The 56,852-nt window shown below is 70.9% G+C and carries 53 protein-coding genes and 1 tRNA gene (1 of these 54 running past the window's edge); 34 read left to right on the forward strand and 20 right to left on the reverse strand.

The genetic code is table 11. The annotated features are described in order from the left end of the window. The first annotated feature begins 92 nt into the window (after window positions 1-92). The 10 genes from AWH51_RS10125 to rplL all read left to right on the forward strand — a co-directional run bounded on the left by AWH51_RS10125 (window position 93) and on the right by rplL (window position 9,747). Window positions 93-854: a Rossmann-like and DUF2520 domain-containing protein gene (locus tag AWH51_RS10125; RefSeq protein WP_063071956.1), complete on the forward strand. Its 762-nt coding sequence runs from the start codon at window positions 93-95 to the stop codon at window positions 852-854. Between the two features lie 42 nt (window positions 855-896). Further along, on the forward strand, window positions 897-1,775 hold the full coding sequence (panC, locus tag AWH51_RS10130; RefSeq protein WP_063071957.1) for a pantoate--beta-alanine ligase: 879 nt from the start codon (window positions 897-899) through the stop codon (window positions 1,773-1,775). Between the two features lie 137 nt (window positions 1,776-1,912). Further along, entirely contained in the window at window positions 1,913-3,460 is a 1,548-nt protein-coding gene (gene lysS / locus AWH51_RS10135; protein ID WP_063071958.1) for a lysine--tRNA ligase, read from the forward strand. Between the two features lie 6 nt (window positions 3,461-3,466). Beyond that, window positions 3,467-3,592 (forward strand): hypothetical protein, encoded by a 126-nt coding sequence (locus AWH51_RS16580; protein ID WP_012037540.1) that lies wholly within the window; start codon window positions 3,467-3,469, stop codon window positions 3,590-3,592. 21 nt (window positions 3,593-3,613) lie between these two features. Then, a complete protein-coding gene (locus AWH51_RS10140; RefSeq protein WP_063071959.1) occupies window positions 3,614-3,796 on the forward strand; it encodes a hypothetical protein in 183 nt (60 codons plus the stop codon). Between the two features lie 154 nt (window positions 3,797-3,950). Then, complete coding sequence (locus AWH51_RS10145; RefSeq protein ID WP_063071960.1) at window positions 3,951-6,461, forward strand: ATP-dependent Clp protease ATP-binding subunit; 2,511 nt, start codon at window positions 3,951-3,953, stop codon at window positions 6,459-6,461. Window positions 6,462-6,609: 148 nt separating this feature from the next. Further along, window positions 6,610-7,497 (forward strand): NAD-dependent epimerase/dehydratase family protein, encoded by an 888-nt coding sequence (locus AWH51_RS10150; RefSeq protein WP_063071961.1) that lies wholly within the window; start codon window positions 6,610-6,612, stop codon window positions 7,495-7,497. Further along, window positions 7,494-8,471 carry an aldo/keto reductase gene (locus AWH51_RS10155; RefSeq protein WP_063071962.1) on the forward strand — a complete coding sequence of 326 codons (978 nt, stop codon included), beginning with the start codon at window positions 7,494-7,496 and terminating at the stop codon, window positions 8,469-8,471. The genes AWH51_RS10150 and AWH51_RS10155 overlap by 4 nt, the downstream gene beginning before the upstream one ends. 302 nt (window positions 8,472-8,773) lie before the next feature. Next, window positions 8,774-9,289 (forward strand): 50S ribosomal protein L10, encoded by a 516-nt coding sequence (rplJ, locus tag AWH51_RS10160; RefSeq protein WP_012037545.1) that lies wholly within the window; start codon window positions 8,774-8,776, stop codon window positions 9,287-9,289. Between the two features lie 74 nt (window positions 9,290-9,363). After that, entirely contained in the window at window positions 9,364-9,747 is a 384-nt protein-coding gene (gene rplL / locus AWH51_RS10165; protein WP_063071963.1) for a 50S ribosomal protein L7/L12, read from the forward strand. A gap of 107 nt (window positions 9,748-9,854) precedes the next feature. On the opposite strand, the gene AWH51_RS10170 is transcribed toward rplL, so the two are convergent. Continuing rightward, window positions 9,855-10,304 carry a hypothetical protein gene (locus AWH51_RS10170; RefSeq protein WP_063071964.1) on the reverse strand — a complete coding sequence of 150 codons (450 nt, stop codon included), beginning with the start codon at window positions 10,302-10,304 and terminating at the stop codon, window positions 9,855-9,857. 258 nt (window positions 10,305-10,562) lie between these two features. On the opposite strand from AWH51_RS10170, the gene AWH51_RS10175 reads away from it, so the two are divergent. Both AWH51_RS10175 and AWH51_RS10180 read left to right on the forward strand, forming a co-directional pair. Continuing rightward, on the forward strand, window positions 10,563-11,012 hold the full coding sequence (locus tag AWH51_RS10175) for a MarR family winged helix-turn-helix transcriptional regulator (protein WP_063071965.1): 450 nt from the start codon (window positions 10,563-10,565) through the stop codon (window positions 11,010-11,012). A 93-nt stretch (window positions 11,013-11,105) separates the two neighbouring features. Then, the gene (locus AWH51_RS10180) at window positions 11,106-12,338 is read left to right on the forward strand and encodes an MFS transporter (protein ID WP_063071966.1); all 1,233 of its coding nucleotides are present in this window, start codon (window positions 11,106-11,108) and stop codon (window positions 12,336-12,338) included. A gap of 40 nt (window positions 12,339-12,378) precedes the next feature. Here the strand turns inward: AWH51_RS10180 and AWH51_RS10185 are convergent, their stop codons facing one another. Then, window positions 12,379-13,398 (reverse strand): LacI family DNA-binding transcriptional regulator, encoded by a 1,020-nt coding sequence (locus AWH51_RS10185; RefSeq protein ID WP_063071967.1) that lies wholly within the window; start codon window positions 13,396-13,398, stop codon window positions 12,379-12,381. Between the two features lie 309 nt (window positions 13,399-13,707). On the opposite strand from AWH51_RS10185, the gene AWH51_RS10190 reads away from it, so the two are divergent. From AWH51_RS10190 to AWH51_RS10205, 4 genes are all read left to right on the forward strand, one after another. Further along, entirely contained in the window at window positions 13,708-15,069 is a 1,362-nt protein-coding gene (locus AWH51_RS10190) for an ABC transporter substrate-binding protein (protein WP_063071968.1), read from the forward strand. Between the two features lie 113 nt (window positions 15,070-15,182). Further along, a complete protein-coding gene (locus AWH51_RS10195; RefSeq protein ID WP_063071969.1) occupies window positions 15,183-16,154 on the forward strand; it encodes a carbohydrate ABC transporter permease in 972 nt (323 codons plus the stop codon). Then, window positions 16,151-17,140: a carbohydrate ABC transporter permease gene (locus AWH51_RS10200; RefSeq protein WP_063071970.1), complete on the forward strand. Its 990-nt coding sequence runs from the start codon at window positions 16,151-16,153 to the stop codon at window positions 17,138-17,140. Before AWH51_RS10195 ends, AWH51_RS10200 begins: the two co-directional genes overlap by 4 nt. Before the next feature lie 123 nt (window positions 17,141-17,263). After that, window positions 17,264-19,144 (forward strand): ABC transporter ATP-binding protein, encoded by a 1,881-nt coding sequence (locus AWH51_RS10205; RefSeq protein ID WP_063071971.1) that lies wholly within the window; start codon window positions 17,264-17,266, stop codon window positions 19,142-19,144. A 13-nt stretch (window positions 19,145-19,157) separates the two neighbouring features. Here the strand turns inward: AWH51_RS10205 and AWH51_RS10210 are convergent, their stop codons facing one another. Both AWH51_RS10210 and AWH51_RS10215 read right to left on the reverse strand, forming a co-directional pair. After that, window positions 19,158-19,925: a DUF305 domain-containing protein gene (locus AWH51_RS10210; RefSeq protein ID WP_063071972.1), complete on the reverse strand. Its 768-nt coding sequence runs from the start codon at window positions 19,923-19,925 to the stop codon at window positions 19,158-19,160. A 2-nt stretch (window positions 19,926-19,927) separates the two neighbouring features. Then, entirely contained in the window at window positions 19,928-20,671 is a 744-nt protein-coding gene (locus tag AWH51_RS10215; protein ID WP_063071973.1) for a DUF3105 domain-containing protein, read from the reverse strand. A 169-nt stretch (window positions 20,672-20,840) separates the two neighbouring features. On the opposite strand from AWH51_RS10215, the gene AWH51_RS10220 reads away from it, so the two are divergent. Together AWH51_RS10220 and AWH51_RS10225 are read left to right on the forward strand one after the other, a co-directional pair. Then, complete coding sequence (locus AWH51_RS10220; RefSeq protein ID WP_063071974.1) at window positions 20,841-22,205, forward strand: cystathionine beta-synthase; 1,365 nt, start codon at window positions 20,841-20,843, stop codon at window positions 22,203-22,205. Between the two features lie 46 nt (window positions 22,206-22,251). Beyond that, window positions 22,252-23,424 (forward strand): cystathionine gamma-synthase, encoded by a 1,173-nt coding sequence (locus tag AWH51_RS10225; protein ID WP_063071975.1) that lies wholly within the window; start codon window positions 22,252-22,254, stop codon window positions 23,422-23,424. Window positions 23,425-23,469: 45 nt separating this feature from the next. Here the strand turns inward: AWH51_RS10225 and AWH51_RS10230 are convergent, their stop codons facing one another. Continuing rightward, complete coding sequence (locus tag AWH51_RS10230) at window positions 23,470-24,222, reverse strand: RNase H family protein (protein ID WP_063071976.1); 753 nt, start codon at window positions 24,220-24,222, stop codon at window positions 23,470-23,472. A gap of 178 nt (window positions 24,223-24,400) precedes the next feature. On the opposite strand from AWH51_RS10230, the gene AWH51_RS10235 reads away from it, so the two are divergent. From AWH51_RS10235 to AWH51_RS16485, 8 genes are all read left to right on the forward strand, one after another. Next, the gene (locus tag AWH51_RS10235) at window positions 24,401-25,420 is read left to right on the forward strand and encodes a LacI family DNA-binding transcriptional regulator (RefSeq protein WP_063071977.1); all 1,020 of its coding nucleotides are present in this window, start codon (window positions 24,401-24,403) and stop codon (window positions 25,418-25,420) included. Window positions 25,421-25,588: 168 nt separating this feature from the next. Continuing rightward, window positions 25,589-27,295, forward strand: a complete 1,707-nt coding sequence (gene araB, locus AWH51_RS10240) for a ribulokinase (RefSeq protein WP_063071978.1) — start codon at window positions 25,589-25,591, stop codon at window positions 27,293-27,295. Beyond that, a complete protein-coding gene (locus AWH51_RS10245) occupies window positions 27,292-28,002 on the forward strand; it encodes an L-ribulose-5-phosphate 4-epimerase (RefSeq protein ID WP_063071979.1) in 711 nt (236 codons plus the stop codon). Before araB ends, AWH51_RS10245 begins: the two co-directional genes overlap by 4 nt. Next, complete coding sequence (araA, locus tag AWH51_RS10250) at window positions 27,999-29,516, forward strand: L-arabinose isomerase (RefSeq protein ID WP_063071980.1); 1,518 nt, start codon at window positions 27,999-28,001, stop codon at window positions 29,514-29,516. The genes AWH51_RS10245 and araA overlap by 4 nt, the downstream gene beginning before the upstream one ends. Window positions 29,517-29,592: 76 nt before the next feature. Continuing rightward, window positions 29,593-30,705, forward strand: coding sequence for a sugar-binding protein (locus tag AWH51_RS10255; protein WP_081235039.1), 1,113 nt, complete (start codon window positions 29,593-29,595; stop codon window positions 30,703-30,705). Between the two features lie 174 nt (window positions 30,706-30,879). Next, entirely contained in the window at window positions 30,880-32,409 is a 1,530-nt protein-coding gene (gene mmsA, locus AWH51_RS10260; protein WP_063071981.1) for a multiple monosaccharide ABC transporter ATP-binding protein, read from the forward strand. A 5-nt stretch (window positions 32,410-32,414) separates the two neighbouring features. Continuing rightward, window positions 32,415-33,602 carry a multiple monosaccharide ABC transporter permease gene (gene mmsB, locus AWH51_RS10265; protein ID WP_063071982.1) on the forward strand — a complete coding sequence of 396 codons (1,188 nt, stop codon included), beginning with the start codon at window positions 32,415-32,417 and terminating at the stop codon, window positions 33,600-33,602. Between the two features lie 193 nt (window positions 33,603-33,795). Then, the gene (locus AWH51_RS16485) at window positions 33,796-34,395 is read left to right on the forward strand and encodes a helix-turn-helix transcriptional regulator (RefSeq protein ID WP_254654534.1); all 600 of its coding nucleotides are present in this window, start codon (window positions 33,796-33,798) and stop codon (window positions 34,393-34,395) included. 678 nt (window positions 34,396-35,073) lie between these two features. Here the strand turns inward: AWH51_RS16485 and AWH51_RS10275 are convergent. From AWH51_RS10275 to AWH51_RS16625, 7 genes are read right to left on the reverse strand one after another with little or no spacing between them, the layout of a single operon-like run. Next, complete coding sequence (locus AWH51_RS10275; RefSeq protein WP_063071983.1) at window positions 35,074-36,363, reverse strand: MFS transporter; 1,290 nt, start codon at window positions 36,361-36,363, stop codon at window positions 35,074-35,076. Then, entirely contained in the window at window positions 36,360-37,382 is a 1,023-nt protein-coding gene (locus tag AWH51_RS10280; protein ID WP_063071984.1) for a glycosyltransferase family 2 protein, read from the reverse strand. The genes AWH51_RS10275 and AWH51_RS10280 overlap by 4 nt, the downstream gene beginning before the upstream one ends. Further along, on the reverse strand, window positions 37,379-38,140 hold the full coding sequence (locus tag AWH51_RS10285) for an ABC transporter ATP-binding protein (RefSeq protein WP_063071985.1): 762 nt from the start codon (window positions 38,138-38,140) through the stop codon (window positions 37,379-37,381). The genes AWH51_RS10280 and AWH51_RS10285 overlap by 4 nt, the downstream gene beginning before the upstream one ends. Further along, window positions 38,137-38,979, reverse strand: a complete 843-nt coding sequence (locus AWH51_RS10290) for an ABC transporter permease (protein ID WP_217491916.1) — start codon at window positions 38,977-38,979, stop codon at window positions 38,137-38,139. The genes AWH51_RS10285 and AWH51_RS10290 overlap by 4 nt, the downstream gene beginning before the upstream one ends. After that, the gene (locus AWH51_RS10295; RefSeq protein WP_175345507.1) at window positions 38,976-40,379 is read right to left on the reverse strand and encodes an ABC transporter substrate-binding protein; all 1,404 of its coding nucleotides are present in this window, start codon (window positions 40,377-40,379) and stop codon (window positions 38,976-38,978) included. Before AWH51_RS10295 ends, AWH51_RS10290 begins: the two co-directional genes overlap by 4 nt. A 44-nt stretch (window positions 40,380-40,423) precedes the next feature. After that, on the reverse strand, window positions 40,424-42,337 hold the full coding sequence (locus AWH51_RS10300; RefSeq protein WP_063071988.1) for an alpha-galactosidase: 1,914 nt from the start codon (window positions 42,335-42,337) through the stop codon (window positions 40,424-40,426). After that, window positions 42,334-42,714 (reverse strand): galactokinase family protein, encoded by a 381-nt coding sequence (locus tag AWH51_RS16625; protein ID WP_368072671.1) that lies wholly within the window; start codon window positions 42,712-42,714, stop codon window positions 42,334-42,336. Before AWH51_RS16625 ends, AWH51_RS10300 begins: the two co-directional genes overlap by 4 nt. Before the next feature lie 507 nt (window positions 42,715-43,221). On the opposite strand from AWH51_RS16625, the gene AWH51_RS16495 reads away from it, so the two are divergent. Beyond that, the gene (locus AWH51_RS16495; protein WP_063071991.1) at window positions 43,222-43,572 is read left to right on the forward strand and encodes a helix-turn-helix transcriptional regulator; all 351 of its coding nucleotides are present in this window, start codon (window positions 43,222-43,224) and stop codon (window positions 43,570-43,572) included. A gap of 99 nt (window positions 43,573-43,671) precedes the next feature. On the opposite strand, the gene xylA is transcribed toward AWH51_RS16495, so the two are convergent. Continuing rightward, window positions 43,672-44,865, reverse strand: coding sequence for a xylose isomerase (gene xylA, locus AWH51_RS10320; RefSeq protein WP_053773879.1), 1,194 nt, complete (start codon window positions 44,863-44,865; stop codon window positions 43,672-43,674). Window positions 44,866-45,102: 237 nt separating this feature from the next. Between xylA and AWH51_RS10325 the strand changes: the two genes are divergently transcribed. Beyond that, a complete protein-coding gene (locus AWH51_RS10325) occupies window positions 45,103-46,602 on the forward strand; it encodes a GH1 family beta-glucosidase (RefSeq protein ID WP_063071992.1) in 1,500 nt (499 codons plus the stop codon). Beyond that, entirely contained in the window at window positions 46,599-47,165 is a 567-nt protein-coding gene (locus AWH51_RS10330) for a GNAT family N-acetyltransferase (protein ID WP_063071993.1), read from the forward strand. The genes AWH51_RS10325 and AWH51_RS10330 overlap by 4 nt, the downstream gene beginning before the upstream one ends. A gap of 41 nt (window positions 47,166-47,206) precedes the next feature. Here the strand turns inward: AWH51_RS10330 and AWH51_RS10335 are convergent, their stop codons facing one another. From AWH51_RS10335 to AWH51_RS10345, 3 genes are all read right to left on the reverse strand, one after another. Further along, window positions 47,207-47,644, reverse strand: coding sequence for a MarR family winged helix-turn-helix transcriptional regulator (locus AWH51_RS10335; protein ID WP_063071994.1), 438 nt, complete (start codon window positions 47,642-47,644; stop codon window positions 47,207-47,209). 125 nt (window positions 47,645-47,769) lie between these two features. Then, entirely contained in the window at window positions 47,770-48,105 is a 336-nt protein-coding gene (locus tag AWH51_RS10340) for a hypothetical protein (protein WP_063071995.1), read from the reverse strand. Between the two features lie 127 nt (window positions 48,106-48,232). Further along, a complete protein-coding gene (locus tag AWH51_RS10345) occupies window positions 48,233-49,189 on the reverse strand; it encodes a LysR family transcriptional regulator (protein WP_063071996.1) in 957 nt (318 codons plus the stop codon). Window positions 49,190-49,270: 81 nt separating this feature from the next. On the opposite strand from AWH51_RS10345, the gene AWH51_RS10350 reads away from it, so the two are divergent. The 3 genes from AWH51_RS10350 to AWH51_RS10360 all read left to right on the forward strand — a co-directional run bounded on the left by AWH51_RS10350 (window position 49,271) and on the right by AWH51_RS10360 (window position 52,902). Then, on the forward strand, window positions 49,271-50,347 hold the full coding sequence (locus AWH51_RS10350) for an aminotransferase class V-fold PLP-dependent enzyme (RefSeq protein WP_254654535.1): 1,077 nt from the start codon (window positions 49,271-49,273) through the stop codon (window positions 50,345-50,347). Between the two features lie 179 nt (window positions 50,348-50,526). Then, complete coding sequence (locus tag AWH51_RS10355; RefSeq protein WP_063071997.1) at window positions 50,527-51,762, forward strand: multidrug effflux MFS transporter; 1,236 nt, start codon at window positions 50,527-50,529, stop codon at window positions 51,760-51,762. A gap of 39 nt (window positions 51,763-51,801) precedes the next feature. Then, window positions 51,802-52,902, forward strand: coding sequence for a heparan-alpha-glucosaminide N-acetyltransferase domain-containing protein (locus tag AWH51_RS10360; RefSeq protein ID WP_063071998.1), 1,101 nt, complete (start codon window positions 51,802-51,804; stop codon window positions 52,900-52,902). Here AWH51_RS10360 and AWH51_RS10365 read toward each other — a convergent pair. Both AWH51_RS10365 and AWH51_RS10370 read right to left on the reverse strand, forming a co-directional pair. After that, complete coding sequence (locus tag AWH51_RS10365; RefSeq protein ID WP_063071999.1) at window positions 52,899-53,825, reverse strand: aminoglycoside phosphotransferase family protein; 927 nt, start codon at window positions 53,823-53,825, stop codon at window positions 52,899-52,901. The genes AWH51_RS10360 and AWH51_RS10365 overlap by 4 nt on opposite strands. Next, window positions 53,822-54,472 (reverse strand): hypothetical protein, encoded by a 651-nt coding sequence (locus AWH51_RS10370; RefSeq protein ID WP_063072000.1) that lies wholly within the window; start codon window positions 54,470-54,472, stop codon window positions 53,822-53,824. Before AWH51_RS10370 ends, AWH51_RS10365 begins: the two co-directional genes overlap by 4 nt. 751 nt (window positions 54,473-55,223) lie before the next feature. Between AWH51_RS10370 and AWH51_RS16055 the strand changes: the two genes are divergently transcribed. Next, a complete protein-coding gene (locus tag AWH51_RS16055) occupies window positions 55,224-56,087 on the forward strand; it encodes a hypothetical protein (protein WP_131798127.1) in 864 nt (287 codons plus the stop codon). A gap of 20 nt (window positions 56,088-56,107) precedes the next feature. After that, window positions 56,108-56,317 carry a hypothetical protein gene (locus tag AWH51_RS10380; RefSeq protein WP_063072002.1) on the forward strand — a complete coding sequence of 70 codons (210 nt, stop codon included), beginning with the start codon at window positions 56,108-56,110 and terminating at the stop codon, window positions 56,315-56,317. Between the two features lie 82 nt (window positions 56,318-56,399). On the opposite strand, the gene AWH51_RS10385 is transcribed toward AWH51_RS10380, so the two are convergent. Together AWH51_RS10385 and AWH51_RS10390 are read right to left on the reverse strand one after the other, a co-directional pair. Continuing rightward, a tRNA-Ser gene (locus tag AWH51_RS10385) sits at window positions 56,400-56,487 on the reverse strand. Between the two features lie 46 nt (window positions 56,488-56,533). Continuing rightward, window positions 56,534-56,852 carry the 3' end of a helix-turn-helix transcriptional regulator gene (locus tag AWH51_RS10390; RefSeq protein ID WP_063072003.1) on the reverse strand. The gene runs 2,456 nt beyond the window's last position, so 319 of the gene's 2,775 nt are visible here — the last part of the coding sequence; its start codon lies off the right edge, out of view; the stop codon is at window positions 56,534-56,536.

Genomic DNA, 56,852 nt, shown 5'->3' on the forward strand with positions numbered 1-56,852 from the left:
CCGCCCGCCTCGGAGCCGCCGGCCCCGGAGCCGCCCGCCCCGGAGGACGCCCCCGTCACCCCGCGCCACCGATCCACCCCCGAGGACCCCGCATGACCGCCCCCTCCCAGCGCTCCGGCCGCCTCGGCGTCGGCATCATCGGCGCCGGCCGCGTCGGCCCCGTGCTCGGCCTCGCGCTCGCGGGCGCCGGCCACGCGATCACGGGCATCTCCGCGGTCTCCGAGGCGAGCCGCGAACGCGCCGAGGCGATGCTCCCGGACGTGCCCGTGCTGGAGATCCCCGAGATCGTCGAGCGCAGCGAGCTCGTGATCCTCGCGGTCCCCGACGCCGAGCTCCCCGGCCTCGTCTCCGGCCTCGCCGCGACGGGCGCGTGGCAGGCGGGCCAGCTCGTCATGCACACCTCCGCCGGGCACGGGATCCAGGTGCTCGCCCCGGCCTTCGCCGCGGGGATCATCCCGCTCGCCATCCACCCGGCCATGTCGTTCACCGGCACGAGCATGGACCTCAGCCGGATGCTCGACAGCTGGTTCGCCGTCACCGCGCCCGCGCCCGTGCTCCCCATCGCGCAGGTGCTCGTGGTGGAGATGGGCGGCGAGCCGGTCGTCGTGGAGGAGCGGGACCGCGCGGCCTACGCCGAGGCCATCGCCACGGCCACCACGTTCTCGACCGCCATCGTCGACCAGGCGACGGGCCTCCTCGCGGGCATCGGCGTCGAGGAGCCCGGGCGCGTGCTCGGCCCGCTGATCCGCTCGGCCGTCGACGACGCCCTCCGCCGCTCCTCCCCATCCGGCGGCGCGCGCCTCACCACGGGCGACGTGCCTCCGCCGACGGACGAGGGCCTCGGCGCGGACTAACCTGTCGTGTCCGCGTCCCGAGCACCCGAGGAGCACCACGGCATGACGATCCCCGCGCCCACCGTCGTCACCGGCATCGCCGAGCTGCGCGCCCTGGTCCGCGCGCACCGCGCCGAGCGCGCCGCCGCCGGCGAGGAGGCCGTCGTCGTGCTCGTCCCCACCATGGGGGCGCTGCACGAGGGCCACCTGGCGCACGCCCGCCACGCGCGCGCGGCCGGATCCCTCGTGGTCGTCTCCGTCTTCGTCAACCCCCTGCAGTTCGGCGCGGGGGAGGACCTCGACGCCTACCCGCGCACCCTCGACGCCGACGTCGAGGCGCTCGCCGCCACCGGCGTCGACCTGGTGTTCGCCCCGTCGGCCGCCGAGATGTACCCGGACGGCCCCGCGCGCATCCGCGTCTCGGGCGGATCCGTCGCGCTCTCGCTCGAGGGCCGCTCCCGGCCGGGCCACTTCGACGGCATGCTCACCGTCGTCGCGAAGCTCCTGCACATCGTCGCGCCGGACGTCGCCACCTTCGGCCGCAAGGACGCGCAGCAGCTCCACCTCGTGCGGCGCATGGTGCGCGACCTCGACATGCCGGTGCGCATCGAGGAGCTGGAGACCGTGCGCGAGCCCGACGGCCTCGCCCTCTCCAGCCGCAACCGCTACCTCGACGAGCGCGAACGCCGCGCCGCCCGCGTCATCCCCGCCGCCCTCGAGGCGGCGCAGAGCGCGGGGTCCCGCGGCATCGACGCCGTCATCGCCGCCGCCCAGTCCGTGGTCATGGGGGAGCACGCCGTCACGCTCGACTACTTCCAGGTGGTGGATCCGACGACCTTCGAGACGGTCGACGACGGCTTCTCCGGTGCCGCGCTCGCCGTCATCGCCGCCCGCGTCGGCACCACGCGCCTCATCGACAACGAGACCGTCGTCATCGCCTGAGCGGCGACGCCGGCCTCCCGGCGCGACCGCCTCCCGTCCGTCGGCGCGACCGTGCCCGGCCCGCGTCCGCACCTGCGAGAATCGACGGGAGGCCGTTCGGCCGCACGCCCCTTCGACCCGCGAGGATCCGCCCGCACATGACCGACAGCCCCGGAACACCCGCGACCACCGCCACGCCCGCCGCCGTGGAGGAGTCCGCCGAGGACATCGCCGAGGACATCGCCGAGCAGAAGGCCGTGCGCCTCGCGAAGCGCGCGCGCCTCGAGGCCGAGGGCGGCCCCGGCGGCGGCGCGTACCCCGTGCAGGTCCCCGTCACCACCACCATCCCGGCGGTCCGCGCGGAGTTCGGCCACCTCGAGCCCGGCGTCGAGACCGACCACGTGGTCGGCATCGCCGGCCGCGTCGTCCACTTCCGCAACACCGGCAAGCTCTGCTTCGCCACGCTGCAGGCCGGCGACGGCACGCGCATCCAGGCCATGATCTCGCTGGCCGAGGTCGGCGAGGAGGCGCTCGCCGCGTGGAAGGAGCTCGTCGACCTCGGCGACCACGTCTTCGTCGGAGGCCGCGTCGTCGCGAGCCGCAAGGGCGAGCTGTCGATCATGGCGACGGAGTGGCGCATCGCCGCCAAGGCCCTGCTGCCCCTGCCGAACCTGCACTCCGAGCTCTCCGACGAGACCCGCGTGCGCAGCCGCTACCTCGACCTCATCGTCCGCGACCAGGCCAGGAAGAACGTCCTCGACCGCGCGAAGGTCAACGCCTCCATGCGGGAGACCTTCCGCCAGCGCGGCTACGTCGAGGTCGAGACGCCCATGCTGCAGGTGATGCACGGCGGCGCCTCCGCCCGCCCGTTCGTCACGCACTCCAACGCCTTCGACACCGAGATGTACCTCCGCATCGCGCCCGAGCTGTACCTCAAGCGCGCGGTCGTCGGCGGCATCGACCGCGTGTTCGAGATCAACCGCAACTTCCGCAACGAGGGCGCCGACTCCACGCACAGCCCCGAGTTCGCGATGCTCGAGGCCTACGAGGCGTACGGCGACTACACCTCCATCGCCGAGCTCACGCAGACCCTCGTGCAGGACGCGGCCATGGCCGTCGCCGGCAGCCACGTCGTCACGTGGGCCGACGGCACCGAGTACGACCTCGGCGGCGAGTGGGACCGCATCTCCATGTACGGCTCGCTGAGCGAGGCCGCCGGCGTCGAGGTCACGCCGGCCACCACGGTCGACGAGCTGCAGGCCATCGCCGACCGCGAGGGCGTCGTCGTGCCGCTCAGCACGCACGGCAAGCTCGTCGAGGAGCTCTGGGAGCACTTCGTGAAGGGCGGCCTCGAGCGCCCCACCTTCGTGCTCGACTTCCCCGTGGAGACGTCGCCGCTCACGCGCGCGCACCGCTCCATCGAGGGCGTCGTGGAGAAGTGGGACCTCTACATCCGCGGCTTCGAGCTGGCCACCGGCTACTCCGAGCTCGTGGATCCCGTCGTGCAGCGCGAGCGCTTCGTCGACCAGGCCCGCCAGTCGGCGCGCGGCGACGACGAGGCCATGCCGCTCGACGAGGAGTTCCTCCGCGCGCTCGAGCACGGCATGCCGCCGTCGGGCGGCATGGGCATGGGGGTCGACCGGCTCCTCATGGCCATCACCGGCCTCGGCATCCGCGAGACCATCCTGTTCCCCCTAGTGAAGTAGGCGACCATGCCCTTAGGACCCGACGGCTCGAACCCGAAGAAGCCCACCACCGCGCGCTATGCGCTCTGGATCATCGTCGGCGGCATCGCCGTCGTCATGATCGGCCAGGGCGTCTACGGCATCCTCACCTAGAGCGCGGCGTATCCTTCTCGCATGGATGATTTCTGGGCGAGCGCGATCTGGTCGATCCTCCCCACCCTCGGCGTGGGCCTGATCTTCTGGTTCATCATGCGGGCCGTCATCCAGGCGGACAAGCAGGAGCGCAAGGCCTACGCCGCCATCGAGGCGAAGGAGCGCGCCCGCATGGGCGTTCCCGCGCCCGAGGCCGACCGCTAGCGGATCCCGCTCCGGGCCTCGCTGCCCGAACCCGATCCGCCGCCTCGCGCATCGCGTCACGCCCACGGCGAACAGGGGCATGCACCCGCCGGACCCGTCGTTACTCTCTACATATCGGCGCCGGCCCCCTGCCCCGGTGCCCAGGGAGATACAGATGTTCGAGAGATTCACCGACCGCGCTCGTCGCGTCGTCGTCCTGGCCCAAGAAGAGGCCAAGATGCTCAACCACAACTACATCGGGACCGAGCACATCCTGCTCGGCCTCATCCACGAGGGCGAAGGCGTGGCCGCCAAGGCCCTGGAGTCGCTCGGCATCTCCCTCGATGCCGTCCGCGAACAGGTCCAGGACATCATCGGCCAGGGCCAGCAGCAGCCCACGGGTCACATCCCGTTCACGCCGCGCGCCAAGAAGGTCCTGGAGCTGTCGCTCCGCGAGGCCCTCCAGCTCGGCCACAACTACATCGGCACCGAGCACATCCTGCTCGGGCTCATCCGCGAGGGCGAGGGCGTCGCCGCCCAGGTCCTCGTCAAGCTCGGCGCCGACCTCAACCGCGTGCGCCAGCAGGTCATCCAGCTCCTGTCCGGATACCAGGGCAAGGAGGCGGTCGCCGTCGGCGGCGAGGCCCAGCAGAGCCAGCAGGCGGGCTCCACGGTCCTCGACCAGTTCGGCCGCAACCTCACCCAGGCAGCGCGCGACGGCAAGCTCGACCCCGTCATCGGGCGCGAGAAGGAGATCGAGCGCGTGATGCAGATCCTGTCGCGCCGCTCCAAGAACAACCCCGTCCTCATCGGCGAGCCCGGTGTCGGCAAGACCGCCGTCGTCGAGGGCCTGGCGCAGGCCATCGTCAAGGGCGATGTCCCGGAGACGCTGAAGGACAAGCAGCTCTACACGCTCGACCTCGGCTCGCTCATCGCCGGGTCCCGCTACCGCGGCGACTTCGAGGAGCGCCTCAAGAAGGTCACCAAGGAGATCCGCACGCGCGGCGACATCATCACCTTCATCGACGAGATCCACACCCTCGTCGGCGCGGGTGCCGCCGAGGGCGCGATCGACGCGGCCAGCATCCTCAAGCCGCTCCTCGCGCGCGGCGAGCTGCAGACCATCGGCGCCACCACGCTCGACGAGTACCGCAAGCACTTCGAGAAGGACGCGGCCCTCGAGCGCCGCTTCCAGCCGATCCAGGTGCAGGAGCCCTCGCTGCCGCACACGATCAACATCCTCAAGGGCCTGCGCGACAAGTACGAGGCGTTCCACAAGGTGTCCATCACCGACGGCGCCATCGTCTCGGCGGCGAACCTCGCCGACCGCTACATCGCCGACCGCTTCCTGCCGGACAAGGCCATCGACCTGATCGACGAGGCCGGCGCGCGCCTGCGCCTCTCGATCCTCTCGGCCCCGCCGGAGCTCCGCGAGTTCGACGAGAAGATCTCCGTGGTCCGCGTGGCCAAGGAGACCGCCATCGAGGACCAGGACTTCGAGAAGGCCGCGAGCCTGCGCGACGAGGAGAAGAACCTCCTCGGCGAGCGCCTCCGCCTCGAGAAGCAGTGGCGCTCGGGCGACGTCCGCACCACGGCCGAGGTCGACGAGGGCCTGATCGCCGAGGTGCTGGCGCAGGCCACCGGCATCCCGGTGTTCAAGCTCACGGAGGAGGAGTCCTCGCGGCTCGTCTTCATGGAGAAGGCCCTGCACCAGCGGGTCATCGGCCAGGAGGAGGCCATCTCGGCCCTCTCCAAGACCATCCGCCGCACCCGCGCCGGCCTCAAGGACCCGCGTCGTCCGTCGGGATCGTTCATCTTCGCCGGCCCCACGGGCGTCGGCAAGACGGAGCTCGCGAAGGCCCTGGCCGAGTTCCTGTTCGACGACGAGGACGCCCTCATCTCGCTCGACATGAGCGAGTACGGCGAGAAGCACACCGTGAGCCGCCTCTTCGGCGCCCCTCCCGGATTCGTCGGCTTCGAGGAGGGCGGCCAGCTCACCGAGAAGGTGCGCCGCAAGCCGTTCTCCGTGGTGCTCTTCGACGAGATCGAGAAGGCCCACCCGGACATCTTCAACTCGCTGCTCCAGATCCTGGAGGAGGGACGCCTGACGGATGGCCAGGGGCGCGTGGTCGACTTCAAGAACACGGTCATCATCATGACCACCAACCTCGGCACCAAGGACATCACGGGCGCCCCGGTCGGGTTCCAGGTCGAGAACAACGCCGCGAACTCCTACGAGCGCATGAAGGGCAAGGTCAGCGAGGAGCTGAAGAAGAACTTCAAGCCCGAGTTCCTCAACCGCGTGGACGACACCATCGTGTTCCCGCAGCTGTCGAAGCCCGAGCTGCTCCAGATCGTCGACCTGTTCGTGAAGCGCCTGTCGGACCGCATGATGGACCGCGACCTCACGATCACGCTCGAGGCCGCCGCGAAGGAGCGCCTCATCGAGGTCGGCTTCGACCCGTCGCTCGGCGCCCGGCCCCTGCGCCGCGCCGTGCAGCACGAGATCGAGGACCGCCTGTCGGAGCGCATCCTGCAGGGCGAGCTCAACGCGGGCGACCACGTGCACGTGGACTACGTGGACGGCGTGTTCACGTTCCTCACCACGCAGCGCGAGGGGCTCCCGGTCGCGGCCGGCATCGGCACCGGACCCGGCACCCCGGACCTCGCCATCACGAGCGACTAGCACCGCACGACCACGACGGCCCGTCGTCCCCGCAAGGGGACGGCGGGCCGTCGCCGTGTCCGCGGGTCACCGGAGCCGCTGTCGCCACCGCGCGCCCGGGTCCAGGATGGACGGGGGCGGAACCGCCCCACGAAGGAGATGCTCGCCGATGAGAATTGCCGTCACCGGAGGCTCGGGGAAGCTCGGCCGCCACGTCGTGGCCGACCTGCGCGCCCACGGACACGAAGTCACCAACATCGACCAGGTGGGGGAGCGCGGGTCCGGCTACGTCCGCGTCGACACCACCGACTACGGGCAGGTGGTGGACGCGCTCTTCGGCGTCCAGGACCTGCACGACGGGTTCGACGCGATCGTGCACCTCGCCGCGATCCCGGCCCCCGCGATCCTGAGCGACGCGGCCACGTTCCACAACAACATGCTCACGAGCTTCAACGTCTTCCAGGCCGCGCGCCGGGCGGGCATCCGGAAGATCGTCTACGCGTCCAGCGAGACCGTGCTCGGCCTGCCGTTCGATGTGCCGCCGCCCTACATCCCCGTCGACGAGGAGTACCCGGCGCAGCCGAACAGCAACTACTCGCTCGTGAAGCACCTCGAGGAGCAGATGGCCATCGAGCTGTGCCGCTGGGATCCGGAGCTGCAGGTCACCGCGCTCCGCTTCTCGAACGTCATGGACGTCGACGACTACGACGCGTTCCCGGGCTACGACGACGACGCGCTCGCCCGCAAGTGGAACCTGTGGGGCTACATCGACGGCCGCGACGGCGCGCAGGCGGTGCGCCGAGCGCTCGACCACGACGGCACCGGCTTCGACCGCTTCGTCATCGCGAACGCCGACACCGTGATGAGCCGCTCCTCCGCGGAGCTCGCCGCCGAGGTCTTCCCGGGCGTCGAGGTGCGCAAGGAGCTGGGTGAGCACGAGACGCTGCTCTCCATCGACAAGGCCCGCCGGATCCTCGGCTACGAGCCCGAGCACACCTGGCGCGACCACGCCCCCGCCACCACGGGCGACGACCCGGTCGCGGGGCACCCCTCGTGAGGTACGTCCGCCTGGGCGGCACGGGCACCGAGGTGTCGGCCATCGCGCTCGGCTGCATGAGCTACGGCGAGCCGACGCGCGGCGGCCACGCGTGGACGCTCTCGGAGGAGGACTCGCGGCCGCTCATCCGCCGCGCCGTCGAGCTCGGGATCACCTTCTTCGACACCGCGAACGTGTACTCCGACGGGTCCAGCGAGGAGATCACGGGCCGCGCCCTGACGGAGCTCACGCGGCGCGAGGAGGTGGTCATCGCCACCAAGGTGCACGGCGCCATGGGGGAGGGGCCGAACTCCCGCGGGCTGTCGCGGAAGCACATCATGTGGCAGATCGACGAGAGCCTCCGCCGGCTCGGCACCGACTACGTGGACCTGTACCAGATCCACCGCTTCGACCCCGCCACGCCGCTCGAGGAGACGCTCGAGGCGCTCGACGACCTCGTGCGCGCCGGCAAGGTGCGCTACCTCGGCGCCTCGTCGATGGACGCCTGGCGCTTCTCGAAGGCGTTGCACCTGCAGCGGCAGCACGGCTGGGCGCGGTTCGTCACGATGCAGGACCACTACAACCTCGTGAACCGCGAGGAGGAGCGCGAGATGCTGCCCCTCTGCGCCGACGAGGGCGTCGGATCCCTGCCGTGGAGCCCGCTCGCCCGCGGCCGCCTCACCCGCGACTGGGACGCGACGACCGACCGGAGCGCGACCGACGAGTTCGGGAAGACGCTCTACGCCGCGCAGGAGGACTCGGACCGCCGGGTCGCCGCCGCCGTGGCGGAGGTCGCCGAGGCGCGCGGGGTGCCGCGCGCGCAGGTCGCGCTCGCGTGGGTGTCCCGGAACCCCGTGGTGACCGCGCCCATCGTGGGCGGCACCCGGGTGTCGCACATCGAGGACGCCGTGGCCTCGCTCGATCTCGAGCTGACGGACGACGAGGTGGCCCTCCTCGAGGAGCACTACGTGCCGCACGCGGTGGTCGGCTACTAGCCGCATCCAGGACCGCCCGCGCCCGCCGACTTGCGCGGGCGGTCCTCCGTCACCTACTCTGAGCGGAGCCACAGACCGCTGGTCGTCGGCGTGCCTCCGCGAGGAGATGCGCTGAACGAAGGTTCACTCAGGTGAAGGCCCGCGCAGGTGATCGAAGCACGATGCAGCGCATGTCCCTCGGGGCTGCGCGTCACTCCCGCTCCGGCCTCCTGTGCCGGAGCCTTTTTCATGTGTGCAGCCGGGGGCTGCCAGCACCCCGCCCCGCTTCCGCGGTGTCGGGGAACCACGTGATAAGGAGTGCCATGGCGAACAAGGAAGCCTCGGTCGCCGAGCTCGCGGAGAAGTTCCGCAGCTCGAACGCCGTACTGCTCACCGAGTACCGCGGTCTCACCGTTGCCCAGCTCAAGCAGCTGCGGAAGAGCATCAGTGCAGACGCGACCTACGCCGTGGTGAAGAACACGCTGACCAAGATCGCGGCGAACCAGGCGGGGATCTCGTCCTTCGACGACGAGCTCGTCGGCCCGTCCGCGATCGCGTTCGTGCACGGCGACACCGTCGCCGTCGCGAAGGCGCTGCGCACCTTCACCAAGGCCAACCCTCTTCTCGTCGTGAAGGGCGGTTACTTCGACGGCAACCCCCTGACGGCGGACGAGGTGAACAAGCTCGCCGACCTCGAGTCGCGGGAGGTGCTGCTGGGCAAGCTCGCCGGCGCCTTCAAGGCCTCGCTCTTCGGCGCGGCGTACCTGTTCAACGCACCGCTCTCGCAGGCCGTACGCACCGTCGAGGCGCTGCGCGAGAAGCAGGAATCGGCTCAGTAGCACCCCTCGGGTCCCATCCCCGGGGCGCGATGCACTGATCCACCAGACACCACACCAACCCAAGGAGAATCACCATGGCAAAGCTCTCTAACGACGAGCTCATCGAGGCCTTCAAGGAGCTCACGCTCATCGAGCTCAGCGACTTCGTCAAGAAGTTCGAGGAGGTCTTCGAGGTCACCGCCGCGGCGCCCGTCGCCGCTGCCGCCGCCCCCGGCGCCGCTGCCCCCGCGGAGGAGGTCGAGGAGAAGACGTCCTTCGACGTCATCCTCGAGGCCGCCGGCGACAAGAAGATCCAGGTCATCAAGGAGGTGCGCGCCCTCACCAGCCTCGGCCTCGGTGAGGCGAAGGCCCTCGTCGACGGAGCCCCCAAGCCCGTCCTGGAGGGTGCCAACAAGGAGGCCGCCGACAAGGCGAAGGCCCAGCTCGAGGCCGCGGGCGCGACGGTCTCCGTCAAGTAGCTCGTACCACCGCTTGAGCGCTCAGGGCGCCGATCCCCTCAGGGGGTCGGCGCCCTGCGTCGTTCCCGGGCCACGTGACGGCCGGCGTCCGTGAGCGGCGGGCGGTGTCAGACCAGGTGCCCGCCTCCGGGGCGGCGCAGCGTGTCCGGGATGCCGTCGTGGAAGAACGTGAGGTCGTCCTCGGGGCCGTTCTGCACGCGTCCGAAGACCTTGTCGTAGGCGTGGTAGATCACGCCGTGCTCCGGCGGGCCGATGACCAGGATGGAGCCGGGCTCCTCGTCGATGACGAAGTACCCGCCGCCGAACTCCTTGCGCGCGACCTCGGAGACGTAGTACCCGGTGAGGCGGCCGAACGGCGTCGGGAGCTTCGTGCGGGAGTCGTGGAAGCGGCCGAGGATCTCGTCCACGCGCGCGAGCGAGGCACGGGAGAAGTCGAGCGGCACCTCGTAGTCGTCGCGGTAGATCTGCGCCGCGATGCGCGCGTTCTGCGCGATGGCCGCCTCGTTGCTCCCGGGCGCGGCGGCGGCCGGTCCGTCAGCCTCCCCGGGGAGGGGCACGCCCGCGCCGTCCGGTGCCGTGCCGCTGCGGGTGGGGGACGTGGGCCAGGGCGAGGGGCGCTGGCTCCTCCTCGACCGGCCCGGCCGGTCCTCTCGTGATCCGGTCAACAGTCCGAACAGTCCCATGGCAGCCTTCCGCGTGCGTCTCGACGGGGTGATGGCGCCCCATCCTGCACGATCCGTCGGTCTCGCGAGCGGTCCACCCCCGTCCGTCGCGCCCGGGTCGACATTCGCATAGCGCAGCTATATAGTTGACGCATGCCCACGAACGAGCCCGACCTGCGCGCCCTCCTCGGCGACCTCGTCACGGCCGGCCACCGGCTCACGCGACTCGCGGCGTACGAGGTCGGCGGGACGAGCTCGCCCGCCGTCTGGCGCACGCTCTCCGTGCTCGTCAGCTGGCCGGGCGGGATGCGCCTCGGCGTGCTCGCCGAGCGCAGCCGGGTGGCGCAGCCGACCACGACCAGGATCGTGCGGTCGCTCGTCGACAAGGGGTGGATCGCGCAGGTGACGGACCCCTCCGACGCCCGCGCGACGCTCCTCGAGATCACACCGGCGGGGGAGGCCGCGCTGGACGACTGGCGCGACCGCCTCGCCACGGCCCTCGTGCCCCGCTTCGCCGACCTCCCGGCCGACGACGTGGCCGTGATCGCGCGGGCCGTCGAGCTCGTGCTGGCTCGCGTGGACCGCGCGCCGGCCGACGGCTGACCGCCCGCCCGCACCGCAGGCCGGGCATCGGCGGCGCGCCCGCGCGCCGTCACCCATCCATCCGCATCGAATCCAGGAGGCGACACCGCACCCGTGTCCACCCAGCAGCACGCGTCGTTCCGCGACATCTTCCGCCAGCCCCGTTCCGTCTTCGCCGTCGCGTTCGCGTGCGTCATCGCGTTCATGGGCATCGGCCTCGTCGACCCGATCCTCCCCGCCATCGCCGAGAGCCTCGACGCCACCGCGACCGAGACCGAGCTGCTCTTCACGAGCTACCTGCTCGTGACCGGGCTCGCGATGCTCATCACCAGCTGGATCTCCAGCCGCATCGGCGCCAAGCGCACCCTCCTCATCGGCCTCGCGATCATCGTGGTGTTCGCCGCCGCGGCGGGCCTCTCGCAGGACGTGGAGTCGGTCATCGGCTTCCGGGCCGGCTGGGGCCTCGGCAACGCGCTCTTCATCTCCACCGCTCTCGCCACCATCGTCGGATCCGCGTCCGGGGGCACGGCGTCCGCCATCGTGCTCTACGAGGCGGCGCTCGGCCTCGGCATCGCGGTCGGCCCGCTGCTCGGCGGGCTCCTCGGCAGCTGGAGCTGGCGCGGCCCGTTCTTCGGCACCGCGACCCTGATGGCCGTCGGCTTCCTCGCGATCGCCGCCCTCCTCGGGAAGGACACCGCGCCCCGGTCGCCCATGCGCTTGTCGGCCCCGCTCCGCGCGCTCGGCACGCCCGCGCTCGCGGTGCTCGCCGCCGCCGCGCTCTTCTACAACATCGGCTTCTTCGTGCTGCTGGCCTACTCGCCGTTCCCGCTCGGCTTCGACGCCATCGGCCTCGGCCTCACGTTCTTCGGCTGGGGCGTGGGCCTCGCCGTCACGTCGGTGCTCGTCGCGCCGCTGCTCACGCGCCGGATGGCCCGCACCTCCGTCCTCCGGCTCGTGCTGCCGCTCCTCGCCGTGGACCTCGCGGCGGCCGGCCTCGTCGTGCGCTCGGCGGCGGGCCTCGTGGTCTGCATCGTCGTCGGCGGGCTCCTGCTGGGGATCCTCAACACCGTCCTCACGGAGTGCGTGATGGAGGCGACCGACCACCCGCGGAGCGTCGCCTCGTCCGCGTACTCGTCGGTCCGATTCCTCGGCGGTGCCATCGCGCCGCCCGCCGCCACCGAGCTCGCCCGCCTCTTCTCCGACGCGGCGCCGTACTACGCGGCGGCGGGATCCGTGCTCGTCGCCCTCGTGATCGTCGTGGCCGGCCACCGCTGGCTCCGCCGCGTCGACGCGCAGCCGGTCGACGCGCTCGAGGAGGCCCAGGCCGTCACGGTCGGCGACGCCTGACGCCGCTCCGCGGATCGTCCGCGCCCCCGACCCCGCCGGCCTACGACGCCGCCGGGCTCGGGGGCGCCGTCGTGCTGCCGCGCGCGGCGAAGTCGACCGGCATCGTGCAGGTCCGCTCGGGCGCCCCGGCCGGCGCGAGGCCCTCGAGGACCATGCCCACCGCGGTCCGCCCCTGCTGCCGCGGGTGCTGCTCGACGGTCGTGAGCCCGAACAGCGGGGCGAGCGCGTGCCCGTCGATGCCCACGACCGAGAGCCCGGCCGGCACGGCGATCCCGAGCTGCCGCGCTGCGAGGATCGTGCCGATGGCGATCTCGTCCGAGGCCGCGAACACCGCGGTCGGCCGGGTGCGCGGGTCGGCGAGCAGCCGCATGGCGGAGACGTAGCCGCCCTCGATGGTGAAGTCGGCGGTCGCGAAGCGGGCCTCCAGGCCGCGCGGATCCGCGTCCATCGCCGCCCGGTACCCCGCCAGCCGCTTGGCGTGCACGAAGAACGCCATCTGCGCGTGCAGGTCGCCGCCGAGGTGCACGACCCGCGCATGCCCGAGGCTCAGCAGGTGCTCGGTCGCGAGCCGGGCCGCTGCCTCGTCGTCGATGCTCAGCGTGCTCATGCCCTCGACCGGTCCGCCGATCCCCACGAGCGGCTTGTCGAGGCACCGGAGCCGCACGACCTCGGCGGCGGTGAGGGCGACGCTCACCGCGATGACGGCATCGACGCGCTTGCGCACGAGGAAGTACTCGAACACCTTGCGGCGCTGCTCCGGGTCGTCGGTGAGGCGGTAGAGCGTGAGGTCGTAGTCGGCCTCGATCAGCGCCTCCTCGATGCCCTCGAGGAGCTCGGCGAAGAACCACCGGTTGATGAAGGGCAGCACGACGCCGACGTTCTTCGACTGGCCCGTGACGAGGCTCGAGGCGTTCGAGGAGACGACGTACCCGATGTCGGAGGCGGCCTGCGCGACGCGGGCGCGCGTCGCGGGGGAGACGTAGCCGCGGCCGCTGAGCGCGCGGGACGCCGTGGCCTTGGAGACCCCGGCCAGCCGGGCGACGTCGATGATGGCGCTCATCGCCCTCCCTCCATCGGGTCCCGCAGGGACCCGCCGCCTCGCGCGTGAGCGGGAAGCGGTTCCAGGACGGAGGGGGTCGCCTTCCGATGATGGACCATCGGGGCGTCCTCCGCCCAGCGCGCCGGACGAGAAGTAGACCGTTTCGTTATCGGATGCACCTTGCCGCCACCTGCGAGCTCCCCTACGTTGACCTGTGGAACCGGTTCCCCATACGGGGGAAAGGAGTTCCGGCGACGGCGCCCCACCTGCCGGCGCCTGCACCACGGGACGGCGGGTCAGCCCGCATCCCTCGATGAAGAGGAGACGCACATGGGCCACGCCCTATTCCGACGTCGCTTCGCGGCACCCCTCGCAGCGGTCGGCATCGCCGGCGTCGCGCTCACGGGCTGCACGGGCGACATCGCCGCCGAGGACAAGGCGGACACCGACTGCACGCCGTACTCGTCGTACGGCACGTTCGACGGAGCCAACGTGAGCATCGGCGGCACGATCCAGGACGACGAGGCCGACCGCCTCGTCGAGTCCTGGAAGGACTTCGAGACCTGCACGGGCATCACCGTGAACTACCAGGGCACCAAGGAGTTCGAGGCGCAGATCGCGGTCCTCGCGGAGGGCGATTCGGCGCCGGACATCGGGATCATCCCGCAGGTCGGCCTGTTCAACGTGCTCGCGTCGAAGGGCTACCTCCAGGCGGCCCCCGAGGCGGTCGAGGAGAACGTCGACGAGAACTGGTCCGCCGACTGGAAGGGCTACGGCACCGTCGACGGCACCTTCTACGGCGCGCCGCTCATGGCGAGCGTCAAGGGCTACGTCTGGTACTCGCCGAGCGAGTTCAAGGAGAAGGGCTACGAGATCCCGAAGTCCACCGCGCAGCTCATGGACCTCACCAAGAAGATCGCCGACGAGGGCGACCACAAGCCCTGGTGCGTCGGCATCGGATCCGGCGACGCCACGGGCTGGCCGGGCACCGACTGGGTCGAGAGCTTCGTGATCCGCCAGGCCGGCGCGGAGACCTACGACAAGTGGGTCACGCACCAGATCCCGTTCAACGACCCCGCGATCGTGAAGGCCTTCGACGGCGTCGGCGACATCATCAAGAACCCCGACTACGTCAACGGCGGACTGGGCGACGTCTCGTCCATCATCTCCACGGAGTTCGGCGACGCCGGCCTCCCGATCCTGAAGGGCGAGTGCTCGCTGCACCACCAGGCCTCGTTCTACGAGGGCTTCTGGAAGAAGGCCGACGGCACCGACGCGAAGGTCTCGCCCGACGGCGACGTCTACGCCTTCCTCCTGCCGCCCACGAACGAGGGCGACGCGACGACCGTCACCGGCGGCGGCGAGCTCGTCGGCGCCTTCCGGACGAGCGACGAGATCACCGCGGTGCTCTCCTACCTCTCGAGCGACACCTGGGCGAACAACCGCGTGAAGCTGGGTGGCGTCATCAGCGCGAACAAGGGGCTCGACCCGGCGAACGCGTCGAGCGACATCCTGAAGCAGAGCATCGAGATCCTCCAGGACCCGAACGCGACGTTCCGCTTCGACGGCTCGGACCTCATGCCCGGCGCGGTCGGCACCGACTCCTTCTGGAAGGGCATCGTCGGCTGGCTGAGCGGCGACTCGACCCAGAAGACGGTCGACGCCATCGAGTCGAGCTGGCCCGCGTCCTGATCGACCGCCGGTCCTGACCGACCGGCACCCGGCCTCCGCGCCGGACACCCGGGGCCGCCGCGCACGCGGCGGCCCCGCCCCGCATCCACCCCGACCCGAAGGGCGAGACGTCCATGACGACCGCTGACCTGATCGGCAAGATCCTCCAGGTGGTGGCGGCGCTGGCCGTCTTCGCGCTGGTGATCGGGCTGATCCTCTTCCTCATCGACAAGGCGCCGAAGCGCGGTCGCGACTGGATCCAGCTCGGCGCGTTCGTGCTGCCCGCGCTGATCCTCCTGGCCGTCGGCCTCATCTACCCCGCCTTCCGCACCACGCTCCTCGCGTTCCGCGACAACGACGGCGACTGGGCCGGCCTGGACAACTTCGTCTGGATGTTCACCCAGCCGTCCGCGCTCCGGACGCTCCTCAACACCGTCATCTGGGTGGTCTTCGTCCCGCTGCTGTCGACGGCCATCGGCCTCGCGTACGCGGTCTTCATCGACAAGTCCCGCGGCGAGAAGTACTTCAAGGCCCTGGTGTTCATGCCGATGGCCATCTCGTTCGTCGGCGCCGGCATCATCTGGCGCTTCGTCTACGACTACAAGTCGGGCGACAGCGAGCAGATCGGCCTCCTCAACCAGATCCTCGTCTGGCTCGGGCAGCAGCCCGTGCAGTGGCTGCAGACCTCGCCCATCAACACGGCCCTGCTCATCGTCGTCATGATCTGGATCCAGACGGGCTTCGCCATGGTCGTGCTCTCCGCGAGCATCAAGGGCGTGCCGACCGAGCAGATCGAGGCAGCGCAGCTCGACGGCACCAACGCGTGGGAGAGGTTCCTCAACGTGACGCTGCCGGGCATCCGCGGGTCGCTCGTCGTGGTCGTCACCACCATCTCCATCGCGACGCTCAAGGTCTTCGACATCGTCCGCACCATGACGGCGGGCAACTTCGAGACGAGCGTCATCGCCAACGAGATGTACACGCAGGCGTTCCGCGCCGGCGAGCAGGGCCGCGGCTCCGCGCTCGCGATCGTGCTGTTCCTCATGGTGCTGCCGATCGTCATCTACAACGTCCGCGTCATGAGCAAGCAGAGGGAGATCCGATGAGCGTCGCACCCGCCGACCTGCCCGTCGCCGACCGGGGGACCCGCCGCGGCGCCATCGAGCAGGCGGCCTCCGTCGGCGCGAAGAGCCGGCGCGTCAAGAACCGCCTCACCTCCCGGCGGGCCACGGTCGCCGCGCTGATCATCGCGGTGCTCTGGACGCTGCCCACCTTCGGCCTGTTCATCTCGTCGTTCCGGCCGGCCGGGCTCATCCAGACCACCGGCTGGTGGACCATCTTCCAGAACCCCGGATTCACGCTCGACAACTACCAGGACGTGCTGCTCTCGACGTCGCAGTCGTCGCCGCAGCTGGGCTCCTACTTCGTGAACTCGCTCGCCATCGCGATCCCGGCGACGCTGTTCCCGCTCGTGATCGCGTCCATGGCGGCGTACGCGTTCGCGTGGATCAAGTTCAAGGGCTCCAACGTGCTCTTCGTCGTGATCTTCGCGCTGCAGATCGTGCCGCTGCAGATGGCGCTCATCCCGCTGCTCCAGATGTTCACGCGCACGCTCCGCCCGCTCCAGGAGGCGGTCCACGGCGTGATCCCGTTGATCCCGGAGCAGGGCTACCTGCCGGTGTGGGTGGCGCACACGATCTTCGCGCTGCCGCTCGCGATCTTCCTGCTGCACAACTTCATCTCGGAGATCCCGGGCGAGGTCATCGAGGCGGCCCGGGTCGACGGCGCGAGCCACGGCCAGGTCTTCTTCCGCATCGTGCTGCCGCTGGCGCTCCCGGCCATCGCGTCGTTCGCGATCTTCCAGTTCCTCTGGGTCTGGAACGACCTGCTGGTGGCGCTGATCTTCTCCGGCGGCACCCCCGACGTGGCACCGCTCACCCAGCGTCTCGCCGAGCTCACGGGCACGCGCGGGCAGGACTGGCAGCGGCTCACGGCCGCGGCGTTCGTGTCGCTCATCGTGCCGCTCATCGTGTTCTTCAGCCTGCAGCGCTACTTCGTGCGGGGGCTGCTCGCGGGGTCCACGAAGGGCTGATCCGCGTCCGCCGATCCCGGCCCGGTCGTCCGCTCGCGCGGGCGGCCGGGCCGTCGTCGTCCACGGTGCGCACGGTGGTCGGGGGAGATCCCCCACGGGCGTAAAATCGCCGGAATGACGAGGATGGGCGACATCGCCGCGGGCGGCGGGATGCGCGGAGGCGGCGGACGCCGCGGGCGGGTCAGCGCGGCCGACGCCGAGGCCCAGCGGAAGGCCAACGCCGAGGCGCCGCGCGTGGAGGACCTGCTGGGCCGGATCGCGGAGCTGTTCCGCCCGCACCGGCGGGCGCTGATCCTCACGATCGCCCTCGTGCTCGTCGGCGCCGGCCTCACGGTCGTGCCGCCGCTCCTCACGCAGCAGGCCTTCGACCGCGGGCTCTTCCCGCCCACCGGCGGCCCCGACATCCCCGTGCTGGTCGAGCTGGTCGGCATCATGATCGCCATCTGGGTCGCGGGAGCGGGCCTCGGTGTCTGGCAGACGTACCTCACGGCCACGGTCGGCAACCGGGTCATGGGATCCATGCGCGTCGACCTGTTCCGCCACCTGCAGAGCATGGAGCTCGGCTTCTTCACGCGCACCAAGACGGGCGTGATCCAGTCGCGCCTGCAGAACGACGTGGGCGGCGTCGCGGCCGTCCTCACCAACACCGTGTCGAGCGTGCTCGGCAACACCGTGACCGTGATCGCGGCGCTCGTCGCGATGCTCGTGCTCAACTGGCAGCTGACCCTCGTGGCCGTCGTGCTCATGCCCGTGCTGGTGATCGCGCAGCGCCGCGTCGGCCAGGTGCGGGCGCGGATCGCGTCGAAGACGCAGGAGTCGCTCTCCGACATGACGGCCATCACGCAGGAGACGCTCTCGGTGTCCGGCATCATGCTCTCCAAGAGCTTCAACCGGCAGGCCGCGGAGACCGCGCGCTACGAGGCCGAGAACCGCACGCAGATCCGGCTGCAGGTGAGCCAGCAGATGAGCGGGCAGTGGTTCTTCGCGCTCGTGCAGATCTTCCTGTCGATCATCCCCGCCATCGTCTACGTGGTCGCGGGCTTCCTCATCACGGGCGGCGTCAGCGTCACCGCCGGCACGATCGTGGCGTTCACGACCGTGCAGGCCCGGCTCATGTGGCCGCTCATCGGGCTGATGCGCGTGGCGCTCGACCTGCAGACCTCCGGCGCGCTGTTCGCCCGCATCTTCGAGTACCTCGACCTCGAGCCCGCGATCCGCGACCGGCACGATGCGCGTCCCGTGGCCGACGGGCCGGCGATCGGCCGCGTCGCGTTCGACGACGTGCGGTTCTCCTACCCCGACACGCGACCGGGCGAGCGGCCGACGCTCGACGGAATGTCGTTCGCGATCGAGCCGGGGCAGTTCGCCGCGTTCGTGGGCCCGTCGGGCGCCGGCAAGACCACGGTGTCGTACCTCATCCCGCGCTTCCACGACGTGACCGGCGGGCGCGTGCTCTTCGCGGACGCCGACGTGCGCGAGCTCGAGCAGGAGTCGCTGCTGGAGAACATCGGCATCGTGAGCCAGGAGACGTACCTCTTCCACGCGTCCATCGGCGAGAACCTCCGCTACGCGCGGCCCGATGCCACGCAGGAGCAGATCGAGCGGGCGGCCCGGGCGGCGAACATCCACCAGACCATCGAGTCCTTCCCCGACGGCTACGAGACGCTCGTGGGGGAGCGCGGCTACCGGCTCTCCGGCGGCGAGAAGCAGCGCATCGCGATCGCGCGCGTGCTGCTGAAGGACCCCGCCGTGCTGATCCTCGACGAGGCCACCAGCGCGCTCGACGCCATCTCGGAGCGCGTCGTGCAGCAGGCGCTCGACACGGCGTCGCGCGGGCGCACCACCATCGCGATCGCGCACCGGCTCTCGACCGTGGTGGACGCCGACGTGATCTTCGTGGTCGTCGCCGGCCGCATCGTCGAGCAGGGCACGCACGTCGAGTTGCTCGCTCGTGGCGGCGAATACGCGCGCCTCTACAGCGACCAGCGCAGCGCGGCGGCCTGATCCGCGCTGTGGCTCAGGACCGGGCGTCGAGCAGCTGCTGCATGTAGAGGATCTCCTTGTCCTGGATCATCACCATGCCGTTCGCGAGGTTCGCGATGAGCGGGTTCCGCGATCGGTCGAGGAGGGCCTGGGCCATCTCGACGCCACCGCGGTGGTGGGCGATCATCAGCGTCAGGAACTTCCGCTCCGCCGCGACGCCCGTGAGGCCCTGCAGCTCCTCGAGGTCGGCCTGCGACGCGAGGCCCGGCATCGTCCCGCCGGGCGTCATGTCCATGGCGGAGTGGTCGGTCTTCCCGTCGAGCGTCGGGAGCGTCATCCACGTCATGCGCGGCTGCGACGGCGCCTGGTCGAGGCCCCAGGAGGTGAGGAACGCGTACATCTGGCCGGCCTGCTGGGACTGCGCCTGGGCGATGTCCTGCGCGATGAGCTTGACCTCGGGGTCGTCCGTGCGGTCGATGATCATGAGCGACATCTGCACGGCCTGCTCGTGGTGCACCTGCATGTCGCGCGAGAAGCCCGCCTCCGCGCTGTTCGTGCTGGGCGTGAGCGCCGAGACGGGCGCGGTGACGCGGCCGACGAGGAGCCCGGCGACCACGAGGGCCACCGCGACGACGCCGGCGGCGAGGCCCACGCGGAGCCGCCGTCCGCGGGCGCGTGACGCCTCGCCGTGCGCGACGAGCCCAGAGAGCTCCTCCTCGCGGAGGTCGTCGTCGGGCACGTGGTCGGCGACGAGGTCGTCGCCCGGACGCGGGTCGGACCCGGCGCGGTCGCGGTCGGTCATGGTCAGTCGACCCGGCCCTGGCCCTCGAGGGCGCCGGTGCACGCGGCGCCGGCCTCGGGAGCGTTGGGGCTCTTCCAGTACTTGGACATGAAGTCCTTGATGCGCGGGTCGTCGACCGAATCGACCGTGATCTGCGCGCCCCACGCCGACATGGCGATGGGCGTCGGGAGGCCCTCGTACGGGGACATGGTGACGTACCCGCCGAACGACTTCGCGTACTTCTGCAGGTTCGCGAGGTCGTCGCCGGTGATCTTCGTGGCGTCGTAGGTGATCCAGACGGCGCCGTGCTCGAGGTCGTGCACCGCGTTCTCGTTGGGCTGCGGCTGGTCGTAGATGCCGCAGTTGAGCCACATGGCGTTGTGCTCGCCGCCGGCGGGCGGGTTCATGCCGTCGTACTTCGCCGCGTAGTCGACCGTGCCCTGCACGTGCGTGCTGGGGAGCGAGTCCCAGGTGCGGAGGCCCTCGATGGAGATGTCGGCCGGATCCTGCTTCGGCGTGCCGCTGGAGACGACCACGCCGATGACCACGGCCACGACCGCGACGGCCGCCACGGATCCCGTGATGATGCCGATGAGCCGGTTGCGGCGCGCGCGCTCCTGCTGCTTCTTCAGCGCCGCGACCTTCTCGGCGCGGCGGGCCTCGCGCTGCTGCTTGACCGTGAGGTCCTTCTGGGCCTGCTTGGCGGTCGGCGGGACGGGCCGTCCGCTCTCGTCGCCGGAGGGCGTGGTGTCGTCGCGTCGCGCCACGGAGGGTCCTTCTCTGCTGGGGGAATGTGCGATCAGGGTACCCGGTCGGCCTGGGCGCACCCTGCCCGATCGGCTCGCCGAGCGCCCGTAACACGCGGGACGGGCGCGCCTATGCTGGATGGGCGGGGCCCACCGGACCGCACACCTGACACCGGGAGCGCCACCTCACGTGAAGTACGCCGACACGATCCTCGACCTCATCGGGAACACCCCGCTCGTGAAGCTCAACAGGGTGGTCGAGGGCATCTCGGCGACCGTGCTGGTGAAGGTCGAGTACCTGAACCCCGGCGGCAGCGCGAAGGACCGCATCGCGACGCGCATCATCGACGCCGCCGAGCGCGACGGCAGGCTGCAGCCCGGCGGCACGATCGTCGAGCCCACCTCCGGCAACACGGGCGTCGGCCTCGCGCTCGTCGCCCAGCAGCGCGGCTACCGCTGCGTCTTCGTGCTCCCCGACAAGGTCGGCGAGGACAAGCGGAACGTGCTCACGGCGTACGGCGCCGAGATCGTCGTCACGCCCACCTCGGTCGCGCCCGACCACCCCGACTCCTACTACTCGGTGAGCGACCGGCTCGCGCGCGAGATCCCCGGCGCCTTCAAGCCCGACCAGTACTCGAACCCGAACGGGCCGCTCAGCCACTACGAGACCACGGGGCCCGAGATCTGGCGCGACACGGAGGGCGAGATCACGCACTTCGTCGCGGGCGTCGGCACCGGCGGCACCATCTCGGGCGTCGGCCGGTACCTCAAGGAGGTGTCCGAGGGACGGGTGCGCATCATCGGCGCCGATCCCGAGGGATCCGTCTACTCCGGCGGCACCGGCCGCCCGTACCTCGTCGAGGGCGTGGGCGAGGACTTCTGGCCGGCGGCCTACGACCCCGACGTGGTCGACGAGGTCATCGCCTCGAGCGACCAGGAGTCGTTCGACATGACGCTGCGGCTCGCCCGCGAGGAGGGCCTGCTCGTCGGCGGATCCAGCGGCATGGCCGTGGTCTCCGCCCTCAAGGCCGCGAAGCACCTCGGCCCCGACGACGTGATGGTGATCCTGCTGCCCGACGGCGGCCGCGGCTACCTCGGCAAGATCTTCAACGAGAAGTGGATGCAGTCCTACGGCTTCGCCCGCGTCAACGGCCAGCGCACGGTCGCCGACGTCATGAGCGCCAAGACCGGCAGCCTCCCCGACCTCGTGCACGCGCACCCGAGCGACACCATCCGCGACGCCATCCGCATCATGACCGAGTACGACGTCTCGCAGCTCCCGGTCCTCTCGGCCGAGCCGCCCGTCGTCATGGGCGAGGTCGCAGGGGCCGTGGACGAGCGCAGCCTCCTGGAGCTCGTCTTCAGCGGGCGCGCGCAGCTCACCGACCGGGTCGGCGCGTTCACGGGAGCGCCCTTCGGGCTCATCGGCGTGAACGAGACCGTGCCCGAGGCGTGGAGCGCGCTCGGATCCGCCGACGCGCTCATGGTGAGCGACGGCGGCAAGCCGGTCGGCGTCCTCACCCGGCACGACCTCCTCACCTACCTCACCGACTGATCCGCAGGCCCGGCCCGCGCACATCCCGACCACAGAGACGAGCACCGTGAGCGACAAGCACGACTTCGACACCCGCGCCATCCACGCCGGCCAGGACCCGGATCCCACCACCGGCGCCGTCATCCCGCCCCTCTACCTCACGAGCACGTTCGTGCAGGACGGCATCGGCGGGCTCCGCGGCGGCTACGAGTACGCGCGCAGCGCCAACCCCACGCGCACCGGCCTTCAGGAGCTGCTCGCCTCGCTCGAGCGCGGGAAGCACGCCTTCTCGTTCGCGTCGGGGTTGGCCGCCGAGGACACGCTGCTCCGTGCCATCACGCGCCCGGGCGATCGGATCGTCCTGAGCGACGACGTGTACGGGGGCACCTACCGCCTCCTCACGCGCGTGCTCGGCGACTGGGGGATCGTCGTGGAGACGGTCGACATGAGCGACCTCGCCGCGGTCGAGCGGGTCCTCGGATCCGGCCCCGCGAAGGTCCTCTGGGTCGAGACCCCGAGCAACCCGCTGATGAAGATCAGCGACATCCGCGCGCTCGCCGACCTCGGCCATGCGGCCGGCGCCACGGTCGTCGTCGACAACACCTTCGCCTCGCCGTACCTCCAGCAGCCGCTCGCGCTCGGCGCCGACGTGGTGGTGCACTCGACCACGAAGTACCTCGGCGGCCACTCCGACGTGCTCGGCGGCGCGGTCATCCTGAACGACGACGCCCTCGCCGAGAAGGTCGGCTTCCTGCAGTTCGCGGTCGGCGCCGTCTCGGGCCCCATGGACGCGTGGCTCACGACCCGCGGCATCAAGACGCTCGCGGTGCGCGTCGAGCGCCACTCCTCGAACGCCGAGGAGATCGCGTCGTTCCTCCAGCAGCACGCCGATGTGACGGCCGTGCACTACCCGGGGCTCCCCGAGCACCCGGGCCACGAGATCGCGAAGGCGCAGATGTCGGGCTTCGGCGGCATGATCTCGTTCCAGGTGCGCGGGGGAGCGAAGGCCGCGCGCCGCGTGGTCGAGGGCACGCGCGTCTTCCAGCTCGCGGAGTCGCTCGGCGGCGTCGAGTCGCTCATCAGCTACCCGTCCGAGATGACGCACGCGTCCGTGAAGGGCACGCCGCTCGAGGTCCCGGACGACCTCGTGCGCCTCTCGGTCGGCATCGAGTCCGTCGAGGACCTCGTCGTCGACCTCGAGCGCGCGCTCGGCAAGGCGCTCAAGCAGGGCAAGCACTAGCGGGGGACGGGTGCGGCGCGCGTCGGCGCCGCCCCGCCGCGCGGATCAGGGCAGGAGCAGCCGCACGGCCTCGTCGACGCTGACCCCGCGGTCGCGCGCGTGGGCGCTGAGGCGGGCCATGGCGTCGTGGTCGAGCGCGATCGTGAGCGTGGTGTCGGCGGGCTCCGGCGCGACCTCCTCGTCGAACGCGTCGAAGTCGAACAGGCCCGGCTGGGCGGGGGCATCGGCCTCGACGGCCTCCGCCTCGGCGACGACGGGATCGGCCGCGAGGTCGGCGTCGTCCTCCACGGCCGCCGCCTCCTCGGTCGCCTGCGCCGCGGATCCGGCGCTCGCGTGTCCGGCCCAGCCCGGCCCCTCGGGGATCGGCCGCTTGCCCTGGTACGCCGTCGCGACGGCGCGTGCCCGGTCGTCCGCGGCCTCGTTGAGCGGGTGGTTCGCGTGCCCCTTGACCCACTCGAAGCGGTAGCGGCGGCCCTGGATCTCGGCGTCGATCTCCTTGAGCAGCTCGACGTTGAGCACCGGCTTGCCGTCGCCCTTGCGCCAGCCCTTGCGCTTCCACCCGGGCATCCACTTGGTGACCGAGTTGATGACGTACTGGCTGTCGCACAGCACGAGCAGGTCGTCGTCGAGGTGCGCGGTCGCGCGGAACAGCTCGAGCACGGCCTTCAGCTCGCCCTGGTTGTTCGTGGCGTGCGGCCAGCCACCCGCGGCCCAGTGCTCGTCGTCGACGTACCAGGCCCAGCCGGCGGGCCCCGGGTTGCCGAGCGCGGATCCGTCTGCCGCGGCGGTGATCGTCACAGGTGGTGCCTCTCGTCGGGTGGACGACCAGTCTGCCGCAGCCGTCCGGCCCCGCGTGCCCGGCCTCCCGGTCGCCGCATCCCCGGCCGTCTCCCGTGTGACTGTCACATGTGACAATGTGACACCTGCGCCGCACGGCGCGACCGGGGCGGTGCCCCGTACCAGGACGGGGCCGACGATGACCACGGAGACGCCACGGGGGCGGGCGCCCAGCATCCGCGACGTCGCGCGCCTCGCGGGCGTCTCGCATCAGACGGTCTCCCGCGTCCTCAACGACTCGCCCTCGCTCCGCGCCGAGACCCGCCAGCGCGTGCTCGACGTGATGGAGCAGGTGCAGTACCGGCCCAACCGCGCCGCCCGAGCGCTCGTCACGAGCCGCTCGCGCACCATCGGCGTGCTCACGTCGCAGAGCTCGCAGTACGGGCCGGCGTCGTCCATCGCGGCCATCGAGGCGGCGGCGCGCGAGGCCGGCTACCTCGTGACGACCACGAACCTCGCGTCCTCCGACGGAGCGGCGATCCAGGTCGCGCTCGGGCACCTGGTCGACCAGGCGGTCGAGGGCCTGGTGGTCGTCGCGCCGCAAGTGCGCGTGCGCGAGGTGCTCGCCAGCATGTCGCTCGACGTGCCGTACGTCACCATGCAGAGCGACGGCCGCGGCGACGCGCACGACCTCTCGGTCGACCAGATGGCGGGCGCCCGGCTGGCGACCCGGCACCTCCTCGAGCTCGGCCACCGCGACATCTACCACCTCGCGGGTCCCCAGGACTGGATCGAGGCCGAGGCGCGCATGCGCGGCTTCCTCGACGCCATGTCCGCCGCCGAGGTCCCCACCACGGCGCCCATCCTCGGCGATTGGACGGCGGAGTTCGGGTTCTACGCCGGCCGCGAGATGCTGCGGCTCCGCGACTTCACGGCGATCTTCTCCAGCAACGACCAGATGGCGCTCGGCCTCATCCACGCGGTGCGCGACGCGGGCCTCGACGTGCCGCGCGACGTCAGCATCGTCGGCTTCGACGACATCCCGGAGGCCGCCCACTTCTGGCCGCCGCTCACCACGGTGCGGCAGGACTTCGCCGAGGTCGGCCGGCGCTCGGTGGCGCTCCTGCTCGACGGCATGGGCGGATCGGGGGAGCGCTACCGGGGCACGATCGAGCCCGAGCTCGTCGTGCGCGCCTCCACGGGCCCGCCCTCGTCCTGAACCGCTCGGCGCGCCCTCCCCAGCCGCCGCCACCCCACTTCGAGGGGTCGGGGAATCTCCGCTTGACAGGGCGATCCCACGCGTGTGTAGAGTGACATCCGCCGATGTGACCGTTCACATCCCACGCGGTCCCCGGGCCGCGGTGCATCAGACGAAGGAGTCGATCCCGTGCCCAGCGCCCCCGTGAGCACCGAGCCCCAGGCCAGCGAGCCGGGAACGGATGCCGAGAGCTACGTCATCGGGGTCGACTACGGCACCCTCTCCGGCCGTGCGGTCGTGGTGCGCGTCTCGGACGGCGTCGAGCTCGGCTCCGGCGTCCTCGACTACCCGCACGCGGTCATGGACGACACGCTCGCCGCCACCGGCGCGCAGCTCCCGCCCGAGTGGGCCCTGCAGGTCCCGAGCGACTACGTCGACGTGCTCAAGCAGGCGGTGCCCGCCGCCATCCGCGAGGCCGGCATCGACCCCGCGCGGGTCATCGGCATCGGCACCGACTTCACCGCGTGCACCATGGTCCCCACCCTCGCCGACGGCACGCCGCTCAACGAGGTCGAGGGATACGCCGACCGCCCCCACGCCTACGTCAAGCTCTGGAAGCACCACGCCGCGCAGTCGCACGCCGACCGCATCAACGCGCTGGCCGAGGAGCGCGGCGAGAAGTGGCTGGCCCGCTACGGCGGCCTCATCTCGAGCGAGTGGGAGTTCGCCAAGGGCCTCCAGCTGCTCGAGGAGGACCCGGAGCTCTACGGCCTCATGGAGCACTGGGTCGAAGCGGCCGACTGGATCGTCTGGCAGCTCACCGGCAGCTACGTCCGGAACGCCTGCACCGCCGGCTACAAGGGCATCCTCCAGGACGGCGAGTACCCCACCCGGGAGTTCCTCGGCGCCCTCAACCCCGACTTCGCCTCCTTCGCCGAGGACAAGGTCGCGCACGAGATCGGCCAGCTCGGATCCGCCGCCGGCACGCTCTCGGCCGAGGCCGCCGCCTGGACGGGCCTGCCGGAGGGCATCGCCGTCGCGGTCGGCAACGTCGACGCGCACGTCACCGCGCCCGTCGCCCGCGCCGTGGAGCCCGGCCAGATGGTCGCGATCATGGGCACGAGCACCTGCCACGTCATGAACAGCGACGTGCTCACCGAGGTCCCCGGCATGTGCGGCGTCGTCGACGGCGGCATCGTCTCGGGGCTCTACGGCTACGAGGCCGGCCAGTCCGGCGTCGGCGACATCTTCGCCTGGTACGTCAAGAACCAGGTGCCCGCGCGCTACGCCGAGGAGGCCGCGGCCGCCGGCACGAGCGTCCACCAGCACCTCACCGACCTCGCAGCCGACCAGCCCGTCGGCGGCCACGGCCTCGTCGCGCTCGACTGGCACTCCGGCAACCGCTCGGTGCTCGTCGACCACGAGCTGTCGGGCCTCGTCATCGGCACCACGCTCACGACCCGTACCGAGGAGGTCTACCGGGCGCTGCTCGAGGCCACCGCGTTCGGCACGCGCAAGATCGTGGAGACCTTCAACGCGTCCGGGGTCCCGGTCACCGAGTTCATCGTCGCGGGCGGCCTGCTGAAGAACGCGTTCCTCATGCAGGCCTACAGCGACATCCTCCGCCTCCCCATCTCGGTCATCACGAGCGAGCAGGGCCCGGCGCTGGGATCGGCGATCCACGCCGCCGTCGCCGCCGGCGCCTACCCCGACGTGCGCGTCGCGGGCGAGGCCATGGGCAAGGTCGAGCGCGGCCGCTACCAGCCGGACGAGGAGCGCGCGCTCGCGTACGACCGCCTCTACGAGGAGTACTCGACGCTGCACGACCACTTCGGCCGCGGCGCCAACGACGTCATGAAGCGGCTCAAGTCGCTGAAGAGGGAGGCCCGCGCGTGAGCACCTACGCACCCGAGATCGAGGTCGCGGTCGCCCGTGTCCGCTCCGAGGTATCCCGACTGCACGGCGAGCTCGTGCGCTACGGCCTCGTGGTCTGGACCGGCGGCAACGTCTCCGGCCGCGTCCCCGGCGCCGACCTGTTCGTCATCAAGCCGTCGGGCGTGAGCTACGACGACCTGAGCCCCGAGAACATGATCCTCTGCGACCTCGACGGCAACGTGATCCCGGACACCCCCGGCTCCCGCAACGCCCCGTCGAGCGACACCGCGGCGCACGCCTACGTGTACCGCAACATGCCCGAGGTGGGCGGCGTGGTCCACACGCACTCCACCTACGCGGTCGCCTGGGCGGCCCGCCGCGAGCCCATCCCGTGCGTCATCACCGCCATGGCCGACGAGTTCGGCGGGGAGATCCCCGTCGGCCCGTTCGCCATCATCGGCGACGACTCGATCGGCCGCGGCATCGTCGAGACGCTCACGGGGCACCGTTCGCGCGCCGTCCTGATGGCCGGCCACGGCCCCTTCACCATCGGCAAGGACGCGAAGGACGCCGTGAAGGCGGCCGTCATGGTCGAGGACGTGGCCCGAACCGTCCACATCTCCCGCCAGCTCGGCGAGCCGACCCCCCTCCCCGTCGAGGCCGTCGACTCCCTGTTCGACCGCTACCAGAACGTCTACGGACAAGCACCCCAAGGAGCCCTGAAGTGACCCGCATCACCACGTCCCTCGACCACTACGAGGTCTGGTTCCTCACGGGCAGCCAGAACCTCTACGGCGAGGAGACGCTGCAGCAGGTCGCCGAGCAGTCGCAGGAGATCGCCCGACAGCTCGAGGAGGCGTCGGACGTGCCCGTGCGCGTCGTCTGGAAGCCCGTGCTCAAGGACTCCGACAGCATCCGCCGCATGGCCCTCGAGGCCAACGCGAGCGACCAGACCATCGGCCTCATCGCGTGGATGCACACTTTCAGCCCCGCGAAGATGTGGATCCAGGGCCTCGACGCCCTGCAGAAGCCGTTCCTGCACCTGCACACCCAGGCCAACGTCGCGCTCCCGTGGAGCACCATCGACATGGACTTCATGAACCTCAACCAGGCCGCGCACGGCGACCGGGAGTTCGGCTACATCCAGTCGCGCCTCGGCGTCGCGCGCAAGACGGTCGTCGGCCACGTGAGCACGGAGTCGGTCCGCCAGGGCATCGGCACGTGGATGCGCGCCGCCGCCGGCTGGGCCACCGTGCACGAGCTCAAGGTCGCCCGCTTCGGCGACAACATGCGGAACGTCGCCGTCACCGAGGGAGACAAGACGGAGGCCGAGCTCAAGTTCGGCGTCTCGGTCAACACCTGGGGCGTCAACGACCTCGTCGAGCGCGTGGACGCGGCGACCGACGCCGAGATCGACGCGCTGGTCGACGAGTACGAGCGTCTCTACGACATCGCCCCCGAGCTGCAGCGCGGCGGTGAGCGCCACGCGTCGCTCCGCTACGGCGCCGCCATCGAGGTGGGCTTGCGCTCCTTCCTCGAGGAGGGCGGCTTCGGCGCCTTCACCACGAGCTTCGAGGACCTCGGCGGCCTCCGCCAGCTGCCCGGACTCGCGGTGCAGCGCCTCATGGCCGAGGGCTACGGCTTCGGCGCCGAGGGCGACTGGAAGACGGCCGTGCTGATCCGCGCGGCGAAGGTCATGGGCGCCGGCCTCCCCGGGGGCGCGAGCCTCATGGAGGACTACACGTACCACCTCGTCCCCGGCGAGGAGAAGATCCTGGGCGCGCACATGCTCGAGATCTGCCCCACGCTCACGACCGGCCGCCCGAGCCTCGAGATCCACCCGCTCGGCATCGGCGGCCGCGAGGACCCCGTGCGCCTCGTCTTCGACACCGACCCCGGCCCCGCGGTCGTCGTCGCCATGTCGGACATGCGCGACCGCTTCCGCATCGTCGCGAACGTCGTGGAGGTCGTGCCGCTCGACGAGCCGCTCCCGAACCTGCCCGTCGCCCGCGCCGTGTGGAAGCCCGCGCCCGACCTCGCGACGAGCGCCGCGGCCTGGCTCACCGCCGGGGCCGCCCACCACACGGTCATGAGCACGCAGGTCGGCGTCGAGGTCTTCGAGGACTTCGCCGAGATCGCGCGCACCGAGCTCCTCGTCATCGACGAGGACACGACCCTCAAGGGGTTCACCAAGGAAGTCCGCTGGAACCAGGCGTACCACCGCCTGGCCCAGGGCCTGTAACACCCACACCAGGGGTGCGGGTCCGGCGCAGATGCCGGACGCGCGTCTCACAGCAGCAGTACGAAAGGACACGACCGTGAAGATGAAGAAGGTCCTCGTCGGCATCGCCGCCACGAGCATCGCCCTCTCGCTCGCCGCCTGCTCCGGCGGCGGCGGCCGCGGCGGCAGCGCCGGCGGCACCGAGGACAACAAGGGCGCCCTCGTCGGCGTCGCCATGCCCACCAAGACGAGCGAGCGCTGGGTCGACGACGGCAACAACGTCAGCGACCAGCTCACCAAGCTCGGCTACAAGGTCGACCTGCAGTACGCCAACGACAAGGTGCAGGACCAGATCTCGCAGATCGAGACGATGCTCAACAAGGGCGCCAAGGCGCTCATCGTCGCGTCGATCGACGGCACCGCGCTGACCCAGGTCCTCAAGACCGCGGCCGACGACGGCGTCAAGGTCATCGCGTACGACCGCCTCATCAACGGCACCGAGAACGTGGACTACTACACGACGTTCGACAACCAGCAGGTCGGCGTGCAGCAGGGCAACTCGCTCCTGCAGGGCATGGGCCTCGTCGACGCCGACGGCAAGCCCACCGGCAGCACCGAGAAGAAGACCATCGAGATCTTCGCCGGCAGCCCGGACGACAACAACGCGCAGTTCTTCTACAACGGCGCGATGAGCGTCCTCAAGCCCTTCCTCGACTCCGGCCAGGTCACCATCGGCTCCGGCCAGAAGGACTTCAGCCAGGTCGCGATCCAGCAGTGGAAGCAGGAGGGCGCGCAGGCCCGCATGGAGAACCTGCTGTCGGGCAACTACGGCGGCGGCAAGGTCCTGAACGGCGTGCTCTCGCCGTACGACGGCCTGTCGCGCGGCATCATCCAGGCCCTCGGCTCCACGAGCCCCATGCCGATCATCACCGGCCAGGACGGCGAGAAGGCGTCCGACAAGCTCATCCTCGACGGCGTCCAGTACTCGACGATCTTCAAGGACACGCGCCTGCTCGGCAAGGAGGCCGTCACGATGGTCGACGACCTGCTCAAGGGCGACAAGCCGGATGCGCCCGACACCTACAACAACAAGGTGAAGGACGTCGCCACGAAGCAGTTCAAGGCCGTGACCGTGACGAAGGACAACCTCATCGAGGTCATCGTCGACAGCGGGTACTACACGCAGGACGAGATCGACAAGGGCGAGTAGCCCACCCGCGTCGCCCCGGCGGCGCACGGGCCGGTCGACTCCCGCGTCGACCGGCCACCACCGGGTCGGGCCGGCCGCGCACCGCGGCCGGCCCGCCTCCGGGTGGCGCCTCGCGCGCCGCCCCGCACTACCGCCGGGCACCCGGCACCACCATCCACACAAGTGAGGCAGGCCATGGCCAACCACATTCTCGAGATGCGCGGCATCACCAAGACGTTCCCCGGCGTCAAGGCGCTGCAGGACGTCACCCTCGAGGTCACGCGCGGCACGTGCCACGCGATCTGCGGCGAGAACGGCGCGGGCAAGTCGACCCTGATGAAGGTGCTGTCGGGCGTCTACCCGGCCGGCTCCTACGACGGCGACATCGTGCTCGAGGACAAGGTCGTCAAGTTCTCCAGCATCCGCGACAGCGAGAAGTCGGGCGTGGTGATCATCCACCAGGAGCTCGCGCTGAGCCCCTACCTCTCCATCGCGGAGAACATCTTCCTCGGCAACGAGATCAGCAAGGGCGGCTTCATCGACTGGAACGCCACCAACGTGGAGGCCTCGAAGCTCCTCGCCCGCGTCGGGCTGAGCGACAACCCGGCCACGAAGATCGCCGACATCGGCGTGGGCAAGCAGCAGCTCGTGGAGATCGCGAAGGCGCTGTCCAAGGAGGTGAAGCTCCTCATCCTCGACGAGCCCACCGCCGCGCTCAACGACGAGGACTCCGCCCACCTGCTCGACCTGATCAAGCACCTCAAGGGCCAGGGCATCACGAGCATCATCATCAGCCACAAGCTGAACGAGATCAAGGCGATCGCCGACGCCGTCACGATCATCCGCGACGGCAAGACGATCGAGACCCTCGACCTCGGGCGCGACTCCATCAGCGAGGAGCGCATCATCAAGGGCATGGTGGGCCGCGACCTCCAGAGCCGCTACCCCGACCGCACCCCCGACATCGGCGAGGAGGTGCTGCGCATCGAGGACTGGACGGTCCACCACCCGCAGGAGCACTCCCGCGTGGTCGTCGACCACGCGAACCTGAACGTCCGCGCGGGCGAGGTCGTCGGCATCGCCGGCCTCATGGGCGCGGGCCGCACCGAGCTCGCGATGAGCGTCTTCGGCCGCTCCTACGGCGCCAACATCTCCGGCAAGCTCTACAAGCGCGGCAAGGAGATCACGGCGCGCACGGTGGGCGAGGCGATCAAGAACGGCCTCGCGTACGCCACGGAGGACCGCAAGCACTACGGCCTGAACCTCATCGACGACATCAAGCGCAACGTCTCCGGCGCCGCGCTCGAGAAGCTGTCGAAGGCGGGATGGGTCGACGCGAACCGGGAGTACGTGGTGGCCGACGGCTACCGCACCTCCATGAACATCAAGGCGCCGAGCGTCGGGTCCATCACCGGGAAGCTCTCCGGGGGGAACCAGCAGAAGGTCGTCCTCTCGAAGTGGATGTTCTCCGACCCGGACGTGCTCATCCTCGACGAGCCCACCCGCGGCATCGACGTGGGCGCCAAGTACGAGATCTACACGATCATCAACGCGCTCGCCGCGCAGGGGAAGGCGGTCATCGTCATCTCCAGCGAGCTCCCCGAGCTCCTCGGCATCTGCGACCGGATCTACGCCCTCTCCGCCGGGCGCATCACGGGCCAGCTGCCGATCTCCGAGGCGACGCCCGAGACCCTCATGACCTACATGACCAAGGAAAAGGAATAGTCAGCATGTCCAGTCTCAGCAATGTGGCGGGTTTCCTCGTCAGCCGCCTCAGGCAGATCGGCATCTTCATCGCGCTGATCGCGATCGTGGTGCTGTTCCAGATCCTCACCGACGGGACGCTCCTCGAGCCCCGCAACGTCACGAGCATCGTCGTCCAGAACGCCTACATCCTGATCCTCGCGATCGGCATGGTGATGATCATCATCGCCGGGCACATCGACCTGTCTGTCGGGTCCGTGGTGGCGCTCATCGGCGCCGTCTCGGGCGTGTTCGCCGTCAACTGGGGCTGGCCCTGGTGGGCGTCCATCCTCGCCAGCCTCGTGATCGGCGGCCTCATCGGCGCCTGGCAGGGCTTCTGGGTGGCGTACGTCGGCATCCCCGCGTTCATCGTGACCCTGGCGGGCATGCTCACGTTCCGCGGCCTCGCCCAGATCGTGCTGGAGAACCGGCCGATCACGCCGTTCCCGGACGAGTACGTGGCCGTCGGCTCCGGCTTCCTGCCCGACCCCACGAACCGCGCGGCCATCCTGGAGCCGATCACCGTGGCGCTCGGCGTCATCGCGGCGCTGTTCCTCGTGCTGTCCGCGGTGCGCGAGCGTCGTGCCCGCGTGAAGCTCAACCTCGAGGACGAGCCGCTCGCCTGGTTCCTCACCAAGCTCGCCACCATCGCGGTGCTCGTGCTCGGCATCACGTACCTGCTCGCGAGCTACAACGGCACGCCGATCGTCCTCGTGATCCTCGCGGTGCTGGTGCTCGTGTACACGGCGGTGATGGGCCGGAGCATCTTCGGCCGTCACATCTACGCCCGCGGTGGCAACCTCAACGCGGCGCAGCTGTCCGGCATCAACACGAAGCGCGTGGACTTCCTGCTCTTCGTGAACATGGGCTTCCTGGCGGCGCTCGCCGGCATCGCCTTCACGGCGCGCAGCAACTCGGCGCTCCCCGCGGCCGGCAACGGCTTCGAGCTCGACGCGATCGCCGCGGTGTTCATCGGCGGGGCGGCCGTCACGGGCGGCATCGGCACCGTGACGGGTGCGATGGTCGGTGGTCTGATCATGGGCGTGCTCAACAACGGCATGTCGCTGCTCGGCCTCGGCACGGAGTACCAGCAGCTCATCAAGGGCCTCGTGCTCCTGCTGGCTGTCGCGTTCGACGTGTTCAACAAGAGCCGCGGGTCCAAGTCCGCGACCTGATCCGCCCGCATCACCCGCGCTGACGCGCACGGAGGGGCCCGGCATCCGCATGGATGCCGGGCCCTCCGTCGTCCGGCGCCGCGGGCTGGGGGAAGGGCGTTCGCGCGCGGCGGCGTCCGCGTAGCATCCTGCTCACCCGCCGCCGCGTCGTCTGCCGTGTCGCGCGGCCCGTCGAGGCGCGAGGGAGCGGAGCATGCCGAGGATCGTCATCCCCTGGATCGCGGCAGCCGTGGGGGTGTCGACGATCGCCGTGGTGCTCGCCGTCCAGCATGGCCGTGACCCCGTCGCCGCAGTGCTCCCGGCCCTCGTGGTGCTCTCGAGCGGTCCGGTGGGCCTCGTCATCCGCCGCCGGCGCGAGATGGGCTCGCGGTCGGCCGCGCCCGGCAGCGTGGAGCGGGCGATCGCGTCCGCCACCCAGGCGGCGGTCTTCCGCGACCTCCTCGTCGGGATCCCGGCGGCCATGCTCTTCCAGCTGGTGCAGCCCGAGCGGCCGCCGATCACGACCTTCCTCCTGCTGCTGGTAGCCGTGCTCGCGGACCACGGCCTCCGGAACATCGCACGCCTTCGGGCCTGCGGGAGGCCCGGCACGGGCACGAACGACCTCGCTGTCCACCGGGCCGCGGCCGGGCTCGCGCCGGAGGACCTCGCGCTGGCCACGGGGGTCAGCGATCGCACGATCGTCGCGATCGAGAACGGCCGCCATGAGCCGGGCGTCGACCTCGCGCTGGCTCTCGCCCGCGAGCTCGGCGTCCGCGTGGAGGACCTGTTCCCGGCGCATCCGCCGAGGGCCTGACCGCCGCGCACAGGCAGACGGAGGGCCCGGCATCCACGTGGATGCCGGGCCCCCCGGTCGTGCTCGGTGCGCGTCCTAGGGCGTGTCTCTCCATCCGTGGGTCCAGGCGATGATGCCGTGCAGGACGGTCGCGGCTCGGTGGTGGAGTGCGTGCTCGTCGTAGCGGGTGGCGAGGCCGCGCCATCGCGTGATGTGGCAGAAGCGGGGTTCGGCGACATTCCGGCCGCGGTGGTCGACTGCGTCGAACGCGGATGGGCGCCCACCTCTGGCGCCGCGTCGACGTCGGTGGCCTTGCTGATCGGCCGGCTCGGGGATGACCGCGCGGATGCCTCGGTCCGGAGATGGCGGCGGATCGCTCGAGACGAGTGCGCCTCGTCACCTCGGAGCGCTTGCGAGTGCTCGCGAGAGCCCCATGGAACATGAGCCGGGTCATCGACGGGTGTCCACGGGGTGGGGCGGTCTCCTCGCGGTCGTGAAGCGCCCTGCATTCGATGGAGACATCGCGCGATGTGATTCCCGCCAGCTGATCGACGGCTGCGTGGCCAGCATGGAACGTGCCCTCGAACTCGGCGAGGTGGGTCACGGCCGTCCGGGCTCCGTTCACACGGCTTCGCCGCCGGTTCGCCAATACCCTCCCCGACGAGTCGGAGCGTCGTCTCGCTCAGCGCTATCGCGGAGCTACGTCGGTCGGGTTCGCGACCGCGACAGGTCGGGCTCGGCGCCGCGGACGCCTCCTTCGCTCTCGGCCCGCCGACTGCAGAGGAACCAGACGATTCCGTACACGACGGTGATGCCTCCGAAGAGCTGCACGAGAGTCGGGGCGGGAAGGACTCCGATGAGGACGGCGGCGACGAGTTGGCTGATCCCGATCGCGAGCATCGAGAACATGTTGTCGAAGGCGAAGATCCGACCCCGCAGAGCAGCGGGTGATTCCTGCTGCAGACCGTAGTTGCTCAGGGATGCGGTGGCACTGCCCCCGATGTGGGCGACGATGACGAGGATGATCGCGAGAGGGGCGGACGTCTGCATCGCCATGAGCGCGTAGGCCACGCCGAAGAGCGTGATCGTCGCCAAGAGCGCTCTCCTGGGCTGGATGCCGGCGCGGACGATCGGTCTCGCGAGCATCGGACCGATCAGAGCGCCGATGCCTCGGGCGGCGAACAGGAAGCTCGCTATGAGAGCTGGCTCACCGCTGGAGAGCATCAGGGCGATGGAGGGGAAGACGGCGAGGATCCCGTTGCCGATGTTCGTCCCGGGCTTGGCGAGGATCAGCGCACCGATCATCCGACTCGTCTTCGCCGCCCGGAACACGGAACGGCTGTCGCTGACGAACGCGGAGAGCCGCAGTCGAGGGACGTCGGTCGCCGCGCGCCCGAGCTTCGGGAGCCTGAGCAACGACAACCCGGCGATGAGGTAGCCGAGGAAGGTCACGCCGAAGCACACGTACGGGGAAGCGAAGCTCGAGACCAGGCCGCCGAGGGTGGAGCCGAGCACGAGCATCACCCCCCAGACGGATCCGAGACCGGTCGTCGCTGCGAGCAGGCCGTGTCGTTCGACGAGGTCGGGCACGATCGTGTTCACGGCCGGGGTGAAGAACGCCTTGCCGACCGCGAGAAGTGCATAGGTGGCGACGCCTAACAGCGCTGTCGCCGCAGAGGAGATGAGGAAGAGCAGCCCGATTGCCAGAGATGACCCGAGAAGGCAGACGATCAGGATCTTCCGGCGGTCGAACCGGTCCAGCAGCGAGCCGGCCACCAACGACAAGCCGGCGATGACGAAGGTCTCGACGCTGAGGAGGACGGCGCCGAGAGCGCCGCTGCCCGTCAGCCTCTGCATCAGCAGGATGAGCGGGATCATCGTGAACCAGTCACCGCCCTGGCAGATGACCTGCGCGAAGAAGACACGGCGATAGTCGACGTTGTGCCGGAGCAGGCCCCAGGTCGTCGTCGGCGGGGCGGCGGCTCTCACTGCGCCTCTGGTCGAGACGGGGCCGAGTCGGCGGATCGTGTCAGGACCCCTCGTTCACGCAACCCGTCGAGGACAGCTCGGTTCGCCGCGGGCATCGAGAGCATCGTCTCGGCGTCGAGCTCGGCGACGAAATCGGCGGCGAGCGTCGAGGCGGCGCTGAAGTCGGCCTCGGGCGCCTGTCTGATCGCGTCGAGCAGCACGGTGAAGTCGCCGAGCGTCATATCGTGTCCGAGTTCGCGCAGCAGGCTCGGACTGTATTCGCGGACGACTGCCGCGCTCTCCACGGCCATCCGCATTCGTGCTTCGACGTTCCCCGGTTCGTGGAGACGTTGCGTGATGGATCGCGGACCGCGATCACGCACGCGCCAGTGGTAGGCGACCTGTGTCGTCACGACGACTGCTCGCGCCTTGAGGTGCGCCGCGAGCATCACCGGCGCGTCCTCGTATTCCGACAGTTCGAAGGCGAGACCGGCTGAGTTCCAGAAGCTACGCCGGAAGACCTTGTTCCACGCCATCCTGTCGAGGATGAGATCTCTGACCGAGGTGATGTGGGCCGCCTGTCGGTCGGTCCCGAAGACCTCCCGGTACCGGGGGTGCGGCCACACCTTCTGGGAGTCGAATCGCAGCACGTTCCCGGAGACGAAGTCGGCCGCCGATCCCTCGAGGAGTGAGATGGCGCGTTCGTAGGCCCCTTCGGGTACGACATCGTCGGCGTCGCAGAACGCGAGGTACTCGCCCGCCGCCGCCGTGATACCGAGGTTGCGGGCTCGGCTGAGACCGCGGTGGTCGCTTGTCACGAGTTCGAAGCGGTCGTCCTCGGCGATGAATCGGCGGGCGATGTCCTGGCTCCGATCCGTGGAGCCGTCGTCGACCAAGATCACTTGCAGGGGAACGCGCTGCCGGGCCAGCGACTCGAGACATTGCTGGAGGTACGACTCCACATCGAAGACGGGGACGACGACACTGAGCAGCCCTGCGGTGGGCTGCGCGCTTCGATTCTCCGATTCGGCGTCGGTCATCGTGAGGCCCCTGTCTCGGAAGCGAAGAGGGCGAGCAGCTTGAGACGGTGCACATGGGCGCTGTTCGCGTCGGTTCCCGTCTCGGTCGCACGACTCGGCGAGTCCGGGATCTCGACCAGCCCGTTCGCCGGCTTCCCGGTGAGTACGAGCTGCCTCCCGCCGAGGGCGTCGGCCTCCTCCAGGTCGTGAGTGACGAAGACGACCGTCGGACGGTGTTCGTCGTGCACTCGGAGAAGCAGCTGTTGGCAGGCCGCCCGGGTCCTGATGTCGAGAGCGCTGAAGGGCTCGTCGAGCAGCAGCACACTGGGACGCGTCACGAGGGTGCGCGCGATCTGCGCCCGCTGCCTCATCCCACCCGAGAGCGAGCCGGGGAGCAGATCTCCGTGCGCCGACAATTCGACCTCCGCGAGCATCTCGGTGACGCGTACCGTGCGCTGGGCCTTGGGCACTCGTGCGATCTTGAGCGGGAGCTCGACGTTCTGCCGGACGTTCAGCCATGGCAGCAACCCGTCCTGTTGGAAGACGAGTCCCCGGCTCGCGGACGGTCCGAGGATCGGCTCGTCGGCGACCCTGACGTGGCCGGATGTGAGACGCTGCAGCCCCGCGAGGACGCGCAGGATCGTCGACTTCCCCGAGCCAGACGGCCCCAGGACGATGGAGATGCGGCCGGCTTCGAAGGTCGCTGACAGGTCGTCGAGGACGGTCCGGCCACCGAGTCGGACCGTGGCCCCTTCCAGCTCGATCGCAGCTCCGTTCATGATGTGACCTCGCGCTCTGCCCAATGGGTCAATCGTCGGCCGGCGAAAGCGACCAATCCGGTGGTGATCATGCCGAGTGCGCCGATGACGACCATGCCGGCGACGACCGATGGGTAGTCGACGAGCGTGTACGCCTGCCAGGTCCGGTACCCGACGCCGAATTGACCGGAGATCATCTCGGCTGAGATGACGCAGACCCAGGACACGCCCAGCCCGACGGAGAATCCGGCGAAGATGCCCGGCAATGCGCCGGGAAGCACGACTCGCAGGATCACGGTCGCCCGCCCGCCGCCCATGGTCTGGACTGCCTCCTCCCAGGAGAGCGGCAGCGTCCGCACTGCGGCTCGTGCGCTGATGACGATCGGGAAGACGGCGGCTGCGAAGGTGATCGCGACGATCCCCTGCTCATTGGTCGGGAACAGCAGGAGCGCGATCGGCACCAATGCGATCGCGGGAATGGGACGCGCGATCTCGACGAGGGTGCCGAGGGTCCGGTCGGCGGTCGAACTGCGGCCCTGCATGATCCCGAGCGGGACGCCGACTGCGCATGCGAGCAGGAATCCGAGCGTGATCCGGGCCAAGCTCGCGGCCACGTCCTGGTAGAACAGCGCTGTCCCGAGCTGACGGATCAGTACGTCCGCGACGGTCAGCGGCGTCGGCAGTTTGTCGAACGACAACCAGAGCCTGACGCCAGAAGCCGACAGCAGTTGCCAGATGAGCAGCGCGGCGACGACGGTCGCGGCCCTGATCAGCAGGTCCTTGGACGACCGTGCGCGGGAACGGGTGGGAACGGTGCGGCCGGGCAGTCGCATCATCGCCGTTCGTGATGCTGCCTTCATCCGCTCGCCCTCGAGAACTCCTCGGCGCCGGCGAAAGTGTATTGACGGCTCTCGGGCTTGTCGGATGCGTACTTCGAGGCGTTCTCGGCAGTCGCGAACGCAGCCCATCGCTTGTCCGTCGGTGCAGCTGGGTCGTATGTCCAGATGCTCTTCTCCGCGAACCAGCGCGTCCCGGTCAATCCATCTGACACGTAGGCGGCGCGGATCTCCGCGTCCGCCTTCGTCGCGGCAGCGAGCAGGCATCCCGGGGTGCCGTAGAACGATGCTCCCGCTTCGCCCTTCCAGAGGATCGCACTCGGCGGACCGTTCTCACCAGCCGAATCGCCGCAGCCCTCCTGGACCGTTCCAGGTGCTGCTTGGTTGATGTCGGAGTCGAGCATCTGCGCGTAGTCCTCACCGAACAAGCGCTTCAGATGGGAATCGTCGGCGAAGGACGTGAGGTGCGGGTCGATCGTGCCGTCGGTCTTGCGCAGGTAATCGGAATCCTTCTGCAGTGCGGTCACCAATGCAGGCTTGAGGGCCATGTTGAAGTTCGCGATGCCGAAGGGTCCGTTGTACAGGTAGACGACCTCGAGCGGGAGGCCGGTCGCTTCGGCGACCTCTTTCGCCGCGTCGAGCGGCTGGGCGTGGAGGTAGTCCGTCGCTTCGCTCATGCCCTGGAGGAATGCTTGGACGACCGCGGGCTGCGTTCTCGCGAACTGCTCGCCGACGACGACGCCGTGGAAGGTGGGGTTCGCGGTCGTGGCCCCGTCGACGAGGAGGCGCCCGTCGCCGTTCCACACCTCTTGTGCGGGCCATGGCGCGAACTGGGAGTAGGCCGCCACGCTGCCGGCCTTCAAGGAGGTCGCTCCGACGCTCGGCGCTTGGTTCTGTCTGTCGATGTCCGTCGGCTGGAGGCCTGCTGCATCGATGGTCTGAGCGAGCAAGCCGTCGCCGGCTGATCCGACCGAGGTCGAGACGGTCGCTCCGCGGAGCCCCGCGACGTCCTCGATCGTGCTTTCCGACGGCACGACGATGCCGTTCAAGCCTCCGGCCATGTTGAACGCGGTCGTCGCGATGAGTTCGGTGCGGGCATCGGCTTGCGGGTAGGTCCGCGAAGCGTTCAGGACCAGCGGGAAGTCACCCATCGAGCCGATGTCGATCTTGCCGGCGAGCATCTGCGCGGTGATGGGGGCGCCGGTGTCGTAGTCCTCCCATCTCACGTCGTAGCGCACTCCGGTCTTCTCCGTCTCGGCGGCGAGCGCCTTCTCGAAGTAGCCGCGCGCCTTGAGGAGCGTCCCTGCCGTGACGGTGTTGATCGTCTTGCTCTGGTAGCCGACGGTCACCTCGACCGTCCCGTCGTCGTCGGAGCACCCTGTCATCGTGGTCGCGCCGAGCACGACGCCGATGGAGATCGCCATTACCCGCAGGAGTCGTCTGTTCTGCATCACCTGTCGTCGCTTCCTCATCGTTCCTCGGGTGCTCGTAGCACTGCGACCTCGCCGGTGGCCAGCGGGATCTCGCTCGTGCCTGCTGCGAGCACCTCGACCACGGAGCGGGTCGAGCCGTCGGTCACGTCGATTCTGGTGATGATCGTCCGTTCTGTGTCCGCGGACAGCGTGATCGTGTGGTCGGTCGTCGAGTTGACCAGGGCGACGCACGTCGGCGGCAACCTGGTGACCCTGCTTGATTCGGTCTGGATCACGACTGTTCCGTCTTTCAGCTCCATCGACGCCGTCCCGTCGGTCGTGAAGCTGCGGCCGTGTCCGAGGCCACGGGCTAGCAAGGAGTCGTACCAACGATGGAGTGCACTCATGGTCGCGCGTTGCGGAGAGGTCAGCGTCCTGAGGTCCTTTCCCCATGACGGGATGCCTCCGGCGATCATCCGCAAGCCGATCAGCGCGACGTCCTGCGCGCTGGCCGACGGGCTGAAGGTCTGGTAGTCGTTCAACGCGGGGAGGTTGCGGGCTTGCATGTAGACCATGCGCTCGAGGTTCGTCTTCGAGGCGTACGGCGCATCACCGGCCCGCACCACGGTGCCCGTCGCTGCGGCTTGAGGTGACGCGTAGTCCTGCTTGAGTTCGACGATCATCGGTCGTCCGACGGCGTCGATCGCGCGCCGGGCTTCGGCGAGGTGCAGCACGAGTCCTTCCATCGCTGACTCCGTGTCGTGCAGGTGGTGGACGCCGGCGCACTCCTCTGCCGGGAGCCAGTTGAACAAGTCGAACTTGAAGCCGTCGATCTCATATGCGTCGATCAGCGAGGTGACCACGCCGAGCATCCTCGCGCGTGCTTCCGGAGACCGGAAGCAGAGGGAGTAGAACAACGTCGGGTTGACGATCGGCGTGCCTCGGTCGTCCTCGACGAGCAGGGAGGCGTTCTCGCCGAATGAGTGGGAAGCCGGCCCGACCGCGTGCGGGGCGCACCAGAGGAGCACCTTCGCTCCATCGGCGCGAAGCTCACGGAGCATCTCCGGCATGTCCGGGAAGCGGATGGGATCAGGCTGCCAATCGCCGATGTTCAGTGGGGTGCCGTAGTCGGAGTCGAGACCTGGCCCGAACCAGCCGTCGTCGAGGATGAAGTGCCGCACTCCGAGTTCCAGTCCCGCTGCGACGTTGTCGGTGAAGGTCCTCCGGTCCATCTGATCGGAGCTCCAATCCACCCAACTGCACCAGTACGTCGCGAGCGCGGCTGCATCTGGCTGATATGCGACCGCCAGCCGGTCCTGTTCGAGACGGCTGAACCTCCTCAGCGCGTCGAACCACGCGGTGTGTCCCTCTTCACGGGTGCTCACCCACCCGAAACGCTGGGTGGTGCCGAGCGCTGGCCCGACGGCCCCGAGCTCGTATTCGACTCGGAAGCGACGGTGTTGGACGTTGAGTGCTCGGTTCGACGCGGGCTCGTGCACGCGGACATCCATCTCTCGCGTGCCGGTGAGCAGGCCGATGGCGAACGCAGCGTTGCCGCCGAGGTTCTCGAAGACGAACGCCGGGGTGGCGAACGAGTTGATGCGGATCGCTGTCGTCTCGCGGAAACGCCATGCCGATATCGGGCTGAGGCTGTTCATGAACCACCGCCCGGTATCGGGGAAGACCACCCGGTCGAAGTTGTCCAGGAGCGTGACGTAGGAGATTCGGAGGTCCGACATGTCCGAGATCGTCGTCACCTCGAAGATCAATTCGTCCGGCTCTCCGCTGCGGACGGCGATCGTGACGTCCTCGTCCGGATCGTGCGGGGACTCCGCGGTGAGCAGCCCGCCTCGTCGGACCAGATCGAGCACTCGCGTCACCTGATGCTGACCGGCAGTGACCGTGATCTCCAGACATTCGATCGGCTCGCATGTCAGCACGCCGTCTTCGCGGCTTTCGAGGAGCGTCACAGGTGCCGCCCGGTGCCGTCGGACGGGGTCCCGATGGAGAGATCCGGCGATGCCCAGTCGGTCTCCTCACCGAACCGGGCCCGGACCGCGGTCGCGATCGTCTCGATCGACGAAGTGGGAGCGAGGGCCGCTGATGAGACTCGCCTGACCTCGCGCTCCTGCACGGAGCGGAGCACGGGCACGCGCATCCCGCCGGCGTAGTCGACGTGCTCCCCGATGAGGTTCACGCGTCCGGGAGCCGACCACACGCCACGGGTTCCGTCGGCGCTCTCCAAGTGTCTCTCCGCCGACTCCTGGGCGGTGATCCCACGTGCCGAGACGGCCGAGATGATCGGCTCCGGTGCGTCGCCCGTTCGACGAGACGTGATCGGGTTCACTGTCCTTCTGCCAGCTCCATCGCAAAGCAGCCTCTCTCCGGATAGCCGTGTTGACGTTGCACCCTACAGGCAGTGGGCGTGCCAGCTCGAGCGACATGTGGAGGACGTCGCAGAGCCACCGCTGACGGCCACGTCCCGGCTGCGCCAGCGGCCCTTCTTCGACGCGCTCGGTCGGCGTCAGTCGTGGCGTGTCGTCACCTGAGATGCGTCTCCTCATGATGTGCGGGCGTGCGGCCTGTGAGCAGGGCGGGTCCGTGGATCGGCGTGAAGACCGCATCGGTGCGGCGCATCGCGGGGAGAACCCGACCGCACCTGCCGAGCTCGCTGGCGGCTTCGCGGTCATCGGGGACGTGCATCTCCTCGCGGATGCCGATCTGCGAGGCACCCTGGGTCTGATGGAGACTCGCACTATGTGATGCCCGCCGGCTCGAGGTCCTCGACGCTGCGGGCGGCGTCGAGCGGGCCGTCGCCGCCCGGGCCGCGGCCGCGGTCTTCCGGGACCTGCTCGTGGTGCTCCCCGCCGCCGTCCTCGTGCTCGTCGCCAGCCCGACCACGAGCCCCGTGCTGCTGGTGGCGGCGGTGCTCGTCACCGTGCTCGTGGACGAGGGGTTCCGGCGCTCGTCCGGCCGTCTCGCGATGGAGCGCGGGGGAGGGGGGGACTGCCGGCTCGCGGAGCACCGGATGCGCCTCCGCCTCGAGGAGGACGAGCTCGCCGAGCGCCTTGGCGTGAGCACGCGCACGATCCGGGCGATCGAGGCCGGGCGGCACCGTCCGCCCGTCGACCTGGCGGTGGCGCTCGCCCGGGAGGTGGAGGCGCCGGTCGAGCGGCTCTTCCCTCCGCCCGCGACGCGCGGCTGAGGGGCGGGTTCCGAGCCCGGTCCGCCCGACCCGCCACGGCGGAGGGCCCGGCATCCACGTGGATGCCGGGCCCTCCGGTCGTGCAGGTGAAGGGGCGAGCTAGGAGCGCGCGCCCATCAGGTGCTCCAGCGCCAGCTGGTTGAGGCGGACGAAGCCGAAGCCCTTCGCGTCGAAGTACTCGTCGGCCGCGAAGTCCTCGTAGGAGGAGCGGTCCGCGAGGATGTCGTCGTAGGACTCGCCCTCGTTCAGCGTCGGCGTGTAGATGTCCTGGACCTTGGCGGCGGCGAGCGCCTCCTGCACCTCGGGGTCGGCGCGGAAGGCCTGCGCGCGCTCCTTGAGGAGCAGGTACATGCGCATGTTCGCCGCGGCGGAGTCCCACACGCCCGTGATGTCCTCGGTGCGGCTGGGCTTGTAGTCGAAGTGACGGGGGCCGTCGTAGGAGCGGCCGCCACCCACGCCGCCGTTCTCCAGCAGGTCGACGAGCGAGAACGCGTTCTGCAGGTCGCCGTGGCCGAAGACGAGGTCCTGGTCGTACTTGATGCCGCGCTGGCCGTTGAGGTCGATGTGGAAGAGCTTGCCCTGGTACAGCGCCTGCATGATGCCGGCGGTGAAGTTGAGGCCCGCCATCTGCTCGTGGCCGACCTCGGGGTTCACGCCGACGAGCTCGGGGCGCTCGAGGGTCTCGATGAAGGCGAGCGCGTGGCCGAGCGTCGGCAGCAGGATGTCGCCGCGGGGCTCGTTGGGCTTCGGCTCGATCGCGAAGCGGATGTCGTAGCCCTTGTCGGTGACGTAGTCGCCGAGCAGGTTGACGGCCTCGCGGTAGCGCTCGAGCGCGCCGCGGACGTCCTTGGCGGAGTCGTACTCGGCGCCCTCGCGGCCGCCCCACATCACGAAGGTCTGCGCGCCGAGCTCGGCGGCGAGGTCGATGTTGCGGAGGACCTTGCGGATCGCGAACCGGCGGACGGCGCGGTCGTTCGAGGTGAAGCCGCCGTCCTTGAAGACGGGCGCGGAGAAGAGGTTGGTGGTGACCATCGGGACGACGATGCCGGTGTCGCTGAGGGCGCCCTTCAGGCGGTCGATCTGCTTCTGGCGCTCGGCGTCGGTGGACCCGAACGCGAAGAGGTCGTCGTCGTGGAAGGTGAGGCCGTAGGCGCCCAGCTCCGAGATGCGCTCGACGCCCTCGACCACGTCGAGGTCGGAGCGGGTCGGGCCGCCGAACGGGTCGGCCCCGGTGTATCCGATGGTCCAGAGTCCGAACGAGAACTTGTCCTCGCGGGTGGGGGTGAGCGCCATGGTGTCTCCTGTCAGCGTCGTCGATGATTTGTTGCTAGCTACAACCTAATCGGCGGGCGGGCGCCGCGCAACGTCGACACGAGGGCGCGGTCGGGTCGGATGCGGTGCGGGCGCGGCGGCGCGGGCGGGTCGGGTGGACGCGCGGGAGGCGTCCCGGCAGGATGGCGGGAGGTCGTCGTCGACCGCGCGCACGCGCATCCGCCGGCCCCATCGCCCCGACGGAGAGGTCCGCAGCCCATGACCGACGCATCGCCCGCCGCGACCGGCACCCCGGCTCCCGACGACCGGGGCACCGGCCTCGACTTCCCGCCCGGCTTCCTGTTCGGATCCGCCACCGCCGCGTACCAGATCGAGGGCGCCGTCCGCGAGGGCGGCCGCGGCGGCTCCATCTGGGACGTCTTCAGCCGCACGCCCGGGAAGGTGCTCGGCGGCGACACCGGCGACGTGGCCGACGACCACTACCACCGGCTCGAGTCCGACCTCGACCTGATGCAGGAGCTGGGCCTCGAGGCGTACCGGTTCTCGATCGCGTGGCCGCGCATCCAGCCCACCGGCCGCGGGCCGGCGAACCCGGAGGGGCTCGCGTTCTACGGGCGGCTCGTGGACGGGCTCGTCGCGCGCGGGATCACGCCCATCGCCACGCTCTACCACTGGGACCTCCCGCAGGCGCTCGAGGACGAGGGCGGCTGGACCAGCCGCGAGACCGCGTACGCCTTCGCCGACTACGCCCGGATCATGGGCGAGGCGCTGGGTGACCGCATCGGCACCTGGACGACGCTGAACGAGCCGTGGTGCTCGGCGTACCTCGGCTACGCGGCCGGCGTGCACGCGCCGGGGCGCACGGACGCGGAGGCGTCGTTCCGCGCGGTGCACCACCTCAACCTCGCGCACGGGCTCGCGGTCGCGGCCCTCAAGGAGGTCGTGCCGGTCGACGCCCGGTTCTCCATCACGCTCAACCTGCACGTGATCCGCGGCGAGGGCGACACGGGCCCGGAGGCCGTGCGCCGGGTCGACGGCGTCGGCAACCGCGTCTTCCTCGACCCGCTGCTGAACGGGGTCTACCCGGCCGACGTGATGGCGGAGACCGCGGCCATCACCGACTGGTCGTTCGTGCGGCCGGGCGACACGGAGCTGATCCGCCAGCCGCTCGACCTGCTGGGCGTCAACTACTACAACACCAGCCGGGTGCGGATGCGCGACGGCTCGTCCGCGGCGGGCGGCACCTCCATCCACGGCGACGTCGCCGCGTCGCCGTTCCCCGGCACCGACGACGTCGACTTCCTCGAGCAGCCCGGGCCGTACACGGCGATGGGCTGGAACATCGAGCCGCAGGGCCTCGAGGACCTGCTCGTGTCGCTGCACCGGGAGTTCCCGGACCTGCCGCTCATGGTCACGGAGAACGGGGCCGCGTTCGACGACGAGGTGACCGTGGGCGACGACGGCGTGCGCGCCGTGCACGACCCCGAGCGCATCGACTACCTCACGCGCCACTTCGCGGCCGCGCACCGGGCGATGGCCCGCGGCGTCGACCTCCGCGGATACCAGGTGTGGTCGCTCCTCGACAACTTCGAGTGGGCATTCGGGTACTCGAAGCGGTTCGGGATCGTGCACGTCGACTACGCCACGCAGGAGCGGACGCCCAAGGACAGCGCGCTCTGGTACGCGCGGATGATCGCCGACCGGCGCATCCCCGCTGCCGACGCGCGTCCGCAGCGGGACGTGCGACCGGCCCCGTGAGCGCGCCCCTGCCGGGCGCCGACGAGCGCGTGACGCTGGCCCCCGGGATCGTGATGCGGCCCGCGCGGATCGGCGACGCCGCTGCGCTCGCCGAGGCCTACCGGGAGAACCGCGAGCACCTCCGCCCCTTCGAACCCGCCCGCACGGACGCCTTCTTCACGGCCGCGGGCCAGCGCGCGCAGCTGGCGGGCCGGGTGGCGGAGCGGGCCGCCGGATCCGGCCTGCCGTACCTCGTCGTGGAGGGCGACCGCGTCATCGGCCGCTGCGACCTCTTCGCCGTGAAGCGCGGAGCCGCGCAGAGCGCGAGCCTCGGCTACTGGATCCACCGGGACCGGCAGGGCGCGGGCCTCGCGACCGCGGCGGCCGCGCAGGCCGTGCGCATCGCCCGGGCGGCGGGGCTGCACCGGGTGGAGGCGTCGACGCTCGTCGGCAACGTCGGCTCCGAGCACGTGCTGCGGCGCGCGGGCTTCGCCGCGATCGGGGTGGCGGCCGGGTACCTGCGGGTCGACGGCACCTGGAGCGACCACACGCTCTGGCAGCGGGTGGTCGACGGGGCGCGCTGACCGCTCCGGTAGCGCTCGCGCCGAGGCCGCCGCGCGGGCCTTCAGGCGTCGAGCAGCAGGTCCGTCATGCTGCGCAGGCGCGCCTGGGCGCTCGAGTCGGCGCCGCTGCGGTCGACCACCACGTCGTGCACGGTCGCGGCGACGCGCAGCAGGTCGGGCAGGATCTCGCGGCCCCGGTCGGTGAGCCCGATGAGGAGGCGGCGCTCGTCGGCCTGATCGCGCTGGCGGGTGATGTAGCCGAGCAGCTCCAGCCGCTTGAACAGCGGGGACAGGGTGCCCGGGGTGAGCTGCACGGCCTCGCTGAGGTCGCCCGCGCGGCGGGGGTCCTCCTCGTGGAGGGCGAGCATCACGAGGTACTGCGGATGCGTGAGGTGGTAGGGCTTGAGGAGCGGCCGATAGAGCGAGATCACCGCTCGGGACGCCGCTGCGAGCAGCAGGCCCATGTCGCGGTCGAGCAGCGCTCCATCGTGGTCCGTCATGTGTCCTCCTGGCCGCCCGCGGGAGCTCGTCCCCCGACGGCCTGATCCCCTCGGACGCTACTCGCGTCCTGGAGGAGCGACCCGGCGGGTCGGCGCACGCACAGCGCGCACGGAGGGTGACGTCATCAGGGGGCGCCGGGCGGCACCCAGCCCTGCGCGGCCTGGTGCTCGCGCACCGCGGCGACGGCCCGGTCAGCGTCGACCGGCACCGCATCCCAGAGGATGCCGGAGGGGTCGAGCCACCCGAGCGCGACCATGGTGTCGGCCAGGTCCTCCACGTACATGGAGACGAGCAGGCCGTGCCAGCGGATGGCGTCGCCGTGCAGGCTCCAGCCGAAGTACGCCGAGAGGTACCGGGCCTGCTCCGAGTGGCTGCGCTGCAGGTGACGGTTGGGCCGCTCCGTGGATCCGCCGGAGGCCTGGACCTCGTCCTGCATCTCGTCGCCCGGCTCGACCGGCATGCGCTCTCGTCCCTCATGTCGTGGTGCCGCCGGCGGGCGCCGGAGGCATACCCGACGAACACTACGGACACCCTCCGACATCGCGCCAGTGGCGGGGCTCGCGCGGCCGTGGTGGCAGCCGGCCGGATCAGGCTCGGCGGAGCTCCCAGTCGCCCACGCGGAGCCGGGCCAGCGCGTCGACGGCGGCGCGCACGGCCGTGGATCCGAGGCCGCCGGGCGCCGTGACCGCGTGCGTCGTGCGCTCGCCGACCCCCGAGATCCGCCGCCGCACGACGCCGCGGGGGAGCGGCGCGGTGGCGAGCGCGAGCGACGGCAGCAGCGCGACCCCGAGGCCCGCGTGCACCATGCCGACGGCGGCGGCCGCGTTGTCGGTCTCGAACGACGTCGCCGGCGCGAAGCCGCTGCGGGCGCACGCGCTCACGAGGTGGCGGCGGCAGCGGACGCAGCCGGCGATCCACCGGTCGTCGGCGAGGTCGCGGAGCGCGAGCGGCCCGCGGTGCCGCAGGGCGCGCGCCTCGGGAAGCACCGCCCACAGCGTCTCGCGCCAGAGCGGCCGCACGTCGAGCCCGTCGAGGGCGCCGGCCGCCGGATCGTCGGGGTCGTCCGGGTAGGCGAAGGTCACGGCGACGTCGGCCTCGCGCGCCCGCACGGCCTGGACGGCCTCGGGCGGCTCGGCCTCGAGGTAGCCGAACGAGAGGCCGGGGTGCGCGGCGGCGAGCCCGCCGAGCAGCCGCGGCACGACCGTCGAGGAGGCGGAGGGGAAGGCGGCCACGCGCACGGTGCCGGCGCGGAGCCCCCGCAGGTCGTCGAGCTCGTCGGCGGCCCGCTCCATCGCGTGCACGACGGTCGCGGCGTGCCGGGCGAGGACGCGCCCCGCCTCGGTGAGCACGACGCCGCGGCCGGAGCGGGCCGTCACGGCCGTGCCGATGCGGGCCTCCAGCCGCCGGAGGGTCTGCGAGAGGGCGGGCTGGCTCACGCCGAGCGACGCGGCGGCGGCGGTCACGGATCCGCGGACCGCGAGCGCGTGCACGGCCTGCAGCGAGGCCGAGTCGAGGTCGCGACCGGTGGGTGGGGCATCCGTCATGCGGGGAGCATAACCGGCGCTTATGCGTCTCATGCCGTCAGAGGGCTTGCTCGGCGGATGCGCGGTCGTCACGCTGGAGGCATGCCGACCGCCATCCCCGCCCCCGCCGCCATGCCGGACCTCGCGGACCACCGCGACCTGTTCGAGGCCGGCCCCGGCTACCTCTCCGCCTGCACCATGGGCCTGCCCACGCGGGAGACGGTCGCCCGCCTCCGCGACGACCTCACGCAGTGGTCGGCCGGCGGATCCACCGCGCACGGCTACGGCGGCGTCGTCGAGGGCGTGCGCGCGTCGTACGCGGGGCTCGTGGGCGTGCCCGTCGGATCCGTCGCCATCGGCTCGCAGACCGCCGCCTTCGTGAGCGTGCTCGCGGCGGCCGTCCCCGCGGGCGCCGAGGTGCTGTGCGTCGCGGGCGACTTCAGCTCGCTCACCTACCCGTTCGTGGTGGCGGAGGCGCGCGGCGTCGTCGTCCGGCACGTGCCGCTCGAGGAGCTGGCCGGGGAGATCGGGCCGCGCACGCACCTCGTGGCCTTCTCGCTCGTGCAGTCCGCGGACGGCCGGGTCGCCGACGTCGCCGCGATCCGGGAGGCCGCGCGGATCCACGACGCCTTCACGCTGTGCGACACCACCCAGGCGGCCGGCGCGATGCCCGTCGACGCGAGCCTCTTCGACGCGACCGCCTGCCACGCCTACAAGTGGCTCTGCGCTCCCCGCGGCGCCGCGTTCCTCACGCTGTCCGACCGCTACCGCCGGACCCTCGTGCCCGTGCAGGCCAACTGGTACGCGGGCGCCGACGTGTGGGCGTCCTGCTACGGACCGGCGATGGCGCTCGCCGAGGACGCGCGCGCGTTCGACCTGTCGCCCGCGTTCGGCGCGTGGGTGGGCGCGGCGCCGGCGATCGCCCTCTTCGCGCGCCTCGACCTCGACGCCGTGCACCGCAGGAACGCCGAGCTCGGCGACCTCGTGAGCGCGGGCCTCGGCATCGAGCCGCGCGGGCAGGCGATCGTGACGTGGCCGGACGCGGACGGGACCGACCTCTCGCGGCTGGGCGCCGCGGGGATCGTCGCCTCCGGTCGTGCGGGCCGGGCGCGCATCGCGTTCCACCTCTGGAACGACGAGGACGACGTGGAGCGGGTGGTCCGGGCGCTGCGGCGCTGACGGGGACGGCGGGAGGCGGCCGGCGGGAGGCGGCCGGCGGGAGCGGCTGGCGGGAGCGGGAACGCAATTCTTCCGGCTGGGAATAAGCCGGGCGGGGGTCCGTTGGACCTCGAGGCGGTCCACGCCGCACGCCCCGTCCTCGGCGCCCCGCGCCCCCTCTCCTCCCGAAGGAACGCCCCGTGTCGTCTGCCGCCATCCACCCCGGCGACGCGCTCTCCCGCCGCGAGCGCATCGTCTACATCATCGTGCTGGGTGCCCTCGTCGGCCTCGGGCCCTTCACGATCGACCTCTACCTGCCGGCCTTCCCGGTGCTGAAGGACGAGTTCGGCGTCACCGACGCGGCGATCCAGCTCACCCTGACGGGCACGACCGTCGGCTTCGCGCTCGGCCAGCTCGTGGTCGGCCCCTGGAGCGACCGGGTCGGACGCCGCCTGCCGCTCATCGTCGCCTCGATCGGCCACATCCTCGCGTCGCTCGGCGCGGCGCTGTCCACCGACGTCTCGATGCTGCTCGTCTTCCGCGTGCTCCAGGGCGCGGGCGCCGCGGCGGGCGCGGTCGTGGCCATGGCCATGGTCCGCGACCTCTTCGGCGGGCGCCCGCTCGTCCGGATGCTGTCGCGCCTGGCGCTCGTGACGGGGCTCGCGCCCATCCTCGCGCCGGTCATCGGGTCGCAGCTGCTCCGCATCGTCGACTGGCGCGGCGTCTTCTACGCGCTCGCCGCCTACGGCATCGCCGTCGTGGTCGCCGTGGTGTTCCTCATCGTCGAGACGCTGCCGCGGGAGGACCTCGTGGTCGAGGAGAAGGGCGCGCTGCTCCGCCGCTACCGGAACGTGCTCAGGGACCGCGTGTTCGTGGGCGTCGCGATCATCGGCGGCATGCAGTTCGCCGGCCTCTTCTCCTACCTCTCCAGCTCGTCGTTCCTGTTCCAGGACGTGTACGGGTTCGACGCGCAGCAGTTCGGGATCCTCTTCGGCGTCAACTCGCTCGGCATCGTGATCGGCAACCAGGTGGCGGCGCGCATGACGAAGCGCGTGGGGCCGCAGTGGATCCTCGCGGGCGTGGTCGTCGTGCAGTTCGCGGCGTCGGCGGCCATCGTGCTGCTCGGCACCTTCACCGACGCGGGGCTCCTCGGGACGCTGATCCCGCTGTTCTTCTTCATCCTCGCCTGCGGCTTCGGCTTCCCGTGCGTGCAGGTGCTGGGGCTCGTCAACCACGGGCACGAGGCGGGCACGGCGGCGTCGCTGCTCGGCGCCGTGAACTTCGGCCTGGCGGGCGCGATCTCGCCCATCGTCGGCGTGCTCGGCATCACCTCGGGCGTGCCCATGGCGTCGGTGATGGGCGCGTGCGCGCTGGTCTCGATCCTCTCGATGTGGCTCATCGTGCAGCCGCGCACGGTGCCGGCGCTCACGAACTGAGGCCCGGGCGTCGGCGGGAGCGCTGGGTAGGGTGAGGCCATGAGCGCCGCCCGCGATCCGGCCCGCCTCCGCGGGGTCGACGCGGCGCGGGGTCTCGCCGTGCTCGGGATGATGGCGGCGCACGTCGCCCTGCCGCGCACGCTCGCGCTCGACGACCCGGCGTCGTGGCTGGCGATCGCGGACGGCCGCTCGTCCATCCTCTTCGCGACGCTCGCGGGCGTCTCCATCGCGCTCATGTCCGGACGCGACCGCCCCGTCGACGGGGCCGGCCTCGCGCGGGTGCGGCTGCGGATCCTCGTGCGCGCCGCGTGCCTCTTCCTGCTCGGCGGGCTGCTGGCCGCGCTGCAGACCTACGTCGCCGTGATCCTCGAGGTGTACGCGGTGCTCTTCGTCGCGCTGCTGCCGCTCCTGCGCTGGCGCGCGTCCCGGCTGCTCGCGCTCGCGGCGGGCGCCGCCGTCGTGCTGCCGGTGGCGACGACGGCCCTCGCCATCCACTTCGACGCCGCCCTCATGCGGCCGGACCCGTTCGTGATCCTGGTCGTCACCGGCCACTACCCGGCGCTCACGTGGGTGGCGTTCGCGATCGCGGGGCTCGGGATCGGTCGGCTGGCCCTCGGGTCGCCGCGCGTGCAGCTGCTGCTCGTCACGGTCGGCGCGGGCCTCGCGGTGCTGGCCTACGGCGGGTCGGCGCTCCTCGAGGCCGCGCTCCCCGCGCCGCCACCGGGGTGGGAGTTCATCCTCTCCACGCTGCCGCACGAGGGGTCGCCGTTCGAGGTCGTGGGATCCGGCGGCGTCGCCGTCGCGGTCATCGGCCTGTGCCTGCGCGCCGCCGCCCTCCTGCCCGTCGTGCTCGTGCCCCTGGAGGCGGTGGGGCAGCTCGCGCTCACGGTGTACGCCGTGCACATCGTCATCATCGACCTCGTGGCGCCGGAGGGCGACCTCATCGCGGACGACGGCGCCTACCTGGCGTTCGTCGTCGTGACGCTCGTGCTCTGCCTGCTGTGGACCCGGATCCTCGGCCGCGGGCCGCTCGAGCGCGCGCTCGGCGCGGTCGCCGGTCGGACCTCCGACGCGATCGGGCGGACGACGCCGGGGGCGGACCGGGTCCCGTCGCCGGCCGAGCGCGACCCGGCCGCCTAGGAGCGCGCGGGCCGCAGCGCCCGGGCGGCCGCGCCCAGCCGGCCCAGCGCCGCGACGCGCTCGCGACGCGACGGATCGCCGACGTCCCACGCCGCCGACAGCGCGCACCAGGCCTCTGCCCACGCGAGCACGTCGTCGAGGTCGCGGCCCGTCTCCTCGGCGATGACGGCGGCCCGTCGGGCGAGCCGCCCCGGGCGCAGGGCGATCGCGAGCGTCGGATTGCAGAGGACGTTCGCGGTGTCGAAGCCGGGATCCCCGCGGAGGGCCTTCGGGTCGATGGCGCGCCAGGCGTCATCGGCCGCGTCGCCATCCGAGCCGTCCGCGCCGTCCGCGCCGTCGCCGTCGCCGTCGCCGAAGCGCAAGACGTTCCCGTGGTGCACGTCGCCGTGGAGCACCGCCTCCCCGGGCGATCCGCCGAGCAGCTCGCGCAGCACGTCGCGTCCCCGGTCGAACGCGCGGGGGAGCGGGCGCTCGGGCTCGAGCAGCTCGCGCGCCCACGTCGCGAGCGGCACCGCCTCCGCGCGCACCCCGTCGGGCACGGCCACGGAATGGAGGCGCCGGGCGGTGCGCACGAGGATCCGCGTGGCCCGCTCGTCGCGCGCCTCCGCGTCCGGCCCGACGGCCGACGCCTCGCGCACCAGCAGGCCAGGATCCTCGGCGCGCGACATGAGCACCGCACCCCCGTCGTCCGCCGCGTGCACGCGCACGGCCCCGCGTCCCGACCACGCCGCGAGGAGCCGGCTGCCGCGGCGCTCCTCGTCCACGAGGGGCACCTTGAGCATCAGGCGCGCGCCGTCGCGGCGGACGGGCGCGAGGACGCTGCTCGGCGTGACGACGACCGCGCCGTCCGGATCCAGCCGCCACCGCGCGCGGTACGGCGCGAGCGCGCTCTCCGCGGACGCGCGCTCCCCGGCGCCGGTCACAGCCGCAGGGCGACGGGCACGCCCGTCAGCGCCATGATCCCGACGACCGCGGCGACGACGCCGAGGCCGAGCAGCACGAGCGCCCCCGCGAGGGCGACGCGCGACCGCTCGTACCAGGGCAGGATCCCGCGCCGGGTCGCGCGCAGCTGCGCCATGGTCACCACCTTGGTCTGCTCGACGAGGGGCCGGTCGAGCTCGGCGGCCATCGCGTGCATCATGCAGAGGTCGTACACGCGCCCGTCCAGCCGGAGGAGGAGGCGCCCGTCCGCGTCGAGGGCGAAGAGCCGCGGCTGCGTGTCGAGGGTCAGGCCCTGGTAGACGTGCACCACCACGACCTCGTGCACGTCGCGCCCGCGCACGCTCGTGCGTCGTCCGAGGAATCGCGCCTCGACGTCGCCCGACGCGGGGTCGATGCGCAGGTAGGAGGACCGGTAGAGGATCGCGAGCACCGACGCGACCAGCGCCACGGCGCCCATCCCGATGAGCACGGCCGCGGCGTTGCCCGACCGGATGGCGAGCACGAGGAGCGCGGCGCCGAGCGGCACCACCAGCGCGAGGGTCGCGGAGCCGAGCTGCCGGAGCAGGTCGCGACGCGGTCGGATGAGCGTGAGGGTGCGCTCGCCCTCGTCCGTCCCGCGGTGCTGCACGTCGCCTCCGGTCCTGGTCCGACGCCGTCCCCGCGTCCGCCCGCCCCGTGCCCGGCCGCGCGGCGCGCGGGCGACCGCGGATGCGCGGACGGGGCGTCCCGTCAAGCCTAGGCGCGCGCGCCTGCGCCGGGCATCGGCCCTATGGGGGACACGGGCGGCCTGCTGGGGTGCACGCGGCGGCTGCGGCGTGTGGCGCGGCGCGGGCGCGATCCGGGAGCGGCGCCCACGCCGACGGCTGGGGAGCGCGAGTGACCCGCTCATCCGCGACGAGAGAGACTGCGAGAGGACGGAAGACGGGTGGCGCATGGCGGGGGACGAGATGAGGCGTGACACCCGGATCTTCCGGACGGGAGTGGTGGTGCTCGTGCTCCTCCTCCCGTTCGTCGTGTTCCTGCCGCTGTCTTCCTCGACCGGCGACGCCGCGGCGTTCTCCTTCCTGCCGATGGTGCTGGTCGCGTCATGGTTCGCCTGGTTCGCGACGCAGGCGCCGCGCACGGCGCACAAAGGAGAGGCGCACGTGGCTTTGCCAACCGGCTCCTACGTCGTGCGGGGTGGCGGAGAACAACGGGTGTCAGCCCCGAGATCTCTCACCCATGCGCTCCGGATGGCCACGAGTGCGATACGCCCATCATCAGTGCCAGCTCTTCGCAAGTCCCCCCAAAGTGTGACATGCGGGAGCTAACTTTGTGAAAAATCGTCGGCCAGCGGCGGCGGCGGCCATCGCTCGAGTTCTCGTGGAGGATTTATGCGCTTGTCTAAATGGAATGGGCCCAAGGCGGCTCTCGCGATCGTCGCGGCGATCGCGATGTTCAGCGCGGGGAGTGTTCCTGCACATGCGGAAGAAAGGTTCGACGCATTCTCCGTGGTTGACGGGCGCGGAGTCCTCGGTCACGCTGACGAGCAATTTCATGGCGTGGACGTCCAACGCCAGGCAGGTACTGTGGCCGCGAGCGCAGAACCGGTCGCGATAGTGCCCAAGATGAACGGCCTCAGTGCGCCCTCTGTGATGGATGGCGATACGAAGGCATTCGATGCAGACGACTTTGGAGTGGTCGTCGGAGCGAACACGCGAGGAACGGCGGCAGCCTTCATCGCTATAGGCGACGCGGCCGCACCCCAGGATTTTGCTTTTCAGATCGGTGGGCGAGGCGATCGGCTCATAATCCAGCCCGACGGAGGAGTGGCCGTCACGGACGCATCCGGTCGTTTCCTGAACTTCCTGGAGGCACCCTGGGCTCGAGACGCCTCCGGAAGGTCCCTTAAGACCTCCTACTCGATCTCGGGCAACGTGCTCATCCAGCATGTCGAGACAGGTGACGCGATGTTCCCGGTGGTCGCGGACCCGTCAACCGGTTGCGGTATCGGGTACTGCTCCATCTACTTCAACCACAGCGAGACTCATGACCTTGCGACGGCGGGAATCATCGCTGTCGGTGGTGCAACGGGCGCTTGCGGTCTCGCGGGGCCCGAGGCTATCGCTGCATGTGGTATCGCCGCAGCGGCCATCGGCGCGACTGCTGTGTACGCTGACAATCACAACCAGTGCGTCGGATTTCTATTCTCGAACTTCGGTACGTTCAATCCGTTCGTTTACGACGGTGAACAGTGCAATTGACCTGAAAGGTGGATGAGGTAATGGCCGATGACAAGATGACGCGCGATACCTGGATTTTCCGAATCGGGCTCGCGGTGCTGGTGATCCTGCCGGTCGCCGTGTTCATCCCGCTCGCCACCGCGAGCGGCGACGCTCCGGTGATCTTCTTCGTGCAGGTCGTGCTGGCCGCGTCGTGGGTGGCCTGGTTCGCGCGACGCAGGCGTCGGGCGCGGGGGGACGGCCAGCGGTAGCTGGCCGAGCGAGGACCTCGAGGAGGCTCCCGTACGACGAGAGCCCCGCCGGACCGCTGGTCCGTCGGGGCTCTCGTGTGTCTGGCGGAGGATAGGGGATTCGAACCCCTGAGGGCTTTCACCCAACACGCTTTCCAAGCGTGCGCCATAGGCCACTAGGCGAATCCTCCATGACGCGTGCCGCAGGCGTCAGGAACGTCGCGGCACCCGTCGATACTACCTGCCCGCGAGCAGGGTCGATGCACCCGGGGTGTCGAGCAGCCCGGCGAGCGCCCGACGCGAGGGCGCGCCGAGCTTCGCGCGCGCCTGGTAGAGGTGCGACTCGACCGTGCGCACCGACAGGAACAGGCGTCCCGCGATCTCCCGGTTGCTGAGGCCCTGCGCCGCGAGCACCCCGATCTCCAGCTCCCGCCGAGTGAGCATGCTCACGTCGAGCACGGGCGCGACGGCCGTCGCGGACGCCGCGGGGGAGCCCCGGTCGATGCGCGACTGGATCCGGCCGAGCGCCGCGCGCGCGTGGGAGAGGGCGGGCACG

Origin of the sequence: Clavibacter tessellarius, assembly GCF_001618005.1 — a bacterium.
In the GTDB taxonomy this organism is placed as follows: domain Bacteria; phylum Actinomycetota; class Actinomycetes; order Actinomycetales; family Microbacteriaceae; genus Clavibacter; species Clavibacter tessellarius_A.

Coding starts and splice junctions, on each gene's coding strand:
- AWH51_RS10125 (WP_063071956.1), top strand. CDS start 93: ATGACCGCCCCCTCCCAGCGCTCCGGCCGCCTCGGCGTCGGCATCATC.
- panC (WP_063071957.1), top strand. CDS start 897: ATGACGATCCCCGCGCCCACCGTCGTCACCGGCATCGCCGAGCTGCGC.
- lysS (WP_063071958.1), top strand. CDS start 1,913: ATGACCGACAGCCCCGGAACACCCGCGACCACCGCCACGCCCGCCGCC.
- AWH51_RS16580 (WP_012037540.1), top strand. CDS start 3,467: ATGCCCTTAGGACCCGACGGCTCGAACCCGAAGAAGCCCACCACCGCG.
- AWH51_RS10140 (WP_063071959.1), top strand. CDS start 3,614: ATGGATGATTTCTGGGCGAGCGCGATCTGGTCGATCCTCCCCACCCTC.
- AWH51_RS10145 (WP_063071960.1), top strand. CDS start 3,951: ATGTTCGAGAGATTCACCGACCGCGCTCGTCGCGTCGTCGTCCTGGCC.
- AWH51_RS10150 (WP_063071961.1), top strand. CDS start 6,610: ATGAGAATTGCCGTCACCGGAGGCTCGGGGAAGCTCGGCCGCCACGTC.
- rplJ (WP_012037545.1), top strand. CDS start 8,774: ATGGCGAACAAGGAAGCCTCGGTCGCCGAGCTCGCGGAGAAGTTCCGC.
- rplL (WP_063071963.1), top strand. CDS start 9,364: ATGGCAAAGCTCTCTAACGACGAGCTCATCGAGGCCTTCAAGGAGCTC.
- AWH51_RS10175 (WP_063071965.1), top strand. CDS start 10,563: ATGCCCACGAACGAGCCCGACCTGCGCGCCCTCCTCGGCGACCTCGTC.
- AWH51_RS10185 (WP_063071967.1), bottom strand. CDS start 13,398: ATGAGCGCCATCATCGACGTCGCCCGGCTGGCCGGGGTCTCCAAGGCC.
- AWH51_RS10190 (WP_063071968.1), top strand. CDS start 13,708: ATGGGCCACGCCCTATTCCGACGTCGCTTCGCGGCACCCCTCGCAGCG.
- AWH51_RS10195 (WP_063071969.1), top strand. CDS start 15,183: ATGACGACCGCTGACCTGATCGGCAAGATCCTCCAGGTGGTGGCGGCG.
- AWH51_RS10200 (WP_063071970.1), top strand. CDS start 16,151: ATGAGCGTCGCACCCGCCGACCTGCCCGTCGCCGACCGGGGGACCCGC.
- AWH51_RS10205 (WP_063071971.1), top strand. CDS start 17,264: ATGGGCGACATCGCCGCGGGCGGCGGGATGCGCGGAGGCGGCGGACGC.
- AWH51_RS10210 (WP_063071972.1), bottom strand. CDS start 19,925: ATGACCGACCGCGACCGCGCCGGGTCCGACCCGCGTCCGGGCGACGAC.
- AWH51_RS10235 (WP_063071977.1), top strand. CDS start 24,401: ATGACCACGGAGACGCCACGGGGGCGGGCGCCCAGCATCCGCGACGTC.
- mmsA (WP_063071981.1), top strand. CDS start 30,880: ATGGCCAACCACATTCTCGAGATGCGCGGCATCACCAAGACGTTCCCC.
- mmsB (WP_063071982.1), top strand. CDS start 32,415: ATGTCCAGTCTCAGCAATGTGGCGGGTTTCCTCGTCAGCCGCCTCAGG.
- AWH51_RS16485 (WP_254654534.1), top strand. CDS start 33,796: ATGCCGAGGATCGTCATCCCCTGGATCGCGGCAGCCGTGGGGGTGTCG.
- AWH51_RS10280 (WP_063071984.1), bottom strand. CDS start 37,382: ATGACCGACGCCGAATCGGAGAATCGAAGCGCGCAGCCCACCGCAGGG.
- AWH51_RS10285 (WP_063071985.1), bottom strand. CDS start 38,140: ATGAACGGAGCTGCGATCGAGCTGGAAGGGGCCACGGTCCGACTCGGT.
- AWH51_RS10290 (WP_217491916.1), bottom strand. CDS start 38,979: ATGAAGGCAGCATCACGAACGGCGATGATGCGACTGCCCGGCCGCACC.
- AWH51_RS10295 (WP_175345507.1), bottom strand. CDS start 40,379: ATGGCGATCTCCATCGGCGTCGTGCTCGGCGCGACCACGATGACAGGG.
- xylA (WP_053773879.1), bottom strand. CDS start 44,865: ATGGCGCTCACCCCCACCCGCGAGGACAAGTTCTCGTTCGGACTCTGG.
- AWH51_RS10325 (WP_063071992.1), top strand. CDS start 45,103: ATGACCGACGCATCGCCCGCCGCGACCGGCACCCCGGCTCCCGACGAC.
- AWH51_RS10335 (WP_063071994.1), bottom strand. CDS start 47,644: ATGACGGACCACGATGGAGCGCTGCTCGACCGCGACATGGGCCTGCTG.
- AWH51_RS10340 (WP_063071995.1), bottom strand. CDS start 48,105: ATGCCGGTCGAGCCGGGCGACGAGATGCAGGACGAGGTCCAGGCCTCC.
- AWH51_RS10345 (WP_063071996.1), bottom strand. CDS start 49,189: ATGACGGATGCCCCACCCACCGGTCGCGACCTCGACTCGGCCTCGCTG.
- AWH51_RS10350 (WP_254654535.1), top strand. CDS start 49,271: ATGCCGACCGCCATCCCCGCCCCCGCCGCCATGCCGGACCTCGCGGAC.
- AWH51_RS10360 (WP_063071998.1), top strand. CDS start 51,802: ATGAGCGCCGCCCGCGATCCGGCCCGCCTCCGCGGGGTCGACGCGGCG.
- AWH51_RS10380 (WP_063072002.1), top strand. CDS start 56,108: ATGGCCGATGACAAGATGACGCGCGATACCTGGATTTTCCGAATCGGG.